At 50.7% G+C, this 57,671-nt stretch carries 48 protein-coding genes (2 of these 48 cut by a window edge); 26 read left to right on the top strand and 22 right to left on the bottom strand.

Translation table 11 applies throughout. The annotated features are described in order from the left end of the window. Nucleotides 1-708, top strand: the 3' portion of a protein-coding gene (locus ACOI06_RS03535; RefSeq protein WP_420661123.1) for a LysR family transcriptional regulator. Its footprint begins 237 nt before the window's first position; only the last 708 of its 945 coding nucleotides appear in the window; its start codon lies off the left edge, out of view; the stop codon is at nt 706-708. A 139-nt stretch (nt 709-847) separates the two neighbouring features. Here ACOI06_RS03535 and ACOI06_RS03540 read toward each other — a convergent pair whose 3' ends face one another. Then, nucleotides 848-2,014, bottom strand: coding sequence for an acyl-CoA dehydrogenase family protein (locus ACOI06_RS03540; RefSeq protein ID WP_420661124.1), 1,167 nt, complete (start codon nt 2,012-2,014; stop codon nt 848-850). 244 nt (nt 2,015-2,258) lie between these two features. Between ACOI06_RS03540 and serS the strand changes: the two genes are divergently transcribed. Further along, nucleotides 2,259-3,593 (top strand): serine--tRNA ligase, encoded by a 1,335-nt coding sequence (gene serS / locus ACOI06_RS03545; RefSeq protein WP_420661125.1) that lies wholly within the window; start codon nt 2,259-2,261, stop codon nt 3,591-3,593. Nucleotides 3,594-3,663: 70 nt separating this feature from the next. Here the strand turns inward: serS and ACOI06_RS03550 are convergent, their stop codons facing one another. Both ACOI06_RS03550 and glpK read right to left on the bottom strand, forming a co-directional pair. Further along, nucleotides 3,664-5,262 carry an FAD-dependent oxidoreductase gene (locus ACOI06_RS03550; protein WP_420661126.1) on the bottom strand — a complete coding sequence of 533 codons (1,599 nt, stop codon included), beginning with the start codon at nt 5,260-5,262 and terminating at the stop codon, nt 3,664-3,666. 68 nt (nt 5,263-5,330) lie between these two features. Then, a complete protein-coding gene (glpK, locus tag ACOI06_RS03555; RefSeq protein WP_420661127.1) occupies nt 5,331-6,866 on the bottom strand; it encodes a glycerol kinase GlpK in 1,536 nt (511 codons plus the stop codon). A gap of 211 nt (nt 6,867-7,077) precedes the next feature. On the opposite strand from glpK, the gene ACOI06_RS03560 reads away from it, so the two are divergent. From ACOI06_RS03560 to ACOI06_RS03580, 5 genes are all read left to right on the top strand, one after another. Beyond that, the gene (locus ACOI06_RS03560; RefSeq protein WP_420661128.1) at nt 7,078-8,676 is read left to right on the top strand and encodes a gamma-glutamyltransferase family protein; all 1,599 of its coding nucleotides are present in this window, start codon (nt 7,078-7,080) and stop codon (nt 8,674-8,676) included. Between the two features lie 69 nt (nt 8,677-8,745). Continuing rightward, nucleotides 8,746-9,600 carry a fumarylacetoacetate hydrolase family protein gene (locus ACOI06_RS03565; protein WP_420661129.1) on the top strand — a complete coding sequence of 285 codons (855 nt, stop codon included), beginning with the start codon at nt 8,746-8,748 and terminating at the stop codon, nt 9,598-9,600. A 53-nt stretch (nt 9,601-9,653) separates the two neighbouring features. Further along, entirely contained in the window at nt 9,654-10,262 is a 609-nt protein-coding gene (locus tag ACOI06_RS03570; RefSeq protein ID WP_420661130.1) for a glutathione S-transferase family protein, read from the top strand. Between the two features lie 128 nt (nt 10,263-10,390). Next, nucleotides 10,391-13,807, top strand: coding sequence for an EAL domain-containing protein (locus ACOI06_RS03575; protein WP_420661131.1), 3,417 nt, complete (start codon nt 10,391-10,393; stop codon nt 13,805-13,807). A 50-nt stretch (nt 13,808-13,857) separates the two neighbouring features. Continuing rightward, on the top strand, nt 13,858-14,931 hold the full coding sequence (locus ACOI06_RS03580; protein WP_420661132.1) for a glycosyltransferase family 9 protein: 1,074 nt from the start codon (nt 13,858-13,860) through the stop codon (nt 14,929-14,931). On the opposite strand, the gene ACOI06_RS03585 is transcribed toward ACOI06_RS03580, so the two are convergent. After that, nucleotides 14,922-15,752 carry a glycosyltransferase family 2 protein gene (locus ACOI06_RS03585; RefSeq protein ID WP_420661133.1) on the bottom strand — a complete coding sequence of 277 codons (831 nt, stop codon included), beginning with the start codon at nt 15,750-15,752 and terminating at the stop codon, nt 14,922-14,924. The genes ACOI06_RS03580 and ACOI06_RS03585 overlap by 10 nt on opposite strands. A 278-nt stretch (nt 15,753-16,030) precedes the next feature. Next, nucleotides 16,031-16,162: a hypothetical protein gene (locus ACOI06_RS03590; protein WP_420661134.1), complete on the bottom strand. Its 132-nt coding sequence runs from the start codon at nt 16,160-16,162 to the stop codon at nt 16,031-16,033. A 69-nt stretch (nt 16,163-16,231) separates the two neighbouring features. Here ACOI06_RS03590 and uvrA point away from each other — a divergent pair, with 69 nt between their 5' ends. The 5 genes from uvrA (at nt 16,232) to ACOI06_RS03615 (ending at nt 26,380) form a co-directional block, all read left to right on the top strand. After that, complete coding sequence (gene uvrA / locus ACOI06_RS03595) at nt 16,232-21,751, top strand: excinuclease ABC subunit UvrA (protein ID WP_420661135.1); 5,520 nt, start codon at nt 16,232-16,234, stop codon at nt 21,749-21,751. After that, entirely contained in the window at nt 21,748-22,905 is a 1,158-nt protein-coding gene (locus ACOI06_RS03600) for an aminodeoxychorismate synthase component I (RefSeq protein ID WP_420661136.1), read from the top strand. The genes uvrA and ACOI06_RS03600 overlap by 4 nt, the downstream gene beginning before the upstream one ends. 21 nt (nt 22,906-22,926) lie before the next feature. Continuing rightward, a complete protein-coding gene (locus tag ACOI06_RS03605) occupies nt 22,927-23,610 on the top strand; it encodes an aminotransferase class IV (protein WP_420661138.1) in 684 nt (227 codons plus the stop codon). A 3-nt stretch (nt 23,611-23,613) separates the two neighbouring features. Then, nucleotides 23,614-24,810 carry an MFS transporter gene (locus tag ACOI06_RS03610; protein ID WP_420661139.1) on the top strand — a complete coding sequence of 399 codons (1,197 nt, stop codon included), beginning with the start codon at nt 23,614-23,616 and terminating at the stop codon, nt 24,808-24,810. Between the two features lie 85 nt (nt 24,811-24,895). Beyond that, nucleotides 24,896-26,380: a protein adenylyltransferase SelO gene (locus ACOI06_RS03615; RefSeq protein ID WP_420661140.1), complete on the top strand. Its 1,485-nt coding sequence runs from the start codon at nt 24,896-24,898 to the stop codon at nt 26,378-26,380. 7 nt (nt 26,381-26,387) lie between these two features. On the opposite strand, the gene ACOI06_RS03620 is transcribed toward ACOI06_RS03615, so the two are convergent. Further along, nucleotides 26,388-26,918 carry a hypothetical protein gene (locus tag ACOI06_RS03620; RefSeq protein ID WP_420661141.1) on the bottom strand — a complete coding sequence of 177 codons (531 nt, stop codon included), beginning with the start codon at nt 26,916-26,918 and terminating at the stop codon, nt 26,388-26,390. 147 nt (nt 26,919-27,065) lie between these two features. On the opposite strand from ACOI06_RS03620, the gene ettA reads away from it, so the two are divergent. The 3 genes from ettA (at nt 27,066) to ACOI06_RS03635 (ending at nt 30,503) form a co-directional block, all read left to right on the top strand. After that, complete coding sequence (gene ettA / locus ACOI06_RS03625; protein WP_420661142.1) at nt 27,066-28,739, top strand: energy-dependent translational throttle protein EttA; 1,674 nt, start codon at nt 27,066-27,068, stop codon at nt 28,737-28,739. Between the two features lie 229 nt (nt 28,740-28,968). Beyond that, nucleotides 28,969-29,271: a helix-turn-helix domain-containing protein gene (locus ACOI06_RS03630; RefSeq protein WP_420661143.1), complete on the top strand. Its 303-nt coding sequence runs from the start codon at nt 28,969-28,971 to the stop codon at nt 29,269-29,271. Next, nucleotides 29,268-30,503, top strand: a complete 1,236-nt coding sequence (locus ACOI06_RS03635) for a type II toxin-antitoxin system HipA family toxin (RefSeq protein ID WP_420661145.1) — start codon at nt 29,268-29,270, stop codon at nt 30,501-30,503. The genes ACOI06_RS03630 and ACOI06_RS03635 overlap by 4 nt, the downstream gene beginning before the upstream one ends. A gap of 169 nt (nt 30,504-30,672) precedes the next feature. Here ACOI06_RS03635 and minE read toward each other — a convergent pair whose 3' ends face one another. The 4 genes from minE to ACOI06_RS03655 all read right to left on the bottom strand — a co-directional run bounded on the left by minE (nt 30,673) and on the right by ACOI06_RS03655 (nt 34,431). Beyond that, a complete protein-coding gene (gene minE, locus ACOI06_RS03640; protein ID WP_420661146.1) occupies nt 30,673-30,942 on the bottom strand; it encodes a cell division topological specificity factor MinE in 270 nt (89 codons plus the stop codon). Next, complete coding sequence (minD, locus tag ACOI06_RS03645) at nt 30,942-31,757, bottom strand: septum site-determining protein MinD (protein ID WP_420661147.1); 816 nt, start codon at nt 31,755-31,757, stop codon at nt 30,942-30,944. Before minD ends, minE begins: the two co-directional genes overlap by 1 nt. Before the next feature lie 107 nt (nt 31,758-31,864). After that, nucleotides 31,865-32,662 carry a septum site-determining protein MinC gene (gene minC, locus ACOI06_RS03650; protein WP_420661148.1) on the bottom strand — a complete coding sequence of 266 codons (798 nt, stop codon included), beginning with the start codon at nt 32,660-32,662 and terminating at the stop codon, nt 31,865-31,867. 5 nt (nt 32,663-32,667) lie between these two features. Then, a complete protein-coding gene (locus ACOI06_RS03655) occupies nt 32,668-34,431 on the bottom strand; it encodes a glutamine--tRNA ligase/YqeY domain fusion protein (protein ID WP_420661149.1) in 1,764 nt (587 codons plus the stop codon). 114 nt (nt 34,432-34,545) lie between these two features. Here ACOI06_RS03655 and ACOI06_RS03660 point away from each other — a divergent pair, with 114 nt between their 5' ends. The 3 genes from ACOI06_RS03660 to ACOI06_RS03670 are packed head-to-tail and all read left to right on the top strand — an operon-like array spanning nt 34,546 to nt 38,335. Next, nucleotides 34,546-35,724, top strand: a complete 1,179-nt coding sequence (locus ACOI06_RS03660) for a cytochrome ubiquinol oxidase subunit I (protein ID WP_420661150.1) — start codon at nt 34,546-34,548, stop codon at nt 35,722-35,724. Beyond that, nucleotides 35,721-36,761 carry a cytochrome d ubiquinol oxidase subunit II gene (locus ACOI06_RS03665; protein ID WP_420661151.1) on the top strand — a complete coding sequence of 347 codons (1,041 nt, stop codon included), beginning with the start codon at nt 35,721-35,723 and terminating at the stop codon, nt 36,759-36,761. The genes ACOI06_RS03660 and ACOI06_RS03665 overlap by 4 nt, the downstream gene beginning before the upstream one ends. Next, the gene (locus tag ACOI06_RS03670) at nt 36,758-38,335 is read left to right on the top strand and encodes a RecQ family ATP-dependent DNA helicase (RefSeq protein ID WP_420661152.1); all 1,578 of its coding nucleotides are present in this window, start codon (nt 36,758-36,760) and stop codon (nt 38,333-38,335) included. Before ACOI06_RS03665 ends, ACOI06_RS03670 begins: the two co-directional genes overlap by 4 nt. Here the strand turns inward: ACOI06_RS03670 and ruvB are convergent. Next, entirely contained in the window at nt 38,332-39,393 is a 1,062-nt protein-coding gene (gene ruvB, locus ACOI06_RS03675) for a Holliday junction branch migration DNA helicase RuvB (protein WP_420661153.1), read from the bottom strand. The two genes, ACOI06_RS03670 and ruvB, sit on opposite strands and share 4 nt — an antisense overlap. A 104-nt stretch (nt 39,394-39,497) precedes the next feature. Between ruvB and ACOI06_RS03680 the strand changes: the two genes are divergently transcribed. Both ACOI06_RS03680 and ACOI06_RS03685 read left to right on the top strand, forming a co-directional pair. Then, entirely contained in the window at nt 39,498-40,496 is a 999-nt protein-coding gene (locus ACOI06_RS03680; protein WP_420661154.1) for a threo-3-hydroxy-L-aspartate ammonia-lyase, read from the top strand. Nucleotides 40,497-40,605: 109 nt separating this feature from the next. Continuing rightward, the gene (locus ACOI06_RS03685) at nt 40,606-41,142 is read left to right on the top strand and encodes a carboxymuconolactone decarboxylase family protein (protein WP_420661155.1); all 537 of its coding nucleotides are present in this window, start codon (nt 40,606-40,608) and stop codon (nt 41,140-41,142) included. Nucleotides 41,143-41,151: 9 nt separating this feature from the next. Here the strand turns inward: ACOI06_RS03685 and ruvA are convergent, their stop codons facing one another. Genes ruvA through ACOI06_RS03720 form a run of 7 tightly spaced genes read right to left on the bottom strand, consistent with a single transcriptional unit; the run spans nt 41,152 to nt 47,845 of the window. Continuing rightward, on the bottom strand, nt 41,152-41,730 hold the full coding sequence (gene ruvA / locus ACOI06_RS03690; RefSeq protein WP_420661156.1) for a Holliday junction branch migration protein RuvA: 579 nt from the start codon (nt 41,728-41,730) through the stop codon (nt 41,152-41,154). Next, nucleotides 41,727-42,308 (bottom strand): crossover junction endodeoxyribonuclease RuvC, encoded by a 582-nt coding sequence (gene ruvC, locus ACOI06_RS03695; RefSeq protein ID WP_420661157.1) that lies wholly within the window; start codon nt 42,306-42,308, stop codon nt 41,727-41,729. The genes ruvA and ruvC overlap by 4 nt, the downstream gene beginning before the upstream one ends. Nucleotides 42,309-42,315: 7 nt before the next feature. Continuing rightward, nucleotides 42,316-43,908: a bifunctional phosphoribosylaminoimidazolecarboxamide formyltransferase/IMP cyclohydrolase gene (gene purH / locus ACOI06_RS03700; RefSeq protein ID WP_420661158.1), complete on the bottom strand. Its 1,593-nt coding sequence runs from the start codon at nt 43,906-43,908 to the stop codon at nt 42,316-42,318. 39 nt (nt 43,909-43,947) lie between these two features. Further along, nucleotides 43,948-44,190, bottom strand: coding sequence for a helix-turn-helix domain-containing protein (locus ACOI06_RS03705; protein ID WP_420661159.1), 243 nt, complete (start codon nt 44,188-44,190; stop codon nt 43,948-43,950). Between the two features lie 22 nt (nt 44,191-44,212). Then, nucleotides 44,213-45,232, bottom strand: coding sequence for a tRNA dihydrouridine synthase DusB (gene dusB, locus ACOI06_RS03710; RefSeq protein WP_420661160.1), 1,020 nt, complete (start codon nt 45,230-45,232; stop codon nt 44,213-44,215). A 53-nt stretch (nt 45,233-45,285) separates the two neighbouring features. Further along, complete coding sequence (locus ACOI06_RS03715) at nt 45,286-46,446, bottom strand: FAD-dependent monooxygenase (RefSeq protein ID WP_420661161.1); 1,161 nt, start codon at nt 46,444-46,446, stop codon at nt 45,286-45,288. Continuing rightward, nucleotides 46,439-47,845, bottom strand: coding sequence for an aminopeptidase P N-terminal domain-containing protein (locus ACOI06_RS03720; protein WP_420661162.1), 1,407 nt, complete (start codon nt 47,843-47,845; stop codon nt 46,439-46,441). Before ACOI06_RS03720 ends, ACOI06_RS03715 begins: the two co-directional genes overlap by 8 nt. Nucleotides 47,846-47,999: 154 nt before the next feature. Between ACOI06_RS03720 and ACOI06_RS03725 the strand changes: the two genes are divergently transcribed. Further along, nucleotides 48,000-48,857 carry a cytochrome c oxidase assembly protein gene (locus ACOI06_RS03725; protein ID WP_420661163.1) on the top strand — a complete coding sequence of 286 codons (858 nt, stop codon included), beginning with the start codon at nt 48,000-48,002 and terminating at the stop codon, nt 48,855-48,857. A 7-nt stretch (nt 48,858-48,864) separates the two neighbouring features. Here the strand turns inward: ACOI06_RS03725 and galU are convergent, their stop codons facing one another. Further along, nucleotides 48,865-49,704: a UTP--glucose-1-phosphate uridylyltransferase GalU gene (gene galU, locus ACOI06_RS03730; RefSeq protein WP_420661164.1), complete on the bottom strand. Its 840-nt coding sequence runs from the start codon at nt 49,702-49,704 to the stop codon at nt 48,865-48,867. A 127-nt stretch (nt 49,705-49,831) separates the two neighbouring features. On the opposite strand from galU, the gene ACOI06_RS03735 reads away from it, so the two are divergent. After that, complete coding sequence (locus ACOI06_RS03735) at nt 49,832-51,337, top strand: M48 family metalloprotease (RefSeq protein ID WP_420661165.1); 1,506 nt, start codon at nt 49,832-49,834, stop codon at nt 51,335-51,337. An 11-nt stretch (nt 51,338-51,348) separates the two neighbouring features. Here the strand turns inward: ACOI06_RS03735 and ACOI06_RS03740 are convergent, their stop codons facing one another. The 3 genes from ACOI06_RS03740 to ACOI06_RS03750 all read right to left on the bottom strand — a co-directional run bounded on the left by ACOI06_RS03740 (nt 51,349) and on the right by ACOI06_RS03750 (nt 54,113). After that, on the bottom strand, nt 51,349-52,575 hold the full coding sequence (locus ACOI06_RS03740; protein WP_420661166.1) for a multidrug effflux MFS transporter: 1,227 nt from the start codon (nt 52,573-52,575) through the stop codon (nt 51,349-51,351). A gap of 5 nt (nt 52,576-52,580) precedes the next feature. Beyond that, nucleotides 52,581-53,666, bottom strand: coding sequence for a YheT family hydrolase (locus ACOI06_RS03745; RefSeq protein ID WP_420661167.1), 1,086 nt, complete (start codon nt 53,664-53,666; stop codon nt 52,581-52,583). Between the two features lie 198 nt (nt 53,667-53,864). Then, nucleotides 53,865-54,113: a zinc-finger domain-containing protein gene (locus tag ACOI06_RS03750; RefSeq protein WP_420661168.1), complete on the bottom strand. Its 249-nt coding sequence runs from the start codon at nt 54,111-54,113 to the stop codon at nt 53,865-53,867. Between the two features lie 265 nt (nt 54,114-54,378). Between ACOI06_RS03750 and ACOI06_RS03755 the strand changes: the two genes are divergently transcribed. The 4 genes from ACOI06_RS03755 to ACOI06_RS03770 form a co-directional block, all read left to right on the top strand. Next, nucleotides 54,379-55,095 (top strand): AzlC family ABC transporter permease, encoded by a 717-nt coding sequence (locus ACOI06_RS03755; protein WP_420661169.1) that lies wholly within the window; start codon nt 54,379-54,381, stop codon nt 55,093-55,095. Next, nucleotides 55,092-55,430: an AzlD domain-containing protein gene (locus ACOI06_RS03760; protein WP_420661170.1), complete on the top strand. Its 339-nt coding sequence runs from the start codon at nt 55,092-55,094 to the stop codon at nt 55,428-55,430. Before ACOI06_RS03755 ends, ACOI06_RS03760 begins: the two co-directional genes overlap by 4 nt. Before the next feature lie 84 nt (nt 55,431-55,514). Beyond that, nucleotides 55,515-56,894 carry a DEAD/DEAH box helicase gene (locus ACOI06_RS03765; protein WP_420661171.1) on the top strand — a complete coding sequence of 460 codons (1,380 nt, stop codon included), beginning with the start codon at nt 55,515-55,517 and terminating at the stop codon, nt 56,892-56,894. 174 nt (nt 56,895-57,068) lie between these two features. Continuing rightward, nucleotides 57,069-57,671, top strand: the 5' end (the start) of a protein-coding gene (locus ACOI06_RS03770; RefSeq protein ID WP_420661172.1) for a rhodanese-like domain-containing protein. The gene runs 1,008 nt beyond the window's last position; only the first 603 of its 1,611 coding nucleotides appear in the window; the start codon lies at nt 57,069-57,071; its stop codon lies off the right edge, out of view.

Consider the following 57,671-nt stretch of genomic DNA (forward strand, 5'->3'; position numbering starts at 1 on the left):
TTTGCGTCTATGCAGATTATTCGCGCTACCGCTATGGCAGGTGCGCGTTTAGAGCGTGGTTTGCTCAAGATCGGCTCACACGGTGCCAGCTCATCACTGAACGTCTTGCCACACATCCTAGAGCAGTTTAAGCAACGATATCCGGGTATTGATGTGTTTGTGACTGAACAGCGAGACTCTGAGATTGCACGTGCGCTCATAGAACGTCGCATTGAAATCGGGATTGTGGCTTTACCCAAGCCTGACCTGGACACCATCACCTTGGCAGTGGATGAGCTACTGGCTGTGTTAGCCCCAGATCACCCCTTAGCTGAACTTGATGTGGTGCCTGTAGAGGCGTTGGCACAATACCCATTTGTGATGACGCATGCGGGTTCTCAGCCCATTATTGAACGCATGTTTGCGCAAGCGAACATCAAACCGCGTGTTGTGCATGATTTGACGCAGATTTTGTCGATTCTAGAGTTTGTGCGCCGAGGACAAGGTGTGTCAGCGCTGGCTTCGTTGGTGTTGCCGCAAACGTATCAAGGCGTTGTCTATCGGCGCATTGAGCCGACTTCGATCCGTAAAGTTGGCTTGGCTTGCTTAGATCAAACCCGTTTGTCACCTGTGGCGAGTGCGCTTTGGAAGCAGGTGAAGTCAGCTAGAAGTGCTGGCGCATTGCCCGATTTGCAAGAGCGCGTTGAGCAGTTGATTCGTTTGGGATAGTACTTGTCTTGGCCAGTTAAATAAAATTCACCCGAATCACACATCAGTGAATCCGGGTGTATTGATTTCGTTTTGCGTCGTTCTACAGCTTTTTGTGTTGCGAGATGCGCCGTTTGGGCGCATCAGGCTGAATAACTGATTAACGACGTGGGAAGATGCTGCGTGCAATCATGTTGAGCTGAGCTTGTGTTGTACCACCGCCAATCTGGAACATACGCACGTCACGCAACATTCGTTCTAGTGGGAGGCTAGCTGAGTATCCAGCTGCGCCAAACATTTGCAGAGAGTCACTCACGCATTCAAACGATTCATGACCCACAAAGGCTTTGGCAATCGAAGCCTCACGCATTTCTGGCAGCATGACGTTATTGGGCAAGTGTACGGCATTGCAAGCGGCGCGGTAAATCAGCAGTCTAGCAGCATCCAGACGCATATCACCTTCGGCGGCAATCCAAGCCAGACCCTGGAAGTCTTTCAGTTTTTGACCGGTGGCTTCACGCGTATTCATGTAGTCCACGGCCAGTTCATGAGCGCCTTGAGCCAAGCCCAGTGCCACGGCTGATGCACCCACACGCTGTGCGTTATAGCCATTCATGAGCTTTTTAAAGCCTTCTTTGGCATCACGAAGGACCAGATTGGTCAATGGAACTTTGCAATCTGTAAAGATTAGTTCGGCTTCTGGAATGCCGCGCAAGCCCATGGCGGATTCAACATGACCAATCGCAAAGCCTGGTGTGCCTAGATCCACGAGAACGCCGCCAATGCCGTGATCTTGACCGTCGCGATCAATGATGCGTGCAAAGATCAGGTTGGTCTTTGAGATTCCTCCACCGGTAATCCAGTGCTTCACACCGTTAATGATGTAGCCATCATCAGTTTCGCGAGCGGTTGTGGTCAGCGCCACAAGGTCTGTTCCCGCGTTGGGTTCAGTCATTCCGATGGCTGGCTTGTCACCGTCTTCCAGAACACGACGAGCCACTTCTTTTTGTTGCTCAGGTGTACCGTAGGCCATGATGGCACCCAGCGCACCCATGTTGGTTTCAACCACGATACGCGCAGTCACACCGCAGTATTTTGCGATTTGCTCGATCACCAGCACGACATCGATCAGAGGACGCTCAGGGCCACCAAATGCTTTGGGGATGGTCATGCCAAGCAGACCAGCTTTGCGTAAAACCTCAACGTTCTCATGCGGATATTCGTGGTTCTCGTCCCATCTGGCTGCTTTGGCAGCAAATTCTTCACGACCCAGACGGTCGGCCAGAGCGACTAATTCTTTTTGCGATTCGTTTAACTGAAAGTCCACAACCGTTCTCCTTACGTAGTTTGTAATGAGTTTATATTCAAGCTATTTCATAAGCAATTGAATAAAATCTCATGTCCTGGTTGAGCCAAATATTATTGGCAAGAAAGCTTTGTTGTGTCACAGACATTGACTCTGCCATCAAAAACAATCTGAACCTCACTTGTCAGGTTCAAGTCTGCCATCGATCACGCAATGCACGGCTACAATGGGGGATTCATCATTAACTTTCCAGTGCAAGGCTGATATGCTCGATCCCACATTGCTCAGAAAAGATCCGGAAACCGTTGTTGCGCGTTTGGCTAGACGTGGTTTTCAATTTGATTTGAACCGTTATAACGCGTTAGAAGCTCAACGCAAGTCCGTGCAGATGCAAACCGAAACATTGCAAGCCAGTCGTAATGCCTTGGCCAAGCAAATTGGTGCACTCAAATCCAAAGGGGAAGATGCCAGTGCCGTGATGGCGCAATCACAGGCAATCCCGGAGCAATTACATGTTTTGGAGCAATCTCTGAATGAGGTGCAGGGACAGCTCACCGCGATGTTGCAGGAAGTACCCAATATGCCGCACGAGTCGGTACCTGAAGGTGCAGACAGTGATGACAACGTGGAGATTCGTCGCTGGGTGCCAGAAGCCGATGCCAATGGTGATCCCAAGCCTTTGCCATTTGAAGTCAAAGACCATGTCACTCTAGGTGAGCGGATTGGTCTGGATTTGGAACTGGCAGGACGCTTATCCGGTGCACGTTTTAGCTTTATGCGCGGGCCCGTGGCACGATTGAACCGTGCGCTGACGCAGTTCATGTTAGATCTTCAGACATCTGAACATGGCTACACCGAGTGCTACACCCCTTACATTGTGAACGCCAGCACCTTATACGGTACGGGTCAGTTACCCAAGTTCCGTGAAGATATGTTCTGGGTGACACGGGGTGGTGCAGAAGCCGATGCCAAAGAGTTTGGCTCACCGATTCTGGAGCAGTACCTGATTTCAACTTCAGAAATTACTTTGACGAACAGTGTGCGTGATTCGATTTTGAGTCCTGAGGATCTGCCTGTTCGACTCACCGCGCATACGCCATGTTTTCGTTCAGAAGCGGGTAGTGGTGGACGAGATTCACGTGGTTTGATCCGTCAGCACCAGTTCGACAAAGTGGAAATGGTGCAAATTGTGGAGCCAGAAACGTCTTATGACACGCTGGAAACCATGGTGGGGCATGCCGAGCATGTTTTACAACTTTTGGGTTTACCGTACCGTGTCATCGTGTTGTGCACGGGCGACATGGGGTTTGCTGCCGCCAAAACCTATGATTTAGAAGTTTGGGTTCCTGCACAGAATACTTGGCGTGAGATCTCATCAGTCTCCAACTGCGAATCTTTTCAGGCTAGACGCATGCAGGCTCGTTATCGCAGTGAGCCAGGTAAATCAAAAACGGATTACGTACATACATTGAACGGTTCAGGCTTGGCCGTGGGTCGTGCGTTGGTCGCCGTGCTGGAAAACTATCAGCAAGCAGACGGATCGATCCGTGTGCCAGATGTGCTGATCCCTTACATGGGTGGTGTGGAAGTTCTGTCCTGATCGCCTTGATTGTTCAGATGACTTGGACTGTATAGACAATTGGCCGCAAATGTTTGCGGCCAATTCGTTCCTAAACTGGAATATGTAGATATTGCTCACTTAAAGTCATGAACTGATCAAGCTGTGGATCAGTTTGCGTTTCCTCTTGCAAGATGTCTGCAACGATTTGTGCACATTGACGGGCACTCTCTGCATCCAGAAAGAGTAGTCGGCTGCGTCGAGCCAGCACATCTTCGACCGTGCGTGCGTATTCATAGCGGGCTGCAAACCGAACCATGGCTTCTGTGAGGCCATAGGCGATTTCTCGATCTGCACCCGGTAAAGCCTGAACTTGATTCGCCTCATCGCCATAGGCGAGTAGATCGGGTTGATTGCCCAGTTTGCGGGTTGTGACGGCTTGGTTTTGTGCGCCAACCAACCGAATTAAGTCGTGAGACGGTGTGCTTGGTTTTAAGACACCACTTTTAATGCAGTGAGCCAGGGTGTCTTGGGCCATGACGCGATAGGTCGTCCATTTGCCACCGGTGACTGTCACCATGCCGCTGGGGCTAGAAAGAATGGTGTGCTCACGACTGATAGATTTAGTGTCACCCGGTCCTTGGTTGATGGGTTTGACCAACGGTCGTAATCCCACCCAGAGGCTGCGTATGTCCTGCAAAGTCGGAGCTTTCTGTAAGTAGTTCGCGGCTTCACGGATCAAAAAATCAATTTCTTCACGCAACGGTTTAGGTTCGACTGGAATTTCATCGCGTGGTGTGTCGGTTGTGCCCAAGACGATTTTACCGAGCCATGGCAATGCAAATAGCACACGTCCGTCGCTGGTTTTTGGGATGATCAGCGCCTGATCGGATGGCATGAACTCACGATCCAGCACAATGTGGATGCCTTGGCTAGGGGCGACCATGGGTTCGGCGCTTTGTCCTGCAGCTTGCTCATCGATCTGACGCAGTTGATCGACCCAAACACCCGTTGCATTCACGACGCAGCGGGTTGGTACAGACCAAGTTTGATTGGTTTCGACATCACGTACGGTGACACCTTGCACGCGACCATCGGCGTGTTCAATGGATTGCACTTCGCAGTAATTTGCAATGAGTGCGCCTTTTTGTGCAGCTGTGCGTGCCATTGCCAGCGCAAAACGCGCATCATCAAACTGCCCATCCCAGTATTGCACACTGCCTTTAAGACCCCTTTGTCGAATGTTGGGTAGAAGTCTGCGAGTTTTGCATGGATTGATTAAGGCAGTTTTACCCAAGCCTTTACGTCCTGCCAGTGTGTCGTAGGCTTTGAGGCCTGCCCAGTAAAAAGGCAGATCCAGTGCTCGATAGCAGGGCATTAAAAAGGCAAGTGGTTGAGCCAGATGGGGTGCCATAGCCATCAGTGTGCTGCGCTCATGAAGTGCTTCACGCACGAGTGAGACATTGCCTTGGGCTAGATAACGTACGCCACCGTGCAACAGTTTGGTGGAACGTGATGAAGTGCCTTTGGCAAAGTCATAGCGCTCAAACAAGGCAACGCGATAGCCACGATGAACAGCGTCTAAAGCCACCCCTAAACCCGTTGCGCCCCCACCAATCACCACCAGATCAAATGGTTGGTCTGTCTTCGTGCCTGTCAGTGTGGCCTGGCGTACGGACGTGGATGCGTGCTCTGAAATCGTGCCTGTCATGTAAGTATCTTTGTTTGGTTTTGAGGTTAATCAATTAAAAATAAACAGTGTGGTGCATTCGGTGTGTGCTATCGCGGACCCTCGTCGTTTGACACATGCCAAGCCTTTGCACGTTCAAGCGCTTGATGCCAACGGTTTAAATGGGCATCGCGTTGATCGTCAGACCACTGCGGTTCAAAAATACGATCAGTTTGCCAATGTTGTTCGAGTGTGCTCAGATCGCTCCAGATGCCCGTCGCTAAACCGGCCATCCAGGCCGCACCTTGCGCGGTTGTTTCTGTGATTTTAGGTCGATAGACGGGATAACCACTGAAATCCGCTTGCATTTGCATGAGTAGATTGTTCTGAGCGGCTGCGCCATCGACTCTGAGTTGCGAAATGTGGGTAGATATGGCGTCTTGCTGTAAAGCGTTGAGCAAATCCGTGACTTGCAGTGCAATCGATTCGAGTGCTGCTCGCGCAATATGCGCACGGTTTGTGGCGCGTGACATACCAATCATGAGGCCACGTGCATGGGCATCCCAATGTGGGGCGCCTAACCCCGTTAGTGCAGGGACGAGAAACATATCTTCAGTATCAGTCACACTGGCTGCCAGCGGTTCAATGTCAGCCGTACGCTCAAAAAGATTCAAGCCATCGCGCAACCACTGAACTGTCGCACCCGCCATAAAGACCGAACCTTCGAGGCAGTAGGTGGTCAGCAGCTCGTTTGAGGTGGAATCGATGGCAGGCTTTTGCCAACCAATAGTCGTCAGTAAGCGATGTTGACTTTGGACAATGTCTTGCCCAGTATTCATGAGCAAAAAACAACCCGTGCCATAGGTGTTTTTGACCATCCCATCTTTGAAGCAGGCTTGCCCAAAGGTGGCTGCTTGTTGGTCCCCGACGAGCGCTGCAATGGGAATCTCAGCACCCAGATGCTCACGTGCAACCATCCCTGCAACGCCTAGACTTGGAACTAGGGCTGGCAGGACTTCAGGTGGTATATCAAACAAGGCCAGTAGTTGGGGATCCCAATCACCTGTGTGGATATTGAAAAGTAACGTTCGGCTGGCATTGCTGGGGTCGGTGATATGACATTGACCTTGGGTGAGATTCCAGACCAGCCACGTATCGACGGTTCCAAATGCCAGTTCACCTTTGCGCGCACGCTGTCTGGCATCAGGGAGGTGATCTAACAGCCATTGCAATTTGCTGGCAGAGAAATAAGCATCGGCCAACAAACCGGTCTTGCTGTGAATCATCGGTTCATGGCCGTCATCGATCAGTTTCTGGCAGATGCTGGCTGTGCGTCGGTCTTGCCAGACAATGGCTGGCGCTAAAGGTTGGCCTGTTTGACGATCCCAGAGAATGGTGGTTTCGCGTTGATTGGTGATACCCAGCGCGGCGACTTCTTGAGGATGAACGCCTGTTGTCTGTAAAACCTCACGGGCGACCTGCAGCTGATCCTGCCAGATTTGTATTGCATCGTGCTCGACCAGGCCATTTGCTGGAAAAGACTGGGGCAGTACTTTCTGTGCCGTTGCGCATAATCGGCCTTGCGAATCAAATAACAAGGCGCGCGAGCTGGTGGTGCCCTGATCGAACGCGAGAATGTACTTCATGCTGCTGCCTCAATGAGCCTAACTGCGTAAAGCGTCAGTTTCGCACGAAACCGCACAAACACCGCAGAAAGCGGGATGGCAGCGAGTAAATGGCATCGTTTGACAGTCTGTCTGTCAGATTGTCTTCAGAATGTGTATTGCTTTAGTGGTCAGAAGGTCATTATTGTCATACTCTCGAGGTTTGACTATTCCAATCGAAACGGGGACGTGCATGGATATTCATTCATTCAATTCAATTCGACGCAAACCAGTGATGGCCCGCAACATGGTGGCTTCCTCTCAGCCTCTGGCGTCACAAGCCGGTGCCAATGCGTTTGCGCGCGGTGGTAATGCCATTGATGCGGCACTCGCTGCAGCCATTGCCATTACTGTTGTTGAGCCAACGATGAACGGAATTGGGGGCGATGCCTTTGCCATTCTTTGGGATGGTGAGCGTTTACATGGAATGAATGGTTCGGGCCGCGCACCGGCGGGCTGGAATCTGGAACGCTTTGCCGGTAAAACTGCGATGGATACCCGTGGCTGGGAAACCGTAACGGTGCCTGGGCAAGTCGCTGCTTGGGCTGATTTGTCTGATCGGTTTGGCGATTTGCCTTTTGAGGATTTGTTTGAAGATGCCATTCGTTATGCGATGGATGGGTTTCCTGTGAGTCCTGTAATTGCGCGTCAATGGGAAATGTCTGCACAAGAATTACATGTACAGCCGGGGTTTGACGCGTTTATGCCCAATGGACGTGCACCTAAAGCGGGTGAGATTTGGCGTTGTGCGGATCAGGCTGTGACTTTGCGTGAAATTGCACGTACACATGGTCGCTCTTTTTATGAAGGTCGCCTTGCGCATCACATCACGGAGTTTGCGGCGATTCATGGCGCAGCGCTGTCGATGGAAGATCTGGCTGAGCACCAAACGGAGTGGGTTGAGCCGATTTCACAAGCGTATGGTGATGTGCGTGTGCACGAAATTCCACCCAATGGTCAGGGCATTGCGGCGTTGATTGCGCTTGGCATCTTGTCCTATCTGCCTTATGGCGAAACGGCTGTTGGCAGTGCCGCACGGGTGCACTTGGAAATTGAGGCGATGCGTTGCGCCTTTGCGGATTTGTATGCCCATATTACCGATCCAAATCATATGCGTGTGAAACCTGAAGACTTGCTGAAACCTGCCTATTTGAAAGCGCGTGCTGCATTGATTGATCCGAAAAAAGCCGGTGTTTATCCAGCAGGTCAACCAGAAAATGGTGGCACGATTTATTTGTGTGCCGCAGATGCGCAAGGTCGCATGATTTCTTACATCCAGTCAAATTACAAAGGGTTCGGGTCCGGTGTAGTTGTTCCTGGTACAGGGATTGCATTACATAGCCGTGGCAATAGCTTCTCTCTGGACCCTTCGCATCCGAACGTGGTGGCAGGTCGTAAAAAGACAATGCACACCATTATTCCAGCCTTTATGACAACGGCAGATGGCCAGCCTTTGATGGCATTTGGTGTGATGGGTGCCAATATGCAAGCGCAAGGGCACGTGCAAATGACGCTGCGTGTTAGTGTTGAAGGCTTGAATCCTCAGGCAGCGTCTGATGCACCACGCTGGCGCATTATTGATTCTGGCGAATTGATTATGGAGGCAGAATGGCCCGAGTCTGTATTGCGTGAGTTGCGTGATATGGGCCATGACCTGACCGTTGAGCCCAATAACAGTCTGGAGTTTGGTAGTGCCCAGCTGATTGCCCGTTTGGATACACAACGAGGTGAGACAGTGGCCTATGTTGGCGGTTCAGATGCCCGTCGTGACGGTCAAGTCTCGCCATACTGATCGGATTAGCTCATCAAACTGCCCGGGTTTCCGGGCAGGGCATTTTAAAAAATATATAAGGAGGAAAACATGCGTTTAGTACGGTTTGGTGCCCCCGGTGCTGAAAAACCAGGACTGTTGGATGCACAAGGCCAGTTACGAGATCTGAGTCAGATCATTGCAGACATCGGACCCGCCCAACTGAGCCCGGAGGCTCTGGCGCAACTTGCGCGCTTGGATACGGAGAAGCTGCCAGTTGTTGAGGGGGACGTGCGTTTTGGGTGTCCTGTCGGTCAGGTTGGAAAGTTTTTGGCCATTGGCTTGAACTACCGTGAACACGCGGCTGAAACAGGTTCTGCAATTCCCAAAGAACCGATTCTTTTTACCAAGGCAATTAGCTGTATTCAGGGGCCTGATGATTCCGTGATGCTGCCCAAAGACTCTGTCAAAACAGATTGGGAAGTTGAGCTTGGGATTGTGATTGGTACACGTGCCTCTTATGTGTCCGAAGCAGACGCCTTGAATTACGTGGCGGGTTACTGTCTGGCCAACGATGTGAGCGAACGGGAGTTTCAATTAGAGCGTGGTGGTTCTTGGGATAAGGGTAAAGGCTGCGATACCTTTGGTCCATTGGGGCCTTGGCTGGTGACGCGTGATGAGATTGCTGATCCACAAAATTTAGGGCTCTGGCTCGATGTCAATGGACAACGGATGCAAACGGGTCATACCAGTGACATGATCTTTAGTGTGCGTGAAATTGTCAGCTATGTCAGTCGCTTTGTCACGCTGATGCCAGGCGACGTTTTAATTACGGGGACACCACCCGGGGTTGGAACTGGGCGCAGACCTCAGGTCTTTCTGAAACCGGGTGATGTCATGACGCTGGGTATTGATGGTTTGGGTGTTCAGACACAAAACGTCGTGGCTTGGCAGCCATTGGCATAACGAGGCACCACTGTGTGCCGATTAAAAATACATTGTAAGGAATAATGATTGTGATGAAACTTTATTGCTCGTCGAATTCACCCTATGCCCGTAAAGTGCGTATTATGGCGCTGGAGTTGGGTATCCGTGATCAGTTTGAAATGCTAGATACGAATCCTCGTGATCCCGCCAATGATCTATACGATGTGAACCCGCTTCGCAAAATTCCGACCATGATAACCAGCAATGGTGATGTGATTCTGGATTCACCTGTGATCTGCGAATACCTGAATGAGGTTTATGGCCAAGGTCAGTTTTTACCAAAACAGCAAGATGAAGTTTGGAACATGCGTTCGCTCATTGCACTGTGCCACGGTGTGCTCGATGCAGGCATGTCTGTGCGTGTCGAAAATACGCGCAAACCTGAGCTTCAGTCTGAAGGTTGGAAAAAACATCAGCTCGCTACCGTTCAGCGTGGTTTAGCCGAGCTCGAAAAGCAGTCAGAACATTTTGAAAATGAGTTCAATCTGCTGGCGATTGGGCTTGTCTCGACCTTGGGTTGGTTGTACTTTCGGTTTGATCACATTGACTGGCTTGAGACCAATCCCAAAATGCGCGCATGGTATACAAAAATCTCTGAACGTGCGTCTGTGAAAGCCACGGTGCCTGGCGAACTGCTTTAAGAAAATAATTAGCAAAGTTAAGGAAGTCACTGCAACAGTAGTGACTTCAATTCAGCGTAAAATTACGAAAGAGACACCAAAGTTTTGGTGGGTTTGATGCCGCTGGTATCTTTTTGTGATTGTTCCGTATGCACTCTGATCTATTGACGCTTCAGGTTCTGTATCAATTGCCAATTGATGGACAAGCGCTGTCTGTCGGTAGGCTGACGGACCGTTTGTGCGATCAAGACCTGATCGTGAGTGAGTCTGAAGTGCTCAAAGCGTTCGAGCAGCTGCAAAGTCTGGGGATGGTCAAGTGTGTGGAGCCTGGTGCCTTTGCCCGCAGCTTCTCGACTGATCAAACGTTTGACGCGATTCGAGCCCTCAGTCAGATGTCATTGACGGGCGGTCACAAAGTCGGCGTCTGGATGGTGAACTGGACGACTGGCGAGTGGGAAGTGGATGAAGGCTGGTTGACCATGTTGGGTTACAGCCGTGATGATTTTGATAACTTCAAAAACGAGAGCTGGCAATTCTTTTGTCATCCGGATGATTTGCCGTCGGTACTGGCCGCTTTACATCAGAACATTCAAGACAAATATGTCACCTACGATATTCGGATGCGTCTGCGTCACAAAGATGGTGACTGGCTTCATATACAAGCCAGAGGGCGAATTTTAAGACCCGAGAAAAAGACAGACATTGTGTTGATCGGTGTCCATGAAAATATCTCTGAACGGGTTGCTGCAGACAACCACATCAAAGATTTGCAATCACTGGTCTCTAAGTTGCCTGTGATGATGTTCACCTGGCTCAATGCACCAGGTTGGCCTGTTGAGTTCGTCAATGACACGATTGCTACCATGGGTTACACCACGGACGATCTCTTGGTTCCGAAATCAGTTGCGTTCTCTGATCTGATTCATCCAGATGATCTTGAGAAAACCGCAGAAGAAGTGACTGAATATCTAGCACAAGGTCTAGAGAGCTATCAACAGATCTATCGGATCAGGCATAAAAATGGCCAATGGCGTTGGGTTGAAGACCTGAGCTGGCCAGAACGGGATTCTCAAGGAAAAGTGCGGCGCATACACGGGTTTTTGCTGGATATTACGCCCCGTGTTGAGGCATTAGAGGCGTTGGCGCGAACGAAAGCACAGTTTTTTGATTTGTTTGAACATCTGCCGAATATTGCAGTGCAAGGCTACGATGAACAGCTGCGTGTGATTTTCTGGAATAAAGGCAGCGAAACACTCTATCAGTTAAGTGCGCAACAAACGTTGCAAAAGCCGTTGACAGATTTGTCAGTCCCTGAGTTGATGCGTACGCAGATTCAGGACGCACTGACCAGTTGCATGCGAGGTCAGTTTCAGGAAGCGCTTGTACTTTTGAACTTTCGGGGTGCGCGTGGTGAGACCCGTACGGTGTATTCGAGCTTTGGAATCCACAGGGCTTCGAACGAAAGTCTTGAAATCTATCGAATTGATATCGATGTTTCTGAACTGAAGCAGACCCAGCAACGAATGGCGTTGCTTGCACAGGTTTTTAGTCACAGTTATGACGGTGTCGCCATTGCCAATGCGAACTCGGTCATCGTAGAAGTGAATGACCGTTTTTGTGAAATGACGGGCTACGATAGAGAAGAAATTATTGGTGAAAAACTGTCCATTCTGCATTCAGGGCGCCAGAACAAAATGTTCTATCAAGCTATGTGGGATGATTTGAATGCCAAGGGCTATTGGGTTGGTCAGCTCTGGAATCATCGCAAAGGTGGAGAGCCTTATGCGGTTGATATGCGTTTGTCTGTTATTCGGGATGAAGACGGCACTATTCAGAACTATATTGCGAATGCGACCGAAGTCACTGAACGCTTGATGCATGAAGAGAGCTTGCGTCAAGTGGCTTACTATGACAGCCTGACCGGTTTGCCTAACCGTTTGTCGGTTTCTGAGTCTTTACGTAAACTGGTGCAAACTTACCAACATCACGATGCTTCTTTAGCGGTTGTTTATATCGATCTAGATGATTTCAAAGGCATGAATGAGCGTCACGGTCATGCGATAGGTGATGTGTATTTGTGCAAGATTTCTGCGCGCCTGACCCGTGCATTGCGTGCAGGTGATATCGTTGCCCGGTTTGGTGGTGATGAGTTTGTGCTGGTCTTGCAGAACATGACGGATTTGCATCCTCAACACCCTGTATATGAGCGGTTGTTGGCGGCTGTGAGTGATGCCGTTCGCATTGGTGAACAGGTATTGAGCTTGACCGCAAGTTTTGGGATCACGTTTTATCCGCAGTCGGTCGAGGTCGATGCGGATCAGCTTTTACGTCAGGCTGATCAAGCGATGTATTCTGCCAAACAGCGCGGCAAGAATCAGATTGTTTTTTTTGATGCAGAGTTTGAGCGCGAGCTGGCCGAACGCCATACGCGGTTGCAGCAACTTCGTGATGCGGTGAACCGTGGGCAAATGGTGGTGCATTATCAACCACAGATTGATATGGTCAGTGGCCAGATTCGTGCGATCGAGGCGTTGGTACGCTGGAATCATCCTGAACATGGTTTGCAGTATCCGGATAGCTTTTTGCCTTTAGTCCTGTCTGACGAAGAGCTGTCGGTTGCCTTAAGTCGCTGGGTGTTGAATCGGGCATTAACGGATTTGGATGCGCTTCATCGGCAAGGCTATCCCTTGTGTCTAAGTGTCAATACAGGCATTCCAGTTCAGAAGAATTTACGCAAAATCTTTTTAGATGACCTTCGTGAGCTTTTAGAGAAACATGAAGTGATTCCGGCTGATCAAATTACGCTGGAAATTGTCGAAAGCGCTTTGATTGAAGACTTTTCGTTGGCGACCCGAACCATCAATGAGATTCGTGAATTGGGAATACGAATTTCGCTCGATGACTTCGGAACGGGGTTTTCGTCTTTGGCTTATTTAAAGCATCTGACATTTGATGAAATCAAAATCGATCAGAGTTTTGTGCTGGATATGTTGCATCAACGTGAGAATATGACCATCGTGCAAGCGGTGATCAGCCTAGCACGCTCGTTTCATGTGCCTGTTGTGGCCGAAGGCGTTGAAAGCGCAGAACATGCGCAAGCTTTGTTGCGCCTGGGTTGTGTGCTGGTGCAGGGCTATGCGTTTTCTAGACCCAGATCGATGGCGAAATTACAAGCTTGGCTGAGTGAGTGGCGGTCTGGGCAGTTTGATGAGAATATTAAAGAACTACCTGTTCATCGACATTCCGTGATGGCGCTGCTGTCTGAGCATGTGGGTTGGATGATTCGTTTAAGAGATTTTTTTCAGCAACCATTTGATCATCCCGTTCCTGCGGATTTGCAGTCTTGTGGGATGTCTCGCATTCTGATGCAGCTTTCGCAAGAGCCAAGTTTTAATGATGTGTTTGCGGCGCTTCAAAAAAACCATGATGAGTTGCACGAATATTCAGACAAAGCGATTGCTGCGCATCAAGTGGGCGATACCTTGAAGCGACAAACGGCTTACCAGAGCGCTGAAAAGCGTTCGAATGAATTGCAGCGCTTGATTTGGAATTACCTAGAACGATAGATGTTGGGTTCCTGTGAAACGCAAACCGAGTCTATGGAGTTAGTCATCAAGTGAAAAAAGTGCTGGTCGTGCGCAATGACAAAATTGGAGACTTTATGCTGGCTTGGCCAGCTTTGAAATTGTTAGCGTCTTCTGGTGCTTGTGAGGTCAGTGTCTTGGTGCCAGAGTACACAGCAGAACTGGCTCGTTTATGTCCTTCGGTGCGACGAATCGTGCTCGATCCCGGTGCAGAGGCCACACAGGAACAACAACAAACTCTACTGCGTCAATTACGTACGAATCAGTATGATGCGGCGATTGCTTTGTTTTCAAATTGGCGCAATGCGTCGATTCTACGACAGGCCAATATTCCCTATCGATTAGCCCCTGCCACCAAGTTTGCTCAAATCTTATATACCGATCGATTAACACAGCGTCGCTCACGGTCTCTAAAACCAGAATGGGAATACAACTTAGATTTGGCGCAACATTATCTGATGCGTGAGGGATTGCCGATCCATCCAGTGAGTGCCCCTTATCTGGTTGTGAAAGAAGAACGACGCCTACAGGCGCGTGCGCAGATTGCCCGTTCCGCAGGGCTGGATTTTGCGCGACCTTGGCTGGTCGTCCATCCCGGCTCTGGCGGTTCCGCTGTAAATTTATCGACACAGCAGTACATCGATTTAATCAGGCTCATTGCAAAATCGTTGCCCAATTATCAGGTGCTGTTGTCGGCAGGACCCTCAGAGCTTGAAACGGTTAATCGGATGGTTTTTACACTGTCGGATGATTCGTCGACAGCACATCCAGTACAGGTGGGCGTGATGTTGCCTGAGCATGGTCTAAAAGGTTTGGTGGCGGCTCTGGACAATGCGGATGTCATGATGGCAGGTAGTACAGGCCCGTTACACATTGCGGGCGCGCTGGATCGACCCACTGTAGGTTTTTTTCCGACAAAACGTTCGGCAACGGCTCTGCGTTGGCAAACATTGAATTCACCCGGGCGTCACTTGGCGATTCAGGCGCCTGCTGATCAGGGCGAAGCGTCGTTTGCCGAATTGAATTTAGTGGCTGTGGCGCAACAAATCATTGAGCACATTAGACACACGCAGTATGCCAGTCGAGTTTTTGCCAGTCAGTCTTGACGAGGCTTAATTGGACGATTGCTTTGCTCGTCGGGTTGAGCTGTGTTGGGTTGACGCAAAAGCCATAAATTGGCATATTTTGCGAAAGTGGAATGTGCGGACAGCAGTGCTAAAAGCAAACCTTGGCGCCCATCTAAAAAACCCACTTTGAGGACATACATCCGAAGAAAACAGCCAATGGCATGCAACATGCCTTGAGAGAGGCTGGCTCGGCGACCTTTGTCGTGACGCTGCTGTGCCCACAAATGAGCATAGTGTGCAGACTTCACGAGATAGTGTTGCAAATCTCGATAGGTGTAGTGCAAGAGATCACCGTTTAACACCCGTGTTTTTGTGTTAGGTGGGATTAGAACATGTTCGTGAACCGGCGAATCTGAATAGGTCGTGGCGTTTGCGCGATAAAGACGTACCACCCGGTCAGGATACCAGCCACTGTGACGGATAAAGCGCCCAAAGACCCAGGAAAGTCGGCTCACACTGTAGACGCTGTCTGGTTCATTTTGTGCAATCGCCTTCTGAATGGATTGCCTCAGTTCAGGCGTGACTCGCTCATCCGCATCAATCCAAAAAATCCACGGGGTTTGTACATGCGTTTGTGTAAGGCGACGTTGTGCCCCAAATCCTTGCCAATCGAGGTTTTCTAGGACACGGGCATTAGGATAGCGTCGGGCAATTTCAAGCGTATCGTCTTGACTGCCAGAGTCCATTAGCAGAATTTCATCAGCCCAGTCATGCACCGTATCCAGACAAGCGGCTAGATGCTCTGATTCGTTTTTAACAATCAGCGCAACAGTCAATGCGTCAGGCTTGTGGGTGGTCATGGGCGATTAAGAGAGATGCCAATGTGATGGTTTTGTGCACAAATGACAAAAGGAAGGTCAGGGGAATGGACAATCCAGCTTGTTTTGTGTAAATGGCGCACAATGGGGGTTGTCGTTTAATCCATAACCCGTTGAGATGAATGTATCAGATCAAACTCAGCGCATTGATTGCAATGAATCAACCGCACTGAGTTGATTGTGCTGAGTTGACTGCACTGAACCGACAAGACCTATTGAGCATGTGTTCACGAAGTGCTTGTCGGTCGTGCGTTCAAGCATTAAGAGCGTTTGGTCGCGCCCAGCAACATCTTGAAGACGCTACGGGGTTGATTGACGTACAAACGTTTTAATGCTTTGCTCAGACAACGACGCTCAAGCGTGTTGCGTCGTACACGTTTAATTTCAGCCATGAAATACCTCCAGTCATAATTCCACTATAGTACTTCATTTCTGCCTGTTGTCGCGAGAATCCGCTTCGTATGAAATCCTCTATTGATCTATTCGGTGCCCGTCAAAACAATCTAAAAGACTTGACTCTGCAAATTCGCACGGGTGAATTGACGGTTGTGACGGGTGTATCGGGCTCTGGAAAGAGCTCTCTGGCGTTCGATACGCTGTATGCCGAAGGCCAGCGCCGCTATGTGGAAACGTTCTCGCCCTATGCGAGACAGTTCCTCGATCGAATGGATAAGCCGCAAATTGATCGGATTGAAGGAATTTTGCCGGCGATTGCGATTGATCAAACCAATCCGGTTCGTAATTCCCGCAGTACCGTGGGGACGATGACAGAGCTGAACGATCATCTGAAACTACTGTTTGCGCGAGGGGCAACACTCTATTGTCGTGGATGCAACCATCCTGTGCAGCCAGATACCCCGCAAAGTATTGCGCAGGATTTACGTGAGCGCAGTCAGGCCGCAGGTAATCCGCGATTGATTGTGACCTTTGCCGTGGATGTACCTGAAAGTCTGGATGAGGCGCAGGTTCAAGCATTTCTGGATACCCAAGGTTATGTGCGGGTTCATCACCGTGAGAATGTGGCTGGCGAAGATGGTGAACAGCAGCGTTTATATGTCGTACAAGACCGGTTTCGGTTAGAAGGGACAGAGCACGCCCGGGTTAATGAAGCGATTGAGGCGGCATTGCGGATGGGCCGTGGTTTGATGACCGTGTTTGCGCTAGACGATGAGGGTCAACCGTTGGCGTACTGGCGCTTTAGTGACAAACTACATTGTGCAGACTGTGACCTAGATTATTCGCCTTGTTTACCTAGTACGTTTTCTTTTAATTCACCTTTAGGGGCCTGTGAGGCCTGTCGTGGCTTTGGTCGGGTGATTGGTGTGGATATGGGTCTGGTGATTCCAGATGACAGCAAGTCCTTGCGAGATGGTGCAATTAAGCCCTGGCAGACCCCGAGCTTTAAAGAGTTACAGCGTGACCTAGAAAAGTTTGCCAAACTTCAAGGGATTGCGATTGATATCCCGTGGCGTGATTTGCCGCCTGAACATCAAAGGTATGTGATTGAAGGCGATCCAGATTGGAAAGGTGGACGTAAAGCCTGGCAAACGCAGTGGTATGGCATCGATCATTTTTTTGAGTGGTTGGAGTCGCGTGCCTACAAAATGCATGTGCGTGTCATGCTCTCAAAGTATCGCAGCTATACGCCGTGCCCAGCCTGTCACGGTGCACGTTTAAAGCCTGATGCGTTGCTGTGGCGAGTGGGTGATGCAGCCCAGGGTTCATACAACTTTCATGAATTGATGAGCCTGCCCATCAGGCATTTGTATCAGTGGTTTGAACAGTTGGTATTTCCCGATGTCGTGATGGATGCGGCCATGACGCTGGTGCGTGAAGAGATTCTCACACGCCTGAAGTTCCTGAATGATGTGGGTTTGGGTTATTTGACGCTCGAGCGCCAAAGCCGAACACTGTCAGGCGGTGAGGTGCAACGCATTAATTTGACCACTGCCCTAGGCACGTCATTGGTCAACACCTTGTTTGTGTTGGATGAGCCCTCCATTGGCTTGCACCCCATGGATATGCATCGGGTGGTGGAAGTCATGCACCGCTTGCGCAATGCTGGCAACACGTTGGTGGTCGTTGAGCATGATCCACAAGTGATGGTGGCAGCAGATCGCATTCTGGACATGGGGCCTGGACCTGGTGAAAAAGGTGGAGAGATCGTCTTTGACGGCACGCCTGATGCATTGCGTCAGGCAGACACACTCACGGGACAGTATCTGAGTGGTCGCAAACGCATTGAAGCACCTCGACCTGTCGCTGTGACCGACAAAACTCCCCGACTGTTGTTGGAAGGCGTACAAGCCCATAACCTAAAAAACATCGATGTCCATATTCCGTTGGGTAGGATGGTGTGTGTCACAGGCGTTTCCGGATCCGGCAAATCCACGCTTGTAGAAAATGTTCTATTTCCTGCCTTACTAAAGCATTTTGGTCGACCGACAGAAGCCCCGGGTGCTTACCGGCATTTGTTAGGTGCAGAGCAGCTTGCAGATGTTGTGATGGTGGATCAGTCCGCCATAGGTAAAACAGCCCGTTCCACACCAGCTAGTTACATCGGTGCATTTGATGCGATCCGTAAGCTCTTTTCACAAGCACCGTTGGCCTTGGAGCGAGGCTATACCGCGGGGATGTTCAGCTTTAACGGTGGAGATGGACGTTGCCCAACCTGTGCGGGTACGGGGTTTGAGCATGTAGAGATGCAGTTTTTGTCGGATGTGTATTTACGTTGTCCAGATTGTGACGGTAGACGTTTTCGTCCAGAAATCTGCGAGGTTCGTCTAGAGCATTTGGGTCAGAGCGCATCGGTTGATGAAGTCTTGGCGATGACGGTGACACAAGCCTTGTCTTTCTTTAAGGGGTTGCGACAAGTTCAGACCGCTTTGGCGACCTTGGTCGATGTGGGGTTGGAATACGTCACGCTCGGCCAACCAGTGCCAACTCTGTCTGGTGGGGAAGCACAGCGTTTGAAGCTTGCAGGCCATTTGGTGAAATCACTCCAAAGTCGCAGCCGTCAGCCCTTGAATCAGAAGCCCGTTTTGTTTCTCTTTGATGAACCGACGACTGGGTTGCATCTGGATGATATTGCACGCCTCATGGGGGCGTTCAGAAAGCTTCTCTCAGCAGGTCACGCACTCCTGATTATTGAGCATAACCTGGATGTGGTTGCCGCCAGTGACTGGGTGATTGATCTGGGGCCGGGTGCGGGTGATGAGGGTGGAGAGATTGTGGCGCAAGGCACACCGACCGATCTGATTGAAACCAGTGATTCAGCCACTGCACAAGCCTTACGTGAGTATGCCCAAATTGTTCGTGAGCACCAGCCCATTGCAGTGACATCCAGTGCGCAAGCGGTCAGTGCGCCCAAGCCTGTCACCAGTATTGATATCTTGCATGCGCGTGAACATAACTTGCGTGATATCAGCGTGAGTATTCCGCACCGTCAGTTCACGGTGATCACAGGCGTTTCCGGATCTGGTAAATCCACACTGGCCTTTGATATCTTGTTTAACGAAGGGCAGCGTCGATATTTAGAATCGATTAATGCATACGCCAGAGCGATTGTGCAGCCTGCCGGGCAGCCAGATGTGGATGCGATCTACGGTATTGCCCCGACGGTTGCCATTGAGCAACGCACCAGTCGAGGTGGTTATAAATCCACTGTGGCCACAATGACAGAGATTTACCACTTTCTGCGTTTGTTGTATGTGAAGCTCGGGGTGCAATATTGTCCGTGTTGCAACGTACCGGTCACCCCACAGACATCGCAGCAAATCATGGCGCATATTCTGCGTGAGTATGATGGGCAACATATTGGTTTGTTGGCGCCCTTGGTACATGCCAGAAAAGGTTATTACACCGACCTGGCCCGTTGGGCACGTCAGAAGGGGTACACACATTTGCGCGTCGATGGCGAGTTCCTAACCACACAACCTTGGCCCCGATTAGATCGATACAAAGAACACACGATTGAGTTGCCTGTGGCCGATCTGGTGGTGAGTGCAGACAATGAAGTGCAGTTGCGTACAGCCATTGAGTCTGCGCTTGAGCACGGCGATGGGGTGTTGAGCGTGGTGTGGCCCCTGGAACGTTTGCATGTAGACTTGCAAGCGCCTTTGGAGCAAATGCATTTTTCAACCAAACGGGCGTGCCCGTCTTGTGCACGTAGTTTTGCAGAGGCCGATCCTCGACTCTTCTCGTATAACTCCAAGCATGGTTGGTGTACGACGTGCTTTGGGACGGGGGTTGCCTTGAAAGGGTTTGATGCCGAGCAGACGGGTGAAGAATTGCGCTGGAAGCAAGATGAGACGCAGACCTCACAGCCTTGCCCATCTTGTGAAGGGACACGGCTCAATGAAGTGGCGCGCGCCGTACGCTGGCAGGATCATTCGATTGTGGAGCTGACTGGGTTGTCGGTGCGTGAAGCTCAGCAGTTTTTTGAAGGACTGGAGCTCGATGCGCGTCAAACAAGCATTGCCCGCGATATTTTGCAGGAAGTGCGTTCGCGACTGAAATTCATGCGCGAAGTGGGGCTGGATTATTTGTCTTTAGATCGAGCGGCTCCTACCTTGTCTGGGGGTGAGGCGCAACGTATCCGTCTGGCTGCGCAGCTCGGTTCCAATTTGCAGGGCGTTTGCTATGTCCTCGATGAACCAACGATTGGTTTACACCCGCGCGATAACCAGATTTTGTTGAATGCCTTGGCTCGCTTACAGTCAAACGGCAACACCTTGGTGGTGGTTGAGCACGATACCGATACGATCCGACGCGCTGATCATGTCATTGACATTGGGCCGGGCGCGGGCGTGCGAGGTGGGCGCATTGTGGCGCAAGGCCGTGTCATCGATATAGAAAACGCCCCTGAATCGGTCACAGGTCGTTTCTTGCGTGAGCCATTACGTCATTCGAAGCAGCCAAGTCGTCCAGTCGATGCAGATACGCAATGGATTCGCGTCCGTGGTGCGAATCTGCACAATCTAAAGCAAGTTGATGCGCAGATTCCAACCGGTCGACTGACCGTGGTGACGGGTGTATCCGGTTCGGGCAAATCCAGTCTGGCACGAGATGTCCTCCTAGACAACTTATTGCGTGTGATGGCCAATCCGAAAGACAAACCGATTTGGCATGGCTGCGATCAGATTACAGGTTGGGAGTCAATTGACCGAATTTTAGAGGTCGATCAAACCCCCATCGGAAAAACACCGCGCTCATGTCCAGCTACTTATGTGGGATTCTGGGATGTGGTGCGACGTCAGTTTGCCGATACTCAAGAGGCTCGAATTCGAGGTTGGGGTATTGCACGGTTTTCTTTTAATACCGGACAAGGGCGTTGCCCCGTGTGCGAAGGTCAGGGCATGCGCACAATTGAAATGAACTTCTTGCCTGATGTGAAAGTGCCTTGTGATGCTTGTGAGGGTATGCGGTTTAACCCGCAAACACTGTCCGTCAATTTGCGCGGCATGAATGCGGGTCAGGTGTTGGCACTTGAAGTCGATGATGCAATTGATTATTTTGCGGCGCACCCGCGGGTTCGAGAGCCACTTAAACTGATGCAAGATGTCGGGCTGGGGTATCTAACACTCGGTCAGGCATCACCCACTTTGTCGGGTGGTGAGGCACAACGGATTAAACTCGTGACTGAGTTGGCTAAAGCTCATTTGGGCAGTACACGACGCGTGAAAATAACGCCACGCACGCTGTATGTGCTCGATGAACCGACGGTTGGCTTGTCGGTGGCTGATGTTGAAAAACTAATTAATGTCTTGCATCGATTAACCGAAGCGGGGCATACCGTGGTGGTGATTGAACATAACCTCGATGTGATCGCTCAGGCGGATTGGTTGATTGATCTGGGTCCTGAAGGTGGATCAGGAGGAGGGCAAGTGATTGCACAAGCCAGCCCTTGGGAGGTGGTTGAGCAATTCCCAGAGTCTCACACTGCGATTGCATTAAGACCTGTCTTTGGAGAGTCTGCGTGAAGTGTTGGTTTGATCAGGGAGCTGAACAGACACGTTTACAGATGACTGGTATGGTGGCGCGCATCGGTGTGCGCCGCCCTGAGTATCTGGCGCAGGCGTTGGCACAGATCGAAGACGCACAAAAGCAGGGTCACTGGGTGGCACTGGTGGCGCATTATGAATTGGGTGCTTGGCTTGATCCTGCTTTAAAAGAGATTGTGTGGCCTGACATGGCGACCGAATCGCCGGAACTATTGACAGCTTGGATTTTTAAACACGCTGAACAGCGCACGTTAGAAGCGGCTGGTGAGGCATGGTCTTCTAAAGCGCAGATCACCTCGGTCAAGGCGAGTCTGACTTGGCCGCGTTACCAGCAGATGATCGAAGCAGTGCGTACCTTGATTGCCGCTGGTGAGGTCTACCAAATTAATGCGACCTTTCCGTTAATGGTTCAGGTTCAGGGGCAAGCGCGTGCACTGTATGAGCAGATATTGCAACAAAGTGCGGCTGCGCATGCGGCTTATATCCACGACGAAGAGGGTGGACGGCACATTCTGTCTTGGTCGCCTGAATTGTTTGTGGCGCGCACAGGGTCGAATCTGGTCACACGACCGATGAAAGGCACTGCGCCACGAGTGCCTGAAGATGTGGTTGCGGATGCTGCCATGGGACAGGCTTTACTCGATAGTCCTAAAGACCGTGCAGAAAACCTCATGATTGTCGATTTGCTTCGCAATGATTTGGGACGGCTCGCTCAGACTGGAACAGTCCGTGTCGATCCTTTGTTTGCGTTAGAAAAATACCCCACAGTCTGGACCATGACATCCACAATTGAGGCGCAATTAAAGCCTCGGGTGAGCTTGTTGGAGATTCTACAAGCGCTGTTTCCATGTGGGTCGATCACTGGCGCCCCAAAAATTGCGGCAATGAAACAGATCCGACGTTTGGAAATGGGTCCGCGGGGAGTGTATTGTGGCAGCATTGGATGGCTTGCACCGGATGGTGACTTTTCATTGAACGTGGCGATTCGCACATTGGTACTCAATGAAGCGGGGCAGGGTACCTACCATGTGGGCGGAGGCATCGTGTATGACTCTGATCCCGCCAAAGAATGGCAAGAGTGTTTTTGGAAAGCCCGTGTTTTAGGGGTGCCTGTCCAATTGGCAGATGAGTAACGGATTATAAAGGTTGCCGCAATGGCACAAACAACAGCGACGTTTGATTTGATTGAAACCATGCGCGCCGATGCGCAAGGTGTCATTGATTTGTGGGATCTGCATATGGCACGTCTGCGTGACTCGGCACAAGCGCTGTCCTATCCGCCGATCAGTGTTGCGCAGGTGCAATCACAAGTCCAAGAGGCCCTCCAAGTTGCAGAAAAAAACCTAGAATCAGGCTCAACCCCATCGCAATGGCGTGTGCGTTTGTTGTTATCTACGACTGGGCAAATCACGGTTGCTGCTTATCCACTGGCACCCTTGACACAGCCTCAGCGGGTGGCGTTTTCTGAAGTGACCCTACAAAGCGATGAGCGTTTGTTGCAGCATAAAACGACCTTCAGACCTTGGTATGAAAGTGCGACAGCCTGGCTGGCGAATCACACTGAGTTTTTTGATGTGATTTTTTGTAATGAGCGTGGCGAATTGTGTGAGGGCACTCGCAGCAATGTGTATGTTTACGACGATGGGCAATGGTTCACACCACCAAAACGATGTGGTTTGTTAGGAGGCGTGTGGCGAGCCCATTTGTTACAAACAGGACAAGTTCAAGAACGCGTGATCCGTTGTGAGGACTTGACACCACAGACTTCGCTTCGGCTCTCAAACGGCTTGCGAGGCTGGTTTGATGTGGTGCCTAAACTTGGTACCCGGGTGGCCTAACTCATGCTGGCCGCGGTCCTTGGGATTGGTCAGATTTTGTCATGGGGAACCTTGTGTTTTGGGTTTCCGCTGATTGCACTGGGGATGGAAGCCGAGCTGGATTGGTCCAAATCTGAGATTTATCTGGGTGTGACCATCAGTATGGTGATGACAGCGGTGTTTAGTTTTCCTGTGGGTCTGCGCATTGACCGTGGACAGGGGCGCTGGATTTTGACTGGGGCGTCGTTGTTGATTCTGCCCGTTTTAAGCTGGTGGGCCGTCACCAGCAATCTGGTTGCGTTCTACGTCATCAGTGCGTTCAGTGGCGTTTTACAAGCGGCCTTGTTGTATGAGCCCGCATTTGCCGTGTTGGCGCGTAGAGTCGGTGCATCCCAGGCCCGTGCCGGGATTACGCAAATCACACTCTGGGGTGGGTTTGCATCCACTGTGTCTGTGCCCTTGGTGGCTGCTTTGATTGCTTGGTCTGACTGGCGCACGACTTTGATCATTCTTGGGGTGATCAATGCGCTTTATGCCATCGTGTATTTCGTATCGATCCATCCGGATCGAGATGTGGAGCAGGCCACGGATAACACGATGCGCCAAACGCATGCTGCCCGCGACCGTCAAATCGTTCAACAAAACTTGCGCCGATCGGCCTTCTGGATGCTGTTGTTGTCATTGACGTTTTATGCTGGTAACTTTTCTGGATTGGCCTATCACATGTACCCATTGCTGGAGTCCAAGGGTTTGAGCGCAACTGATGTCGTCATCATCATGGCTTTGATTGGTCCGGCTCAGGTACTGGGCAGAATCTTGGTAACTTGGCTCGCTGCAGACCGATCGTTGAGTCAGATTGGGGTGGTGCTCGCCTGTATGTTCCCGATTGTTTTTATGTTCTTTTATCCAGCTCAGGTAAATTTTTGGGTGATGGCGGCTTTATGTGTGACGTATGGGTTGGTCAATGGCACGTTTACGATTGTTCGCAGTCTCATGGTGCCTGAATTGCTCAGTCCGCATGCTTATGGTGCCTTAAACGGCATCATCACGGTGTCAGGCACGTTGGCGCGTGCCGCCGTGCCTTTGGCAGCAGCCTGGGTTTGGTCTTGGCAGATGTCGTATCAGCCGGTTGTTTTGTTGCTCACCGGGTTAAGCGTCCTCATGATGGTGACGTTCTGTTTGGCTGTTTGGCAGGCGCGGCGGTCTCCTTACATGGATTGAGGTTGCTAGGAGGGGCTTGAAAGGTTCTCTCGGTGCTTTGCGTCACAATGGACTTAGACGTTAATTTTTGTTGTAGGTGTTGTTTATGAGTCAATCGTTGAACTGGAATTTTGATCACAGTTATGCGGGTTTGCCGGCTTTGTTTTTTGTGGAGCAAGCGCCTAAAAAAGTGAAACACCCGCAGCTCATTGAATGGAATCACACGCTCGCGGATGCGTTGGGGCTCAACACCGAAGGTTTGACGGCGGATGACTTGGCCATGGTGTTTAGTGGGCAGCTTTTACCTGAGTATGCCAAGCCTATTTCACAGGCCTACGCAGGACATCAGTTTGGTCACTTTACGATGCTCGGCGATGGCCGTGCGATCTTGCTGGGCGAGCATCTAACCCCTAGCGGGGAGCGAGTGGATATTCAGTTCAAAGGATCTGGGCCCACGCCATTTTCTCGTCGAGGTGATGGTCTGGCGGGTTTGGGGCCGATGTTGCGTGAGTACCTGATCAGTGAAGCGATGCATGCTTTGGGGATTGCGACGACCCGATCTTTGGCGGTCGTGCGTACAGGTGATCGTGTCTGGCGCGAAGATGTGCAAGACGGCGCAATTCTGACTCGCGTGGCTTCCAGTCATTTGCGGGTTGGAACATTTCAGTATGCCGCAGCTCACGAAGAGCCTGAGGCCGTCAAGGTGTTGATCGATTATGCGTTAGAGCGACATTTTCCGGATGAAATTCGTGCCGATGAGCCGTCGGCTGTGAGTTTGTTTCGGGCAGTCATGACGCGTCAAGCCGCGCTGATCGTGGACTGGATGCGTGTGGGTTTTATTCATGGTGTGATGAATACTGACAACATGACGATTTCTGGCGAAACCATTGATTACGGACCTTGTGCGTTTATGGATCATTACGATCCAAATATGTATTTCAGTTCCGTTGATCGACAGGGACGTTATGCCTTTGCCAATCAGCCACCGATTGCGCAGTGGAATCTGACGCGCTTTATCGAAGCATTGCTTTCAGAAATCTGTGAGGATCCAAGTGATGCCGTTGAGCCTGCCAAAGTATTGCTCAGAGAGTTTGAGCAGATGTTTCAGACTGGTTGGCTGCAGATGATGGGCAATAAGCTCGGTTTGTTGCAACCTAAGGAAGAAGATCGGCCGTTGATTGATGATTTGCTGGCTTTGATGCGCACCCATCGTCTGGATTACACCAATACATTCATCGCCCTCATGCAGACGGTGCAGCCCGATCAGATTCCAGAGGCGGTACAAGCGCAAGAGATTACGCAAGCACTGTCAACGTGGATGCCACGTTGGCAAGCTCGGTTGGCAGAGCAGTCGGTGTCAGATGCCGAGGTGTTTGCTGAGATGTTGTACAACAACCCACTGTATATCCCGCGCAACCATCTAGTTGAGCAGGTTTTGGAGGCAGCGACTCGACATCAAGACTTTGAGCCATTTGATGAACTGATGGATGTGTTGTCGCAACCGTATACATTCCAACCAGGACGAGCCTCGTTTATGCAAGCAGCATCGCTAGAAGCACAAACGATGCATCGAACATTCTGTGGAACGTGAGGCCTAATCAGTGGCGTGTATCGTTGGGACCAGGGCCAGACGCATCCAGTAAATCCAGATCGCAGTCATCGGAGTCATCACCATCTGAATCGTCGTCCTCATCAGAGTCGTCGATTTCAGGTTCGCTCAATGAAAAAGGCAGCAGTGAGATCAGGTCGGGTGCAGCATCAAAGATTTCGCCTTCTTCATCCAGTCTGATATAGCGTTCCTCTGGGTCTTCTGTGAGCTCAATGGCCCAGAGAAACGCACAATCGAAAGGACCGTCTGAAGCGTCAATGCCGCCTTGCTGACCCAGCATGCGGGCATTGGACCCACCCATTTGGACATGTAAAACCGATTGATCGTCAGTCTCTTCGTCTTCGCCTAGTGCGCGTGCAAAAATTACCCATTCACTGTCTTCGTGGTGACCAACTTCAGCCAGAACCACACAGCCCATATAAGCGCTGAGTGCATCGGCCGTTTGTCCGAGCATGACCAGCTCAGCGTCCGTGAATCGTAAGGTGGGTGAGGGGTGTGTGGATACAGGGGGTGTGGACATAGGCAAATCGGGTTTTAAGTGGTTTGTTGAATTAAGGAATTGCTCCAGTGTAAAGCAATCGTGCGTGCGATGCGGATGTTTCAGTCTAAGCATTGGCAACGACTACAATACGCGCATGTTCAATGTTCGTTCATGGTGACTACTTCAATGTCTCAATTTGTTTTTACGATGAATCGGGTGAGCAAAACAGTGCCCCCGAAGCGACAGATCCTACGGGATATTTCTCTGTCATTTTTTCCAGGTGCCAAGATTGGTGTGCTGGGATTGAACGGTTCTGGTAAATCGACTTTGTTGAAGATTATGGCCGGAGTCGATACCGAGTTTGAGGGCGAAGCTCGCCCAATGCCTAATCTCAACGTGGGTTTTTTACCGCAAGAGCCCCAGTTGAACCCAGAACATACGGTACGTGAATCGGTGGAAGAGGGTTTAGGTGCCGTGTCAGCAGCCCGTAAACGCTTGGATGAAGTGTATGCAGAATACGCAGATCCCGATGCGGATTTTGATAAGCTGGCCACTGAGCAAGCTGAGCTCGAAGCCATTATTGCAGCGGCAGCATCTAGTGGTGCCGATGACATTGGCACACAAATGGAAATCGCTGCTGATGCCCTGCGTTTACCCGATTGGGATGCCAAGATTGAACATTTGTCTGGCGGTGAAAAAAGACGCGTGGCGCTGTGTCGCTTGTTGATGTCCAAGCCCGATATGTTGTTGCTGGATGAACCGACGAACCATCTGGATGCAGAAAGTGTGGATTGGTTGGAGCAATTCCTGCAGAAGTTCCCCGGCACTGTCGTGGCAGTGACGCACGATCGCTATTTCTTGGATAACGCCGCGCAGTGGATTCTTGAATTGGACCGAGGTCATGGCATTCCTTGGAAAGGGAACTACAGCTCTTGGCTTGAACAAAAAGAAGACCGTTTGAAGCAAGAGGAGTCTACGGAGTCTGCCCGCCAAAAAACCATCAAGCGCGAGCTGGAGTGGGTACGACAAAACCCGAAAGGACGTCAAGCCAAAGCCAAAGCCCGTATGGCGCGTTTTGAGGAACTCTCCTCGCACGAATACCAAAAGCGCAATGAAACCTCGGAGATCTTTATTCCCGTGGCCGAGCGTCTGGGTAATGAAGTGGTTGAGTTTAAGAATGTGTCTAAAGGGTTTGGCGACCGATTGTTGATCGATGATCTGAGCTTTAAAGTACCTGCCGGTGCGATTGTCGGAATTATTGGTCCGAACGGTGCGGGTAAGTCCACCTTGTTCCGTATGATTACAGGACAAGAAAAACCGGACAGTGGCGAAGTTGTCTTGGGTCAAACCGTCCAAGTTGCCTCAGTGGATCAATCCCGAGAAAGTCTGGAAGATGGCAAAACAGTTTTTGAAGCGGTTTCGGATGGGTCCGATCTGCTGACGATTGGTCGCTTTGAAATGCCTGCGCGTGCCTATCTGGGTCGCTTTAACTTCAAAGGCAGTGACCAGAATAAGCCTGTCGGTGCGTTATCGGGTGGTGAGCGTGGCCGCTTGCATTTGGCAAAAACCCTGATGCAGGGCGGCAACTTGTTGCTGCTGGACGAGCCGTCTAACGACTTGGATGTGGAAACACTGCGTGCACTTGAAGATGCCTTGCTAGAGTTTGCCGGTTCAGTCATGGTGATCAGCCACGATCGCTGGTTCTTAGACCGAATTGCCACGCATATTCTAGCGTTCGAAGGTGATTCTCAGGTTGTCTTCTTTAACGGGAACTATCAGGAGTACGAGGCCGATAAGCGTCAGCGTCTGGGTGAGGCCGGTGCTGCGCCTAAACGCATCCGCTTTAAGCCGTTGCGTTAAATCGATACGCATCAGCCTATCTGATGGATCAACAAATTTCCCAATTCTGAAACCAGGATTGGGCAGTTTGTTTTAAGCTTCAAGTTGTTCACTATTATTTCCATAATATCTAAAAATGAAAAATATAGTGAGTAGTATTAATATCAAATCAATTGTTGTTTTTCTATTCAAATATTAATTTGTTCATTATAATTATCATTGTTTCCACAAATGTAAATTACAGTGAACAATGTCTGCTTCAAGAACTGCAATTGTTTTTCCGAAGTATCGAGATGCTTTGGCTCTCTTAGGTGAAAACATTAAGTTGGCACGTAAGCGACGTAAGCTGACCCAGACGCTCATCTCAGAACGTACGGGAATCAGCCGAGTCACATTGCGCAAAATTGAACAAGGTGACCCCACCGTTTCTATGGGACATTATGTGGCTGTATTGGCGCAACTCGGACTTGTGAATGATCTTACACAAGTTGCGCGTGATGATGAGTTTGGACGCAAGCTCCAAGACATCGCACTCTTAAGGAAAAAGCCATGAGTCGTCAGGCTCTCGTCTATGCGGACTGGATGGAACTTCACGGACCGCAGTTGGTTGGCACTTTGCGCTCAACTCAGATACGCAACCATGAACACTTTAGTTTTAACTATGATGCCGATTGGTTGCAATTGCCGCAAGTGCTACAGGTCGATCCAGAACTCCAGTTGTATTCTGGTGAGCAACATAGTCAAAACAATAAAAACTTTCGTGCGTTTCTAGATTCATGTCCAGACCGTTGGGGACGGATGTTGATGAGAAGACGAGAGGCGCTACAGGCAGCCTCTGAAGGCCGTCGCGCTCGAAGCCTACATGAAATTGATTACTTGCTGGGTGTGCATGATTTTTATCGTCAAGGAGCATTGCGATTCAAAGCGACGCCTGAGGGCGCGTTTTTGGACGATGATGAACGATTAGCTGCACCACCTTTAGCGCAGCTCAAAGAGTTAGAGCATGCCGCTTGGCAAGTTGAAACTCAGAATACGAGTGACCCTGATTATGCCAAATGGCTGTACATGCTGATGTCACCCGGCTCTTCGCTGGGTGGTGCGCGACCCAAGGCTAGTGTTGTAGACGTCCACGGTTCACTCTGGATTGCGAAGTTTCCAAGCCGTTATGACGAGTATGATTTGGCCGCATGGGAGTTTGTGGTATATCGATTGGCGATTGCTGCGGGTATTCAAATGTCGAGTTGCCGAATTCAAAAATTCAACAGCGCTTGGCATACGTTTTTGACCCAACGTTTTGATCGTTTGCCATCAGGCAGACTTCACTTTACGTCTGCGATGACGCAATTGGGGTATTACGATGGAGATTATGAAGCCAGCTACTTGGAGTTGGTTCAGTTTTTGACGGAGTATGGCAGTCGAGTCACCCAGGATCTTGCACAGCTTTGGCGGCGAATTGTATTTAATATTGCCGTTTCAAATACGGACGATCACTTGCGTAACCATGGATTTATTTTCAGTGAGGGCGGCTGGCAACTCTCACCCGCGTACGACATCAATCCGACTTTACACGCACAAGGCCTGCATTTGAATATCGATACAACGGACAATCGTTTGGATTTTGATTTGGCGTTAAGCGTGATCGACTATTTTCAGCTCAGTAAAAAAGACGCCGAAGACATTTTGCAGCAGGTTTGTAAGAGTGTTCGGAACTGGCGCACTGAAGCGAACGCCATAGGCATTCATCGTGCTGAACAAGATTTGATGGCAGATGCCTTCAGGTATTAGCTTCTTGTCACTTATTGCGCGCCGCCGTCAGTCACTTTCAAGGTGAGAAAGAACGGCAGCGCGCGATGACCGCAGCTGGTGACTGCAGTTGAATGCAAGGATTAGTGATTTTTGCACTTTGTAGTGCTCTCTAAGCAGGCGTTAATTGATACCTGCGTGATACCTGTGCTTAGGCGCTCGGTTCATCCTGCGGCATTTCGATTTTGACTTCGAGAACCTCCAGATCGTCCTGACGCTCCAGATGGACACGAATGTCATCTGGGTTCACCTTGACGTATTTGGAAATCACTTCGACCAGCTCTTTTTGAAGTTGCGGCAAAAAATCAGGCGACCCTTTGCTGCCACTGGTACGTTCGCTGGCAATAATGATTTGTAAACGCTCTTTGGCGACGCTGGCAGAGGTTTTTCTCTGACCCAGTAAAAAGGACAGAAAGGACATTACTTACCTCCCAGCAAGCGCTTAAATAAACCAGGCTTCACATAATCAACAAATTTCAAGGGGCGCTCTTCACCCAAGTAGCGGGCAACGACATCGTCATAAGCTTGTGCCACATCCGTGCCTTTCAGGTGAATGGATGGGATACCTTGGTTAGAAGCCTGAAGAATGGCTTCAGATTCAGGAATGACGCCAATCAGTTGGATGCGCAAAATGTCTTCGATGTCTTTGAGTGACAGCATCTCGCCTTCTTCAACCCGTTTGGGGTTGTAGCGAGTCAGCAAGAGAAACTCTTTCACAGGTTCCTCGGCATTGACAGCGCGGCGTGATTTTGCGGACAGAATGCCCAGAACGCGGTCTGAGTCACGCACAGACGACACTTCAGGGTTAGTGACGACAATGGCGTCATCCGCAAAATAAGCAGCCAGTAATGCGCCCGATTCAATTCCGGCCGGTGAGTCGCACACGATGTATTCAAAGCCCATTTCTTTGAGCTCATCAATGACTTTGCCGACACCTTCTTGAGACAAGGCGTCTTTGTCACGGGTTTGCGAGGCAGGCAGAATAAAGAGGTTTTCTAATTGTTTATCTTTGATCAGGGCTTGATTCAAAGAAGCTTCACCTTGAATCACGTTCACGAAGTCGTAGACGACGCGACGCTCGCAGCCCATGATGAGGTCGAGGTTGCGCAGACCGACGTCAAAGTCGATGACGACTGTCTTGTGACCTCGCATCGCCAAGCCCGAAGAAAAACTGGCACTGGTCGTGGTTTTACCGACCCCGCCTTTACCTGAAGTAATTACCACAATTCGAGTCATGGCACATATATCCTGTTTTGTTTGATGATAAGTGTAATGAAATGCAGAAGCTTCTGTGTTTTAGGGTATCAGATACGATCTGCTGATCATTCATTTTGTTGGGTATTTTAAGCGCTTAGCGACGTGATGCGTAAAGTTTGACCATTTAAATTAATCATGGCGGGTTTTCTGGCAACTTCTGTCTCGAGTGGTCCGTCAATAACCCGATAAACACCGGCAATCGCCACGAGTTCGGCATCGAGGCACGTTGTAAAAATCCGTGCCTGTGCATCCCCGCGTGCACCGGCCATCGCTTTGCCTCGCAAAGGGCCGTAAATGTGGATGTTGCCATCTGCAATGACTTCGGCACCTTGGCTGACCACGCCCATGACAATCAAATCAGTATGGCGCGCATACACCCGTTGTCCTGACCGCAAAGGCCCCTGAACCACTAGCGTGGGTTGCGCTGCAGCAGGTTCAGCTGTGGGTTTTGCTTGTTCGGGTTGCTGAGCCACACGTTCGGGTTTGCTGATATCAACGGCCGGAACAGGTGTATTGGCTTCAACGGGTTGGACGACTGAAGCCGCGGTTTGCGTGGCGGTGGTTGTGCTGGGAGTTGCCCCAGACAGCTCTACACTGTGCAATCCGGCTTCAATTAGGCTGTTTGCCAGTTGCTCGTTGGTGACTGCGCCAATCACGGGAAGTCCGTGCAGCACAAATGCCTGCGTTAAACGCGCCCAGTCCAGCGGTGCGGTCAGTTCACTGACATCGAGTACAACGGGCTCGCCCTTAAAAAAACTACCGGCTTGCGCCATACGCTGATCCAGATCGGTCAGTACGTCATCAAGGTTCTGGCTGCGAATGACGGCGCGAATCGCATAAAGCGTCGCGCCTTTAAAATCGAGGGGATTCACACTATCTGTCATGCTGTTCAATTGGTGCGCTTGGCCCAGTTGTCCTTCAATGTGGTGATGCGGTTAATAACGATAGAGCCATCGGCGCTTTGAACGTCATCGTACGCAAAATAGCCTAAGCGTTCAAATTGCCAGGGACCTGCGTGAAGGTCAACGCCCGGTTCGAGCCAGCCTTGGACGGTCTGCATCGAGTCTGGATTTAAGAGCGCCAGAAAGTCTTCTTCACGCTCAGGGGCTTCATCCAAGAACAAACGATCGTAGAGCGCAAACTCAACTGGAATGGCGTGTTGCGCGCTCACCCAAGTGATGTTGCCTCGGACTTTGACACTGTCTGAACCTGGTGTACCACTGCGTGTGTCGGGCAAGTATTCGGCGTGTACTTCAATGACTTGGCCGTTTTCATCTTTGACGCAACCTGTGCAACGCACGATATAGCCATACTTCAAACGGACTAAGTTGCCCGGAAATAAGCGGAAGTATTTCTTGGGCGGCGTTTCCATGAAGTCATCACGTTCAATCCAGAGTTCACGGGTGAGCATGAATTCTCGTTGACCCGCCTCTTTATTGTGGGGGTGACGGGGCGCCGTACAAAGCTGTGTTTGATCTTCAGGCCAGTTGGTAATGACCAGTTTTAACGGATCCAGGATGGCCACGGCACGTGGTGCGATGGGATCTAAATCATCACGCAAGGCTTGTTCGAGCACGCTGTAATCAATGCGGGAGTTGGCTTTAGAAACACCGGTGCGCTCACAAAACAGTTTCAATGAACCAGGGGTGTAACCACGTCGGCGCAAACCGGCGAGTGTCGGCATACGGGGATCATCCCAACCACTGACGCGCCCGTCTTGAACCAATTTGAGCAGTTTACGTTTACTGGTAATCACATGATTCAGGTTCATTCTTGCGAATTCAAACTGACGCGGCAAGGGTCTCGCTAGACAGCCTAAATCAGCCAGTACTTCCAGAGTCCAGTCATAAAACGGGCGCTGATCTTCGAATTCCAGTGTGCAAATACTGTGCGTGATGCCTTCGAGGGCGTCTTCGATTGGATGTGCCCAGCTGTACATGGGGTAAATACACCAGTCGTTGCCCGTGCGATGATGCTCAGCGTGACGAATTCGATAAATGACAGGATCCCGAAGGTTGATGTTCGGAGACGTCATGTCGACTTTTGCACGTAAGGCCAAACTGCCGTTTGGATACTTGCCTTCGCGCATTTCTTGAAACTTCTGCAGTGACTCTTCGACTGGACGATCACGCCAAGGACTGTTGGTGCCTGGTGAGGTGAGTGTGCCGCGAGTTTCACGGATTTCATCGGGGCTTTGCTCATCGACATAGGCATGACCTGCTTTGATCATTTCAACGGCAAAGCCATACATGACTTCAAAGTAGTCACTTGCAAAAAACAAGTGGGACACACCGTCTGTATTCCAGTCGTAACCTAGCCAGTGCACGGCATCAATAATGGCGTCGACGTAGGTTTGTTCTTCTTTTTCTGGGTTGGTGTCATCAAAGCGCAAATGACAAATGCCGCCATATTGCTGGGCTAACCCAAAGTTTAGCCAAATGCTTTTGGCGTGACCGATGTGCAGAAAGCCGTTGGGTTCGGGCGGAAACCGTGTACGAATCCGTGCTGTGTCCACAGGCGCTTGCTGTAGCGAGGCCAGTGTGGCAGGTGGCAATTGCCAGCGTTTGCCTTCGAATTTGTTGTTTTTGAGGTCAGTGTCAATAATCTGACGTATAAAATTGGATGTAGGTGCACCCGAAACTGGATCTGTCATAGAAAAAAGAATAACTCTTGAATCAAGGGGTATCAGGACGTAAAGTCGTCACCAGAAGCAAATTAAGACCACATTTTGCCATGACACGACTACACTGTTGATCCTATGGAGAGTATGCGCTCAATTATTATGCAAACGCAGCTGGGAGTGCCGTGGGTACTGACCCAGCTTTTTGTGTCTTTTTTACTAGGTCTAGCCTGGATGCTCTGGGCGTGGCATTGGCGTTCTGACGGGCACGTTCGGCCCACTTTTCAGTTCTGGTTACGCACGTTCGCATTGACTGCTTATAGCGCATTGGGTGTGGGTTTTCTGACGATGATGCTCACGGCCATCACCTTGCCGATCTCCGTTGAACGGGTGGGCAATGTGCTTGGGCCTTGGCTGCTCTTGGTGGTTTTACTGGCATTCGTTTTAAAATCCACGAGTTTTGGGGTGATGCTTTATAGCCGTCACCGCGTTTCAAGCACTGCCTTTAATTTTAACCTTTTGGTAACGGCCATAGGGTTGACCATGATCTTATTGGCGCTGACAGTCATTCAGAGTTGGTTGCGTGTTCCTGTTGGGGCGACTTGGCTAGATGGTCAGTTTCGGGTTCACGACTGGTTTGAGATTGTTTTTAATCATCAGTTCTTTGTACAGCTGTCGGTTTTTGTTGCGCAGGTTTTGATTTTGCTCTCCTGTGCATTGCTAACGGTCTGGACTAGTCAGCGATTCAGACAGCCAGACAATGAACCAAGCTTGGCTCACCGTTTAGCGGCTGGTCTGATCGGTCTTTTAGGTCTTCTTGTTTTGGCTTGGGGACTATTTGCCGTTGCACTTGGTCAATGGCCAACAGGACACACGCTCATTTCGTTACTCACGCAGAGTCAGGCTCGAGTCGAATTCAGAGCAAATCTGGGTGCAGATTTGTTGCTGATGTTCAGGGTTTTAGCTTTGATTTGGTGTTGGCATTTGGCCATCTTGTGCGTCATGTTTTGGCAACTCTCAAAAAGTCGGCGCGCACAAGTTTTAATGTACCCAAGGTTTGTGGCTTTGTCGGGGTTAACAGGCCCTGTGTTGCTTGTGTTGACCTGGCTTTTTTTGCAGAGCAATCTGCGTGACGTGATGGGCACAGAAGGTTTGTCACAGATTCAGGCCTTAGTCAGTCCGGTGGGGATGAATGAATTGTGGATCGGGTTCGTATTGAGTCTGGGCCTGGTGCTGATGATTGTGTGGGGCTGGTTTGGTTTGATTAGACATGCACTCAAAGAAGGCATTGTGCCTGTTCATCGTTCTGGGGTGAGGTTGTCATGATTGGGACACTAGCCGCTTCGATGGGGTTGGCTGCCACAGATCCGATGTTCTGGATGCCACTGATGCTGTTTGCATTTGTGATGTTTTTGCTGGCCGGACTCGTGGTGCTCGATGGTTTTGATGTGGGGTGTGGTTTGCTGCTCCCTTGGAGTCGCGAAGCGTCGCGCGCACGACTTTTGGATGCCTTGACTGGATGGCGTGCACCCAATGAAGCATGGGCTTTATTGCTGTTCGGGGTGTTTATTGCGGGCTTCCCCTTGGGTTGGGTACCGGTCTTCGATGGTCTGTTCCTGCCGATCTTGTTGTTTATGACAGGCGCTATCTTACGCAGTGTTGCCTTTGAGTTTCGCGCCCGTGCCAGCATGAGTGCGCAGACGCACTGGAATCGAGTGTACGGCTTGGGCGCATACGCCAGTGCTGCAGGTTTGGGTTTGTGGCTCGTGCATTACGCACACATTAGTGACAGTGGTGTCCATGGCTGGTTGTTTAATGCATTGGTCATCTTTGGTGTCGGCGCAAACTGCGTTTTGTTGGCCAGTTGCTGGGTGCTGACTTGGGGAACAGATTCGGAGCGCAAGCAAGCAGCAAATCGCGGTTTGATGGTGATTCGCTGGGTGGCTGCTGCTTTGATTGCCGTGTCTTTGGTGTTGATGCTTTCGAGTCCCGGTATCTACTATCGATGGATCCACGGCACGATTGGAGTGACTAAGCTCTTTGTTTGGTGGCTATGGCTCTTGGGCTTGTTTGTGGCACTGGAATTAACCTTGCGTCGTTCTCGTGAAACCAACCAACCGGTGAGAAGTTTGCCGCTCTTTCTGGCAGCGTTGATCAGTGTGTCTTTTTTACTCGGTCTGGCATTTAGTTATTTTCCGTATCTGGTGCTTGACGAGTTCACTGTCTGGGATGCGGCGGCTGCCCGTGAGTCTTTGCGCTGGGTGATTGCGGGACTGGTGGTGATCACGCCGATCTTGTTGGTTTCGAACGTGCTCGGTTATGTGCGCTTGTTTAGACCCCGTAGTGTGCGCGAAACCACATGACCGAAATGCCATTGCTCACAAGCCTGCAAGAACAGGCTGCTCAGGTATTGTCTGAGGTTTTTGGATTCGATCATTTCCGATCGTCGCAAGCCGATGTCATCGCCCACGTCTTGGGCGGTCAGGATGCCTTGGTGTTGATGCCCACAGGTGGTGGAAAATCACTTTGCTATCAGGTGCCTGCGCTTGTTTTGCCGCATGTGACGGTGGTGGTGAGTCCATTGATTGCTTTGATGCGTCAGCAAGTTGCTGATTTGCGTGCATTGGGTGTAGCTGCGGCCAGTCTGGACTCCACGCAAAGTGCTGACCAGAATCGGCAAACTGAACAAGCGCTGCGATCTGGTGAAATTAAGTTGTTGTACGTGTCGCCAGAACGTTTGCTGTTAGAGCGCACGTTGCGCTTATTGTCTGAAGTCAAGATTTCATTGTTTGCGATTGATGAAGCCCACTGCGTGTCGCAATGGGGTCATGATTTTCGGCCTGAGTATCAACAGCTGGCGGTTTTGGCGCAACGCTGGCCACAAGTTGCCTGTATTGCACTGACAGCCACCGCAACGCCTAAAACTGCGCAGGATATTTTGCAGGGACTAGCATTGCCTGAAGCGCAGGTGTTTCAGGCAAGTCATGATCGACCTAATATCTATTACGAAATCGTGGTGCGTGATCACTTGCGCACGCAACTGGTGCAGTTTATTCGTCAACAACAAGCGCGTTTTGGGGTGGAGGCATCGGGCATTGTGTACTGTGCATCACGTGCCCGAGTTGAGCGAATTACGCAATGGCTAGAACAAGCAGGGATTCGTGCGCAGGCCTATCACGCGGGTTTGGATGCTCAGCAGCGCATTGAGCGCGAGCGAGCTTTTTTGACGGGTGATGTGCCTGTCATGGTGGCGACTGTGGCTTTTGGGATGGGGATCGACAAACCCGATGTGCGCTTTGTGGCGCATACCGATGTGCCCCGCTCAATGGAAGCCTATTTTCAGGAAACAGGGCGAGCAGGTCGTGATGGACAACCGAGTCATGCTTGGATGCTGTGGGGGCTGGAAGATGCCACACGCTTAAATCACGTCTGGCCGACTCAGGATCCTGGCTTTAGAGTCGCTCAGGCTCAAGCTGCGGGTCAAGCGATGTTGGCGCTGTGTGCGCGCTCTGAATGCCGTGTGCAGGCATTGCTAGCGCATTTTGATGAGCAGATTCAGCACTGTGGGCATTGTGACCGGTGTTTATCACTCGATCAGTCAATTGAGGTCACGATCTATGCACGTATGGTTTTGTCAGCGATCTACCGATTGTGGCGCGAACGTGGTGAGCGCTTTGGGGCTGGTCACATTAGTGACATTTTGCAAGGTCGATTCACAGCACGTGTGAAAGCCTTGCAACATGACACGCTGACAGTGTTTGGAGTGGGTCGAGATCTCAAAGCCACCCAATGGCGTCGTCTGATGCTCACCATGGTGGGGCGTGGTGACTTGGTAATGGACGATGAGGGTTATCGCACACTCGCAATGACGGATCAAGGGGTGCGTTTACTCAAAGGCGAATCTCAGTTCTGGATGCAACAGCGCGACCTGTCTTAAAAAAGCTCTGAGACGTCGGTTTTTGGGCCACCTGATAAGCCCAGATGTAACCAAGTCGTTTGAGTCGCAATCCGTCCTCGCGGTGTACGTTGCAACAACCCATTCTGAATCAGATAAGGCTCAATCACATCTTCGATGGTGTCTCGGTCTTCACCGATGGCGGCTGCTAGACTGTCTACTCCCACGGGACCACCATCAAACTTTAAAACAATCGCTTCGAGTAATTTGCGGTCCATTAGGTCTAGGCCTTTGTGGTCCACATCCAGCATGCACAAGGCTTGATTGGCAATGTCAGCCGTGATTAAACCGTCAGCACGGACTTGTGCGTAGTCACGCACACGCCGCAAGAGTCGGTTGGCAATTCGAGGTGTGCCGCGGGATCGACGGGCGATTTCACGCGCGCCATCTTCGCTCGCGTCGGCCTGAAGCAGAGCTGCACTGCGTTTGACGATGTGGGTCAGTTCATCGTGTGTGTAAAAGTCCAGTCGGGACACAATGCCGAATCGGTCACGCAATGGATTGGTGAGCATGCCAGCGCGTGTCGTCGCACCGACCAAAGTAAAAGGTTGTAGATCGAGTTTGACGCTGCGTGCGGCAGGGCCTTCACCGATCAGAATGTCAATCTGAAAATCCTCTAATGCGGGATACAAGATTTCTTCGACAACAGGCGATAAACGGTGGATCTCATCAATAAAGAGAACGTCATTGCGCTCCAGATTGGTGAGTAAAGCCGCCAGATCACCCGGGCGCTCTAAGATAGGCCCTGAGGTTTGACGCAGATTGACACCCATTTCATAGGCCACGATGTGCGCCAGTGTTGTTTTTCCTAGCCCAGGAGGGCCGAATAACAACACATGGTCAAGCGATTCTTCGCGTGCGCGAGCTGCTTCGATAAAAATTTGTAATTGTTCACGTACCGCTTGTTGGCCGACATACTCATCTAAAGCCTTGGGGCGCAAGGCGCGTTCGATGGAAGCCTCGTTGTTAGAAACGGGGGCCGGACTGACAATTCGGGGTTGTGAATCGTGACTACTTAGGTTGTCGGATTGTATGCTCATGATCAAAACGCGCAAGAAGATGCGAACAATCGTACACTACACAAACAAATAAGTCGTCAGTATCCAAGTGGGATCTGGCTTGTACGAATTATTGGATGGTGATTATGACAGATTCACAGAGTTTGAAAGTGCCGACCTTTGCGGATGTGGCACGCGCTGCGCAAACGATACGCAGTGTGGTTCACAAGACTCCAGTCTTGCAAAGTCGGGACATTAACCAGCGTGTCGGTGCGCAGGTTTTCTTTAAGGTCGAAGCGTTTCAGCGCACAGGTGCCTTTAAAATCCGTGGCGCGTATAATGCACTGGCCAACCTAAATGCAGATCAGCGCCGTCGAGGTGTCGTGACGTATTCATCTGGCAACCACGCGCAAGCGGTGGGGCTCGCAAGTCAACTGGTGGGCGTACAAGCCACCGTTATCATGCCAGAAGACGCACCCCCTTTAAAACGGATGGCCACCGAAGGTTATGGTGCCAAAATCGTGACTTATAAGCGTGATACAGAAGATCGCGAAGCGATTGCCCGTGAGATCGCTGCGCAAACTGGTGCCACGATTATCCCGCCCTATGACCATCCGATGGTGATGGCTGGACAAGGCACAACAGCTTTAGAAATGATTGAGAAAGTCGGCCATCTGGACGCACTGATCACTCCGCTGGGCGGTGGTGGTTTGTTGTCAGGTTGCGCCATTGCCGCTAAGACTTTGTCACCAGACTGCAAAGTCTATGGTGTTGAGCCTGAAGCAGGTAACGACGTACAGCAATCATTTAAGGCAGGCTATCGAATTCATATCGCGCCTCCACGTTCAATTGCTGACGGTGCACTCACGACGTCTGTGGGTGAGTTGCCGTTTGCCGTGATTCAGAGTCATGTGTCAGATATTTTTACTGTGACTGATGAACAACTGATTGAAACGATGCGCTGGTTTGCACATCGCCTCAAGGTCGTGATTGAGCCTACGGGTGCGTTGGCGACAGCTGCACTGCTCAATGGTCTGGTGCCCTTGAAACCAGGCAGCCGTGTCGGTGTGGTGGTGAGTGGTGGGAACGTGGATCTGACATCTTACGGCCCATGGATTGCACAACCGTCAGAAGGCATCATCTGATTGTCATAAAGACGGCATGATGATTCAAAACAAGGTGTGATTGAACACATACAGGCTGTTGAGGTGAGACGGCCTGTGTCCTTGTGTATAAATTTGGAGGAGAAACTAGATGGCACGTATTCCTTATGCAGACCTGACACAACCCGAAGTTCAACCTTTGGTTGAGCGTTTTATTGCTGAACGTGGTGAGGTATTACATCTGTACCAGATGTTATTGCACAGCCCACCAGTGGCTGCAGGTTGGTTAACGTATCTGACGGCTATTCGCCAGCAATGCCAACTTTCAGCGGCTTTGCGAGAGCTTGTGATTATGCGAGTTGCCTTGATCAATGGGGCGCCTTACGAAGCCGATCAACATCGACCCATTGCACTTAAAGAAGGAGTGACTGAAGCGCAACTGAATGCGCTCGATGATTGGCAAGCAAATCGCGATGTTTACGATGACACGCAACTGGCTGTATTGGCCTATACCGATGCGATGACGCGTGATATCCAAGTGCCTAAAGACGTCGCAAAAGCGGTTCGAGACATCTTTGACCACCAGCAGCTTGTGGAGCTCACAGCCACCGTGGCAGCCTACAACATGGTGTCCCGCTTCTTAGAAGCCATGGGGATTCACTCAGACGATGAGCGCGAAGACGTTTAAAGTCGCGCTCTAGCGGTTCATTTGTTTTAAGACCTGCCGGATCCCTTCGGTGACATCGATACCTTCTGGCAGGTGTTTGATGGCTTTGGCCGATTCTTTTTCTGAATAGCCCAGCGCCATAAGCGCTGCCTGCACTTCTAATTGTGCGGGCAGTGTCGCATTCACAATGCCAGTTGTTTCATCAGGCTGTCCCAGTTTGCCCTTGAGCTCAAGTAACAGACGTTGAGCGGTTTTTTTACCAATACCGGGGACTCGAACGAGCAGATCGGCTTGCTGCGTTTGAATGGCCAGTGCCAGCTCAGAGACGGACAGACCGGACAGCACAGCCAGTGCAATTTTTGCACCAATGCCTGTCACTTTGATCAACTCTCGGAATGTGTTGCGTTCTTCTGCCGTGGCAAATCCGTACAGAAGCTGAGCATCTTCGCGCACGACCATGTGGATGAGAAGGGTGACGGTATCACCCACCTGTGGCAGATTACAAAACGTGCTCATCGGCACATCGACTTCGTAACCAATGCCCTGCACATCGATGCCGATACGTGGCGGAGATTTTTCATAAAGCTGACCGACCAAGCGTCCAATCATGATTCCTGAGTTCCTGGTAAATGAGTGAGTCGCAGACGCGAAGCCCGTGTGCTACTGCGTCCGGATCGAGTGTTGCGCTGGGACCAACCGAGTTTTTCAAGATGACCCAGCATAGCGCCTGTGTGTGCATGGCAAATCGCACAAGCCAGTGCGTCAGCAGGATCAGACGGGGGAGCAGACGTTAAACGCAGCAGGCGCTGCACCATTTCTTGAACCTGCTCTTTGCCAGCTTTGCCGTAGCCTACAACGGATTTTTTAACTTGCAGGGCCGTGTATTCATGAACGTCTAGACCGCTGTCGGCTAAAGCACATAAAGCGGCACCTCGTGCTTGTCCGAGCAAGAGCGTGGATTGAGGGTTGGCATTCACAAATACAATTTCTAGCGCAGCCAGGTCGGGTTTGGTGTCCTGTACGACCTGTCTGAGCCCGTCTAGAATGATTTTGAGGCGCTGGGCAAGGGCAGCCTGTGGGTCAATGACGATCGTGCCACTGGCAACGTATTTCAGTGCCTGACCCTGAACATCGATCACACCAAAACCTGTGCGACGTAGCCCAGGATCGACACCGAGAATTCGCATGATGATCTTAGTGACGGAAGTGACGCATGCCTGTGAGCACCATCACAACGCCACGCTCATTGGCAGCGGAAATGACTTCTTCATCGCGAACACTGCCACCAGGCTGGATGACGCATGTAGCACCGGCGTCCACGACCACATCAAGACCATCGCGAAATGGGAAGAATGCGTCAGATGCCACTGCACTGCCTTGAAGTGATAGGCCTGCGTTTTGCGCTTTGATACTGGCAATTCGAGCTGAGTCAACGCGACTCATTTGCCCAGCACCAACCCCCATTGTCATGCCGTCTGCAGCAAATACGATGGCATTGGATTTGACATACTTCGCCACATGCCAAGCAAACAACATGTCATTCATTTGCTGTTCTGTGGGTTGCAGTGATGTGACAACTTGTAGTCCTTCGGGGGCCAAAAGACCTGTGTCTGGTGTTTGAACTAACCAGCCGCCACCCACACGGCAGACTTCAAACTGATTGTCTCCGGTTCCGAGTGGAATTTCGAGTACACGCACATTTTTCTTTTGCGCGAGAATGCTTAGAGCAGCGCCATCAAACCCTGGCGCGATTAATACCTCTAGGAATTGTTCGCTGACTGCTTGTGCGGTGGCTGCATCGAGCGGACGGTTAAACGCGATAATGCCGCCAAATGCCGATGTGGGATCTGTTTTAAAGGCTTTTTGATAGGCCTCGAGTGTGTTGTCACCAACAGCGACACCACATGGATTGGCATGCTTAATGATGACGCAGGCGGTGCGGTCCATGTGACGCACACATTCCCAAGCGGCATTCGCATCGGCAATGTTGTTGTAGGAAAGTCCTTTACCTTGAACTTGACGCAGATTGGCCAGTAAACCTACCCCTACCACAGGATCTTTGTAAAAAGCGGCCGATTGTTGTGGGTTTTCACCATAGCGCAAGGTTTGGTTACGATGCAGCTGTAAGGACAACACTTGTGGCCAAGGATCGCGTTGAGCGACCGCTTTGGGATCGGGTTCGGTGTGTTCTAAACTACTCAAAAAGCTGGCGATTGCGCCGTCATAAGCCGCGGTGTGAGTAAAGACTTTCAAAGCCAAAGCAAGGCGCAAACCGTAACTGGTTTGACCATGGTTTTGATCCATTTCCAGTAAGACTTTGTTGTAGTCTGTCGGATCAGTGACGACGGTGACACCACCTTGTGCGGTGCCATGGTTTTTAGCAGCTGCACGCAGCATGGCTGGTCCGCCAATGTCAATGTTCTCAATGGCATCTTCTAAGGTGCATGCCGCATTGGCAACAGTTTGCGTAAAGGGATACAGATTCACCACCAGAAGGTCAATGCGATCAATGTCGTGGTCTGACAAAGTCTTCATGTGTCCATCATCATCGCGTCGGGCTAATAAGCCAGCGTGAATGCGAGGGTGTAGGGTCTTGACGCGCCCGTCCAAGATTTCAGGAGAGCCTGTGTGAGTGGCGACTTCTGTGACTGGCAAGCCAGCTTCTGCCAGCAACTTGGCAGTGCCGCCAGTCGAAAGGAGTCTGACCTGACGGGCATGCAGTGCGCGGGCAAATTCGACGATACCCGCTTTATCGGAGACGGAGAGGAGGGCGGTCTGGATTTTCATGGTGAGAATAGTTTGGTTAAGTTCTTAAAAAGTAATAGGTTATGCGTCGATCAGCTTGTGCGCAAGGAGCTTTTTACGCAAGGTGTTGCGTGTGATACCTAGATACTGGGCGGCGCGTGACTGATTGCCCTCAGCACGTTTCATCGCGCTTTCCAGTAAAGGTTTTTCAACACAGCTCATCACCATATTCCACATACCACTGGGTTCGTTGTCACCCAGATTTGTGAAATAGGCCTGTAAATTAAGCCGCACGGATTCATCAAGAGATTGGATTGATTTCATTATGATCGGTTGAGTCAGTTGTTCAGGCTGCCAAATGTGTTGTCCGCAATGGTTTCGTGGATCCTTCAGGTTCTTGTTCTTTAAGCCAGCGTTCGATCGTACGGTACTGTTCAGCGGTCGTTTCGATGGCGTTAATCGACTGAATTAACGACGGACCACTGGCAAGATTCTCAAAGTACCAGCCGATGTGTTTACGTGCGGTTCTAACCCCTGTTGCTTCACCGTAAAACTGATAGTGATCTTCCAAGTGTGTTAGCAACCATTCACCGATTTGTGCAACGGTAGGTGATGGTAAGACCTCACCTGTCTGCAAAAAATGATGAACTTCACGAAATAGCCAAGGTTTACCCATGGCGGCTCGGCCAATCATGACTGCATCAGCGCCAGTCTCGTCGAGAACTTGTCTGGCTTTAGAACCACTGTCAATATCACCGTTGGCAATGACGGGGATCTGACAGTTTTCCTTAACCTCACGGATCGTATTGTATTCGGCTTGACCCTCGTATCGGTCGGCACGTGTGCGACCGTGCAAAGTTATTGCTGCAATTCCTGTTTCTTGCGCAATTTTTGCGATTCGAACGGCATTGCGTGTCTGACGATCCCAGCCCGTTCGGGTTTTTAACGTGACGGGAACACCGTGTGGTTCACAAGCGTTTACTACGGCTTCGAGAATACGAGCAACCAAGGGTTCGTCTCGTAAAAGCGCTGAACCCGATGCGACCTTACAGACTTTTTTGACCGGGCAGCCCATATTGATGTCGATGATGCGCGCGCCTTTGTCAATGTTGAATTGGGCTGCTTGCGCCATGATGTCTGGGTCAGAACCGACGATTTGCACGGTCACCGGATCAATTTCACCGGCATGATCTAGTCGTCTGGCTGATTTTACACTGTCCCAGAGTGCCGGGTTGCTGGCCGCCATTTCGGAAATGGCATGACCTGCGCCCAGTCGTTTACACAACTGGCGATAGGGACGATCGGTGACACCGGCCATGGGTGCGACAAAGACCGGATTGGGAAGTTTCCAGGAACCTATTTGCATGACGACATTGTATAGGACGTGCTGCCACTGTATGGATAGTTTGGCTCGTGACTCTAAGCTCGGATGCCTTGCAGAAAAATTCGTGCAAAGGCCTGACGCACTGGTGGCACAAGATCTAAGCCCAGTAAAGTGAGTCCGCCTAGGTGCTCTACAGCGGAGATTCCCGTTGAAAAGCCCGTTGATAGCGTGTCGGTGAGCGAGGTCATCAACGCACGATCTTGTTTACGCAACTTTTGATACAAAGCAAGCGGTCTGTCTAATTTTTGTACCGATGGCATAGCCAACCAAGTGCGCAGACTATGCGCTAAGGTTTCGACATCGCGTAAACCCAGATTGAGTCCTTGGCCCGCTACAGGATGCAGTGTTTGTGCGGCATTGCTAATGGCGACCAGATGGCCTTGGACAGGTTCACGATCAAAGCTTTTGTACAGCGGAAATTGAGAGAATTCACCCTGAGGTGTGATGGTACCTAGACGATCCCCAAAATCAGTTTGCATGGCTTGGGCAAAGGTGATGGGGGACATGTCGTGAAGTACTTGCGCTCTGCCGGGTCGCACACACCAGACGATGGATTGCAGATGTGGGTTTTGTGGATGTGGCAGTAACGCCAACGGACCTTCACGAGTAAACCGTTCAAACGCCCAGCCGTGACGCGGCAGTGAAACGGTGGCCTGACCGACGAGTGCGACCTGATCGTAAGCTTCACGACTTACTTCTTGTCGTAATCCATCGGCTCGTACCCCTAAATGACTGCGCCACTGTTGTTCTTCATGTGTGATGAGAACACCCGTGTCATCGTTGCTTAACTGTGCCGCAACGCCTTGGTGAATGGTGACACCACTGGCACGAGCTGCTTCGAGTAACGAGGTGTAAAGTGTTTGATAACGCACGACATATCCCAGTGCAGGCGTGTCCATTTCAGTTGCTTTTAATAATGTGCGTCCGAGTCGACCTGATTGAGAAACGTGAATGGTGTCGATGGTTGCAGCTTCATCCGACCAAGCACCCAGACTGTCCAGAAGCACTCGACTGCCTTCATTGAGCGCAATGACTCTGGGGTCGTCTTCTACGTCGACGTCGTAGCGTGTATTTTGTTCGATCTGAAATAGCGCAATTCTGGACGGTGTTTGTGACAGTCTTGCTAGCAAGATGGCCAATGCGCTGCCTGCTGGGCCGGCACCTATAATGGCGACATCGTAATCGGTGTTATTCATTGGACGCCTTTTTTGGGTCTAGGTGTTCTTGCATCAACGTTTCAATTGCGTGACGAGTCACGGGGACATCACGCGTGAGCAGTTCACAACCGGTTTGTGTGATCAGTGCATCGTCTTCGATACGAATACCCTGATTCCAGTAACGTTCGGGAATGTCTGCATCAGGGCGGATATACAGCCCTGGCTCAATTGTGAGTACCATACCCGGTTCTAAATTGACCCAAGGTGCTTGTTGGGCTGTTGTCTGTAACGCCTTGCCTTGTGAATCAGACTGACGATAGGCGCCTACATCGTGTACATCGAGACCCAGCCAGTGTCCGGTGCGATGCATATAAAAACGTTGATAAGCACCTTGTTCGATCAGTCCCGAGACGGTGCCACGCAAGAGTTTTTCATCGACAAGGCCTTGCGTAATCACTTCCACCGCGGCTTCGTGCGCTGCATTGAAACTCGCACCTGGTTGTGTCACAGCAATGGCTGCCTCTTGTGCATGGAGCACGATGTCGTACAAATCGGCTTGCACCGAACTAAAGTGCCCGCTCGCTGGAAATGTACGTGTAATGTCGCTGGCGTAACCATCAAGTTCACAGCCCGCATCGATGAGAATTAAATCGTCGGGCCCGATGATGTCGTGGCCTGCGCGATGATGCAGAATGCACGCATTGGCACCAGTGGCCACGATCGTGTCATACGCAACGTCTTGTGCACCTTCTGTGAGAAAGGTATAGAAAAGCTGCGCCTGTAACACCCGTTCTGTGAGACCGGGTCGAGCTCGTCGCATGGCTTCACAGTGCGCGTGAGCAGCAATTTGTCCAGCCCGGCGCATGGTGGCAATTTCATGGGCATCTTTGATTTGTCGCATTTGACTCACGATGGGCGTGATATCCATCCATCGTGGTGCGTGTGCGGTTTGATGACGCTGTGCTTGGCGACTCTGTGTGAGCCAGGTTTTAAAGGTCTGGGGTAGATTCTCGACGGCACAGCGTTGTATCGGAAACCAGATGTTGGGCGTTTGTGCCAAATGTTGTCGCATCCAAATTTCGAGCTGGTCGATGGTGTGCGCTTCATCAAAGCCAAACGCGGTTTGCGCGGCCTGTGGACCCCATAACAGGCCTTCCCAGATTTCGGTTTGCTCGTTTTTGTCCTGACAAAACAGCAAACTCTGCGTGTCTGTCGGCGTGACGTGTAAAACTAGCCAGGCTTTTTGTTCGGTAAATCCAGATAGATAGTAGAACTGACTGTCAAACCGAAATGGATATTCTGCGTATTCAGAGCGCAAAGGGGCTTGACCATTGGGAATGATCATCACGCCACCGCCGTGTTGACGCATCCATTGAGCCAGCTTGTCACGGCGTTGTTGATAAATCTCTGGTGCAAAAGGTGGGGCAAGCAAACTCATAATGACATAGTGAGAATGAATTGAAATAAAAGTAAAAAATCGGCTTGATGATAAAGAAGTTGCAACGAAGGACTCTGAGGCGTCGCAAGGGCACTGCGATTTCGATGATAGACCATATTACAATTTAGCTAGATGAATGGATGAATAAATTAGTGTGATGGGTATGGATTGGCTGGCTTGGTTAGACCCTTGGGAGTTTTCTCCGTTACTGCTTTTGTGCTTTGCAGTCGGAATTACGCTGTTTGTGCGGGGTCAGCGCGTTCACCATGTCACACGTGCCAGGAAAGCGTTGTTTTGGTGTGGGATCGCTCTGCTTTATTTTCCAATGCATACGCTCTTAGACTATTACGCTGAGCGGATGTTTTTTATTCATCGAATTCAACATCTTTTTTTACACCATGTCGGACCATTGGTTCTGATGGCTGCGTACCCCGGTTCGGTGATGCGCGCGGGACTGCCGCTGTCATGGCGTATTCGTTTGCGACGCTTTAATCAGACGCTGGCTGGACGCAGTTTGCAAACGGTGCTGACCAACCCGATTTTTGTGCCAGCGTTGTTTATTTTCCTAGTGCTGGTTTGGCTTATTCCTTCAGTCCAGTTCTACTCCATGCTGGATTGGCGTTTGTATCGGTTAATGAACTGGTCGGTGGTCATTAGTGGCTTTATGTACTGGAATTTGATTTTGGATCGCCGCCCATCGCCTCCCGCCGTGATGACCCCTGTGGGCAGAGTAATCTCGCCTATTGTCACCATGTTGCCGCAAATGGTTGCAGGTGCCATGATTGCGTTTTCTAGTGTGGATTTATATCCGTTGTTTAATCTGTGCGGACGTGCCATTAACATGTCAGCGATCGATGATCAGATCTTAGGCGGATTGATTATGTGGATACCCGCTGCCCTAGCTGAAATTGCGGGCTTGATGATTGCTATTCGCAATTTGATGCGACTGGCTGATCGGGGTCGCTGGCATCGCAAACCCCGATCAGCAAAACGATTGGCATCGACTGGATAGCGCGAGTTCAGTCGACGTGAAAACCGTGATATTTTTTGCCGTAAGCCACGTTGGCTTGGAACATGCCCAGTTTGCTACCACAGTCGTAGCGCACGCCTTCATATTGATGGGCAACGACCGCGTGGTCAGCGAGCATGGCGGCAATGCCATCGGTGAGTTGAATTTCGCCACCAGAACCTACCTGCACATGACGCAAATACTGAAAAATAGCAGCGTCTAGTACATATCGACCGACTACACCGAGCGTCGAAGGCGCTTGGTCGGGGTGCGGTTTTTCGACAATGCCGTGAATCCGTGATGTTTTGTCATCGATGGGATCGCTAGACACAATGCCGTATTTATCTGTGTCGGCATGTGCGACATTCTGAACGGCCAACACACTGGCTTGATGATTCAGGGCTGTATCAATGAGTTGAGACAGCACGGGACGTTTGGCATCGATCAGGTCATCGGCAAGAATCACCGCAAAGGGTTCATCACCGACCACAGGTGCGGCGGTCAGGACAGCATGTCCAAGCCCAAGGGGTGCCGATTGACGAATGTAAATACAGTTGATCTGAGGATCAATGATGTCGCTGAGCGTTTCGAGTAGATCTTCTTTGCCTTTCTCCTGTAATTCACGCTCAAGTTCGGGTGCCGAGTCAAAATGATCTTCAATGGCGCGTTTATGACGTCCAGTCACAAAGATCAGATCAGTGATGCCTGCCGCAATGGCTTCTTCGACAGCATATTGAATCAAAGGCTTATCGACAACAGGTAGCATTTCTTTTGGCATGGCCTTTGTCGCAGGCAAAAATCGGGTGCCAAGCCCTGCAACCGGGAAGACGGCTTTACGGATAGGACGCATAATTTTTTTAAATCCCTTATCATTAACCAGTACGTTGAGTAATTTTACACAGAATGTCAGGCGCATTGTCTTTGTATTGATCAGGCGTGAATGCCCATCAAATCTGAATTGCGAAGGCGGAGGAACCATGTCATTGCAGTCAAAGCGTTTGTTTCGCACCACCTCGGTCACATTGGCTTTGTCGCTTGTTTTACCCGTCTGGATTGCAACACCTGCGATGGCCCAACCGATAGGGCTGCCTTCACTGGGCTCTAACGCTTCAGCCGATCTCTCACCGTTAACGGAGCAACGCCTTGGTGAACTCATCATGCGCCAAGGTCGCTTAGACCCAACCTATGTTCATGATGTTGAAATCAATCAGTATTTAAATCAACTGGGTCAGAAATTGGCGCGTCATGCAGTGGGTGGTACGCCAAGCGTGGAATTGTTTGCGGTACGTGACCCGGCTTTTAATGCGTTTGCGATGCCGGGTGGCTATATCGGCATTAACACCGGGGTGATTGCCATTAGTGAACGAGAGTCTGAGCTAGCGGGCGTCGTTGCACATGAAATTTCTCATGTCACGCAACGCCATATTGCCCGAGGGTTAACACAACGACAGCAAACCAGTGCTTTGATGCTTGCCTCGATTGCAGGTGCTTTACTGGCCGCTTTGGCTGGAGGTGCGGGTTTGGCCGCAGGAGTCGCTGCCTTTGGGCAGGCGGCAGCCATTGATCGGCAGCTGGGGTTTTCTCGTGACGCAGAAAGTGAAGCAGACCGGGTAGGACTGCAGATGATGACGAAAGCAGGGTTTGATCCCACGGGTTTACAGTCGATGTTTGAAAAGCTGATGCATGCTTCGAACTTAAATATGGGTCAGCGCGGGGGCAACACATATCTGAGCACACACCCCTTGAGTATGGATCGCATGACAGATATGCAAAACAGAACTCGTAATCTGTCTGCTTCCAGTTATCAAGACAGTCGGGACTTTGCGTATGTGCGTGCTAGGGCGTTGGTGGCGCAAGCCACCAACCGAGAAGACATTCGTCGGCTTCAAGATCGGTTGGCCGATGAGGCCAGACGCGGCTCAAGTTCGGCGCGTTCAGCAGCCAATTTGGCTTTGTCTGAGTTGGCAAGTCGACAGGGTGATCACAACTTAGCCCGAGCGTATTTACAAAAAGCGCGGGAAGCGGGTGATTCAGCTTATATCGCTAGACAAGATGCTTGGTTGCAGCTGGTTTCTGGTCAACCACAAGCTGCTCAGCAAACAGCTCGACAGGCTTTATCAAAATGGCCTAATCATGTCGCGCTTGCAGAGGTTCAAGCACGTGCTTTGTCACAGATGGGGCAGCCTGCACAGGCTGCAAAGGTTTTGGAAGGTGTGTTGAAACGCTGGCCTGAAGAGTTTCCAAGCCTGTATCAACAGCGTGCAAATGCATTGATGCAAGCTAACGAACCTATTCGTGGGCGTGAGGTTATGGCGCAGTATTACGTCCTGACGGGTGCTTTTCCAGCTGCGATCGCACAACTAGAACAAGCACGTGAGATGACGAAAGACTTTCGTGAGCAGTCCGTGCTGGATGTGCGGATTCGGGAAGTGCGTCAGAAAATGGCGCAAGAGCGCGAAATACTGGAGCGTTTTGGAGGTTGATTGTTTGGGTGTCAGGACGATGGATGTGCGGCGGCACTGCGCAAGGCTAAATATCGAGCCAAAGTCCACAAACTAATGCACAGAGCGGATGTTCCGAGCATACCCAGAGACAATCGCAATGCGCTTTGAAAGATTAGCGGGGCAATGAGCCCGGCGATGATCGAAAAAATCGTCATTTGCACGAAGCTTTGTAAAGAAGATGCTGTGCCCCGAATGGCTGGGAAATAATTGAGCGTCATGATCGTCATGCCCGGTAATGCCAGCGACATGCCGAAGGCATAAATAAACATGGGGATCACAGCCCAGGGCACTTCGGCTGTAAAGAAAATGTTGTAAACCACGTTCCAGCAAGCACCAAAGATCAGAATGCTCAAGCCAATTTTAACGGTCAGTTCAAGTTTGAGTTTCTCCGCAAAGCGGGAGTTGATCATAGAGCCTAGGAACATGCCGCTGATAAATGGCAGGAATAACCACCCAAACGAGGTTTGTGACAAGCCAAGAATGTCGAGAATAAAGTGTGCGGCTGAAGAAATGTAGATGGCAAATCCAGCAAAGGCAAAACCTAATCCCACAATTGCCAGCACAAAATGTGGATTGCGTAACGCCTTCACGTAGTTGCTCATGATCACAGTGATCCGAAATGGGTGTCTTTTTTCTTTGATCAAGGTTTCAGGCAGATCACGCCAACAATAAAACATGAGTAAAACGCTAAAGAGAGTCAATGACCAGAAGACGGCGCGCCAACCAATATATTCACTGACATACCCCCCAAAAATCGGTGCGATTGCGGGAGCCAAGCTAAACACCATGGTGATATTGGCAAAAAAGCGTTGTGCTTCAGAGCCGCCAAATCGATCGCGAACCAAGGCCTGACCAATGACACGACCAGCCCCGGCTGATGAGCCCTGAACAATCCGAAAAAAGATGAGCCATCCATATGTGGGCGCCAGGGCAACCCCAATACACCCGATCGTAAAGATCACTGTGGAAAAGATAATCACGGGGCGGCGCCCGAAACTATCGGAGAGCATGCCCCAAAACAAACTCATGAACGCAAAAGAAAGTAGATAAGCACTGAGCGACAGCTGAACTTGTGGCTGATCAATGTTAAATGCTTCCCCGATCTCATAGAACGACGGCAGGTACGCATCGGTTGCAAATGGACCGAGCATGGCGAGCGCCGCCAGTAAAATAGTCAGCGTCGTTATGCTGGTTTTCTGATAAGCCGGTTTAAACATCAGAATTAGTATCCGGTCAGAAAAAAACGTGCGAGTCGAGCCGGCAGCCAGTTTGCATTGCCCGGAAATGTGCCTGTCGTAAACCCAACATGTCCGCCTTCTGCGGGTTGGTGGAGCGTGACTGCGGTGCTGGCCTGATCAGGTCCGGGCAAGCTTGCTTGCGGGATAAAAGGATCATTACGCGCATTTAAAATCAACGTATTGGTTTCAATCGACGGCAACCAGGGTTTGCTTGAGGATTGTGTCCAGTAATCTTCTGCACTGGAAAAACCATGCATAGGAGCCGTGTATGCCCCATCAAAATCGCGTAATGTTTTTGCGCTTGAAAGTTGGACGACATCAATGGCACCTGGAAAGCGGGTGGCTTTTTCCAGAATCTTAGGCTTCATGGATCGCAAGAAATGCCTTGTGTAGAAATGTCGACCAAACCAGTTGTCACTCAAGTGGTTTCCCGTGGCGACTAAATCCATGGGGGCACAAATGGCCGCCGCCGCTTTTAAATGGCGTGCTTGGCTTGCGCGTTCGCCCAGAAACTTCAATAAAGCATTGCCACCCAGAGACACACCTGCGGCATGCCAGTGCGCATTTGAGGCTCTTGAACGAACAGTTCGTAAAATAAATGCGATCTCGTCAGAATCACCCGAGTAATAGGCGCGTGCAAGTCGGTTGGGAGTGCCAGAGCATCCCCGAAAATGCGCCAAAACGACTAGCCAGCCCCGTGCTCTAAAGTATTGAAGAATCGATTGGGAATAACGGCTTTCGCTGTTGCCCTCTAATCCGTGAAACAAGACCAAGGCAGGGGTTTCAGTCATGCCCTCGATGAGCGTCCGATCTTCATCGGTCATCCAGCGCAAGGCAACACTCTTACGAGGTAGGGGTTCCTGATCTTGGGCAGGAACTGCCGGTTGCGCCACGAGACCCGGTCCACTCCAGTCAAAATCCAGAAAATCGCCATCCGGTGTGTTGACACGCTCACGCACGAATCTCAGGTGATTGGCGGGTGCGACATACGCACCATAAAGCGTTTGAATGTGACCACCAGGCAGCCAAACAGGCACCGGGCAGGTGGATGTGTCAAAAGTTGCGCTCATAGGGCCGTTTGCCACTCCGTTGTCAATGGAAACGGCGAGCGCTTGAAGGACAAGTGCGAGGCCGAGCACGCGCGATGACATGCATCATGGCTGCGAATGGGTTCTATGCCGCACGAATCCCCAGATGTTGCGTTGCTCGATCCGGATCGGTGTGCGAAGTCTGTGTTGTCAGCAGTGTCAGGCACCATTCACCGGTCCTTAGTGAGGGTGGTCTGGCGCTTTGGTGCCAGGTTCCAGATCGTAATGCACCCCGCAATAAGGGCACTCCACAGAGCCAGTTGTCAAAATGTCTAAATAAACACGAGGATGCATGCTCCAGAGGGGTGATTTACTCCCCGGGCAATGCAAAGGTAATTCTTTTTCGGTGATTGTGATCCGTGTGGCCGTCAGGTCTGACTGAGGGTCAATATCCAGAGGCTTGTCGTGTGAAGATGTTGTTTGTGTCATAGTGAGAAATCCGTTTCTGATCGGTGCGTATAGGCCAGTCAGCTGTCTGATACGCCATTTAAATCGCGTATCACATGAAATTTTCATCATTGTAACAAGCAGGTTGTCGCTCGGGTATGAGTATGAGCCCTAGATTGGCGAACAGAGTTCTTTGTGTGTTTCAGGTTCTACAATGGCCGACGTATGTGATATCTCGTCCGAATGGCGAGTCAAAAATGACAGTCGTGATCGCGGATTGTGTAAAGGGGTTCTCTGAGTAAATGCTATGTTGAATTTGACCGATGAGGCGCGCCTTGCCTGGCGTGAAGGACTGATAGCCGTTCGGCCGGCTTTGATTGCGACGGGAACTTGGGGGCTGGTGAGTGGGGTGGCCATGGTGAAGTCTGGCTTGACTGAGAGTGCTGCATTGATGATGACACTTTTAGTCTATGCGGGTTCAGCCCAACTGACGTCTTTGCCATTGATTGCGACAGGTGCACCACTTTGGCTAATTTTTGTGGCGGGTTGTGTGGTGAATTTGCGATTTGTGATTTTTAGCGCAGCGTTGCAACCCTACTTTCAGAATCAAAGTTGGCAACGGCGCCTCGCGTACGGTTATCTAACGACAGATATGGCATTTGCCTTGTTTATTCCGCGCTTTGGTGATGACAAAGTGCGAGGCACTTTACAACAACGTTGGTATTTTCTGGGGATGATCATCCCCGGCTGGATTGTTTGGCAAACTTCTTCCATTCTAGGGATTTTTTTGGGCACATTGGTGCCCAGTGCATGGTCACTAGAATATGCGGCTGTGCTGGCGTTGATGGCCATTACGGTGCCCTTGGCAACGACGCGTCCGATGTTGTTTGTCATGTTAGTGACTGGTGTTGTGGCTTGGTTGACGCAAGCATTGCCACTGCGTCTGGGGCTTTTAGTGGCCGTGATTTCAGGCATTATCAGCGGCATGCTTATTGAGCGTCGCAGCAGGAAAAAAGAGTCATGAGTGAACAGGATATTTATGTCTATGCGGTGATCGCGCTATTGACGATCTGTACGTTTCTGACACGAGCTGTCTTTTTGTTGTTCGGAGAACGTGTGTCGCTCGGAGAGGAAACGCGTCGTGCATTGCGTTATGCGCCTGCTGCCGCATTGACCGCGATTATCGTGCCTGAGTTATTGCCTTGGAATGTGCAGGCTGGTGGGTTTGTTGTCGATGAGCGTTTGATCGCGGCCGTGATCGCGGTTTGGGTTTATCTTAAAACGAAGAATGCTGTCTGGTTGATCGTGGGCGGCATGGTGGCTTTCTGGTGTATTCGCGCTGTGGTTGCCTGGATCTAAAAAAAGACTCGCAAAATCATAGATTCACACGCGTTTTTTGTCTGGTTTGCGTTAAACTGTGCAGCAGTTATTTCAAAGGTCTTAATGAATTCTACAAACATATCAGACAGTCAGCCAGTTTCCGAGACGCCGCTCACATTTGAGCAAATGGGATTGCACCCTGCAATTCTGAAGGCTGTGGTTCAAACCGGCTACACGACACCGACACCGATCCAAGCCCAAGCCTTGCCAGTTGCCATGGTTGGGGCTGACGTGATGGGTGCTGCGCAAACGGGAACAGGTAAAACAGCCGCATTTACGTTGCCCGTTTTACATCGCTTGATGGCGCTTGCCAATGCCAGTGCATCACCTGCCCGACATCCAGTGCGTGCTGTGATCCTGACACCAACGCGTGAGCTTGCCGATCAGGTCTACGAAAGCGTTTGCCGATATAGCCAAGAAACGCCCCTGCGCAGTACGGTGATTTTTGGGGGTGTCGATATCGGTCCACAAAAAGAAGCCTTGCGCAATGGTTGCGAGATTTTGGTGGCCACACCGGGACGATTACTGGATCACATGAACCAGAAAACCGTGAATTTGTCGCAAGTTGGTATTTTGGTGTTGGATGAAGCCGATCGCATGCTGGATATGGGCTTTTTGCCGGACCTAGAGCGTATTGTTCAGGCTTTACCCAAAAAACGTCAGACGATGCTGTTTTCTGCGACGTTTAGTAACGACATTCGTAAACTTGGTCGCACTTATCTGTCGAACCCAGTTGAGTTGGAAGTCGCCACACGCAATGCCACGGCCGATACAGTGACACAAATTGTGTACGAAGTGCGTGATGAAGACAAACGTGATGCAGTGGCACATTTAGTGAAGTCCAAGGGCTTAAATCAAGTCATTGTGTTTTCAAATACCAAGTTGGGTGCAGCTCGTCTGGCACGTCAGCTTGAGCGCGACGGGGTGAAGGCAGAATCGATTCATGGCGATAAGTCCCAGCAGGACCGGATGCGTGTGCTGGAAGCCTTTAAAGCGGGTGAGCTTGAAGTGCTGGTCGCCACGGATGTCGCTGCGCGGGGGATCGACGTGGCCGGTGTGCCCTGTGTGATTAATTACGATTTGCCGTTTAATGCAGAAGACTATGTGCACCGAATTGGTCGCACGGGTCGTGCAGGTGCCAGTGGTGAAGCGATATCTTTGTTTAACCAGGATAATAAACGCCTTTTACAAGATATTGAGAAACTCACGAAACAAACGATTCCGCAAGGTAAGCTTGACTTGCCGCGAGTGTCTGCTAGCCGTGGCCGTTCGGACCGTTTAGCATCAAAGCGTGTGCAGCCGCCTGTCGATGATTTTTTCTTGAAGCCGTATGAGCCGTCGGTGACTACAAAGACTGTCGCGCAGACATCACCTAAAGAGTCGGATCGCAACGCAGATACTAAACGCGTCAACGTGGGGGTTTTATTGGGCGGATCACGTTAATCAGTTTAAACGTCGTTTTAATTCAAATGCAATGCCCTGAGGGCACGGTCAAATGTATTTTGTCTGTGCCTTTTTTAATGGTGTTTTTGTTGTGAAGGCATCTTTCCCATTAGACTTCAGGCATGTAGGTTGTTCAAAACATTCAAATAAATGAATCCCAAAAAAGGAGAAGGCATGACAGCGACAGATATTCGTCAAGTAGACGCAAAAACGCTTAAAGAATGGTTACACGATGGATCTGAAATCGCGTTGCTTGATGTGCGCGAAGCCGGTCAGTTTGGTGAATCCCATTTGTTGCTGGCGATGCCATTGCCATACAGCGTATTGGAGCTTGACGTGCAACGTCTGGTGCCCAGACTCAATACCCGCATTGTATTAGTGGATGAAACTGGCCAAGATGTAGCGCCATTGGCTTTTGAACGTTTACGTGAACTTGGTTATACCGATCTGCAGGTCTTAGAAGGGGGCGTAGCTGCTTGGCAAAAAGCGGGGTTCGAATTGTTTGCGGGCGTGAACGTACCTAGCAAAGTGTTTGGTGAGTTGGCTGAGCATCATTTTGAAACACCTCACGTGAGTGCGACTGAACTGAATCGTTGGCAGCAAGAAGGTAAAGACTTGATTGTGCTGGATGGTCGCCCTTTTCATGAATACCAGAAAATGAGTATTCCCCAGGCCAAATGTTGCCCAAATGGCGAGCTGGCCTTGCGCATTGATGATCTGGCGGTCTCGCCAGACACGACGATTGTGATCAATTGCGCTGGGCGCACACGCAGCATC

Source organism: Orrella sp. 11846 (assembly GCF_048820935.1).
Lineage (GTDB): Bacteria > Pseudomonadota > Gammaproteobacteria > Burkholderiales > Burkholderiaceae_B > Algicoccus.

What these genes read in the sequence shown, in the direction of transcription:
- serS (WP_420661125.1), top strand. Translation starts at nt 2,259, where the DNA reads ATGCTCGATCCCACATTGCTCAGAAAAGATCCGGAAACCGTTGTTGCG.
- ACOI06_RS03550 (WP_420661126.1), bottom strand. Translation starts at nt 5,262, where the DNA reads ATGACAGGCACGATTTCAGAGCACGCATCCACGTCCGTACGCCAGGCC.
- glpK (WP_420661127.1), bottom strand. Translation starts at nt 6,866, where the DNA reads ATGAAGTACATTCTCGCGTTCGATCAGGGCACCACCAGCTCGCGCGCC.
- ACOI06_RS03560 (WP_420661128.1), top strand. Translation starts at nt 7,078, where the DNA reads ATGGATATTCATTCATTCAATTCAATTCGACGCAAACCAGTGATGGCC.
- ACOI06_RS03565 (WP_420661129.1), top strand. Translation starts at nt 8,746, where the DNA reads ATGCGTTTAGTACGGTTTGGTGCCCCCGGTGCTGAAAAACCAGGACTG.
- ACOI06_RS03570 (WP_420661130.1), top strand. Translation starts at nt 9,654, where the DNA reads ATGAAACTTTATTGCTCGTCGAATTCACCCTATGCCCGTAAAGTGCGT.
- ACOI06_RS03575 (WP_420661131.1), top strand. Translation starts at nt 10,391, where the DNA reads ATGCACTCTGATCTATTGACGCTTCAGGTTCTGTATCAATTGCCAATT.
- ACOI06_RS03585 (WP_420661133.1), bottom strand. Translation starts at nt 15,752, where the DNA reads ATGACCACCCACAAGCCTGACGCATTGACTGTTGCGCTGATTGTTAAA.
- ACOI06_RS03590 (WP_420661134.1), bottom strand. Translation starts at nt 16,162, where the DNA reads ATGGCTGAAATTAAACGTGTACGACGCAACACGCTTGAGCGTCGTTGT.
- uvrA (WP_420661135.1), top strand. Translation starts at nt 16,232, where the DNA reads ATGAAATCCTCTATTGATCTATTCGGTGCCCGTCAAAACAATCTAAAA.
- ACOI06_RS03605 (WP_420661138.1), top strand. Translation starts at nt 22,927, where the DNA reads ATGGCACAAACAACAGCGACGTTTGATTTGATTGAAACCATGCGCGCC.
- ACOI06_RS03610 (WP_420661139.1), top strand. Translation starts at nt 23,614, where the DNA reads ATGCTGGCCGCGGTCCTTGGGATTGGTCAGATTTTGTCATGGGGAACC.
- ACOI06_RS03615 (WP_420661140.1), top strand. Translation starts at nt 24,896, where the DNA reads ATGAGTCAATCGTTGAACTGGAATTTTGATCACAGTTATGCGGGTTTG.
- ACOI06_RS03620 (WP_420661141.1), bottom strand. Translation starts at nt 26,918, where the DNA reads ATGTCCACACCCCCTGTATCCACACACCCCTCACCCACCTTACGATTC.
- ettA (WP_420661142.1), top strand. Translation starts at nt 27,066, where the DNA reads ATGTCTCAATTTGTTTTTACGATGAATCGGGTGAGCAAAACAGTGCCC.
- ACOI06_RS03630 (WP_420661143.1), top strand. Translation starts at nt 28,969, where the DNA reads ATGTCTGCTTCAAGAACTGCAATTGTTTTTCCGAAGTATCGAGATGCT.
- ACOI06_RS03635 (WP_420661145.1), top strand. Translation starts at nt 29,268, where the DNA reads ATGAGTCGTCAGGCTCTCGTCTATGCGGACTGGATGGAACTTCACGGA.
- minE (WP_420661146.1), bottom strand. Translation starts at nt 30,942, where the DNA reads ATGTCCTTTCTGTCCTTTTTACTGGGTCAGAGAAAAACCTCTGCCAGC.
- minD (WP_420661147.1), bottom strand. Translation starts at nt 31,757, where the DNA reads ATGACTCGAATTGTGGTAATTACTTCAGGTAAAGGCGGGGTCGGTAAA.
- minC (WP_420661148.1), bottom strand. Translation starts at nt 32,662, where the DNA reads ATGACAGATAGTGTGAATCCCCTCGATTTTAAAGGCGCGACGCTTTAT.
- ACOI06_RS03655 (WP_420661149.1), bottom strand. Translation starts at nt 34,431, where the DNA reads ATGACAGATCCAGTTTCGGGTGCACCTACATCCAATTTTATACGTCAG.
- ACOI06_RS03660 (WP_420661150.1), top strand. Translation starts at nt 34,546, where the DNA reads ATGCGCTCAATTATTATGCAAACGCAGCTGGGAGTGCCGTGGGTACTG.
- ACOI06_RS03665 (WP_420661151.1), top strand. Translation starts at nt 35,721, where the DNA reads ATGATTGGGACACTAGCCGCTTCGATGGGGTTGGCTGCCACAGATCCG.
- ACOI06_RS03670 (WP_420661152.1), top strand. Translation starts at nt 36,758, where the DNA reads ATGACCGAAATGCCATTGCTCACAAGCCTGCAAGAACAGGCTGCTCAG.
- ruvB (WP_420661153.1), bottom strand. Translation starts at nt 39,393, where the DNA reads ATGAGCATACAATCCGACAACCTAAGTAGTCACGATTCACAACCCCGA.
- ACOI06_RS03680 (WP_420661154.1), top strand. Translation starts at nt 39,498, where the DNA reads ATGACAGATTCACAGAGTTTGAAAGTGCCGACCTTTGCGGATGTGGCA.
- ACOI06_RS03685 (WP_420661155.1), top strand. Translation starts at nt 40,606, where the DNA reads ATGGCACGTATTCCTTATGCAGACCTGACACAACCCGAAGTTCAACCT.
- ruvA (WP_420661156.1), bottom strand. Translation starts at nt 41,730, where the DNA reads ATGATTGGACGCTTGGTCGGTCAGCTTTATGAAAAATCTCCGCCACGT.
- ruvC (WP_420661157.1), bottom strand. Translation starts at nt 42,308, where the DNA reads ATGCGAATTCTCGGTGTCGATCCTGGGCTACGTCGCACAGGTTTTGGT.
- purH (WP_420661158.1), bottom strand. Translation starts at nt 43,908, where the DNA reads ATGAAAATCCAGACCGCCCTCCTCTCCGTCTCCGATAAAGCGGGTATC.
- ACOI06_RS03705 (WP_420661159.1), bottom strand. Translation starts at nt 44,190, where the DNA reads ATGAAATCAATCCAATCTCTTGATGAATCCGTGCGGCTTAATTTACAG.
- dusB (WP_420661160.1), bottom strand. Translation starts at nt 45,232, where the DNA reads ATGCAAATAGGTTCCTGGAAACTTCCCAATCCGGTCTTTGTCGCACCC.
- ACOI06_RS03715 (WP_420661161.1), bottom strand. Translation starts at nt 46,446, where the DNA reads ATGAATAACACCGATTACGATGTCGCCATTATAGGTGCCGGCCCAGCA.
- ACOI06_RS03720 (WP_420661162.1), bottom strand. Translation starts at nt 47,845, where the DNA reads ATGAGTTTGCTTGCCCCACCTTTTGCACCAGAGATTTATCAACAACGC.
- galU (WP_420661164.1), bottom strand. Translation starts at nt 49,704, where the DNA reads ATGCGTCCTATCCGTAAAGCCGTCTTCCCGGTTGCAGGGCTTGGCACC.
- ACOI06_RS03735 (WP_420661165.1), top strand. Translation starts at nt 49,832, where the DNA reads ATGTCATTGCAGTCAAAGCGTTTGTTTCGCACCACCTCGGTCACATTG.
- ACOI06_RS03740 (WP_420661166.1), bottom strand. Translation starts at nt 52,575, where the DNA reads ATGTTTAAACCGGCTTATCAGAAAACCAGCATAACGACGCTGACTATT.
- ACOI06_RS03745 (WP_420661167.1), bottom strand. Translation starts at nt 53,666, where the DNA reads ATGAGCGCAACTTTTGACACATCCACCTGCCCGGTGCCTGTTTGGCTG.
- ACOI06_RS03750 (WP_420661168.1), bottom strand. Translation starts at nt 54,113, where the DNA reads ATGACACAAACAACATCTTCACACGACAAGCCTCTGGATATTGACCCT.
- ACOI06_RS03755 (WP_420661169.1), top strand. Translation starts at nt 54,379, where the DNA reads ATGTTGAATTTGACCGATGAGGCGCGCCTTGCCTGGCGTGAAGGACTG.
- ACOI06_RS03760 (WP_420661170.1), top strand. Translation starts at nt 55,092, where the DNA reads ATGAGTGAACAGGATATTTATGTCTATGCGGTGATCGCGCTATTGACG.
- ACOI06_RS03765 (WP_420661171.1), top strand. Translation starts at nt 55,515, where the DNA reads ATGAATTCTACAAACATATCAGACAGTCAGCCAGTTTCCGAGACGCCG.